This is a genomic window from Nocardia sp. NPDC004415, from assembly GCF_053602435.1.
Window position 1 is genome coordinate 1 of the sequence record NZ_JBSGDP010000048.1, and the last position, 47,514, is coordinate 47,514.

Annotated in this window: 54 protein-coding genes, 1 pseudogene and 1 riboswitch; of the genes and pseudogenes, 24 read left to right on the plus strand and 31 right to left on the minus strand. The window is 70.5% G+C overall.

The window, feature by feature from the left end:
- Positions 1–32 precede the first annotated feature (32 nt).
- The 10 genes from fni to ACWEMY_RS21165 form a co-directional block, all read right to left on the minus strand.
- On the minus strand, positions 33–1,118 hold the full coding sequence (fni, locus tag ACWEMY_RS21120) for a type 2 isopentenyl-diphosphate Delta-isomerase (RefSeq protein ID WP_452391383.1): 1,086 nt from the start codon (positions 1,116–1,118) through the stop codon (positions 33–35).
- Positions 1,081–2,220, minus strand: a complete 1,140-nt coding sequence (locus ACWEMY_RS21125; protein WP_452391384.1) for a phosphomevalonate kinase — start codon at positions 2,218–2,220, stop codon at positions 1,081–1,083. Before ACWEMY_RS21125 ends, fni begins: the two co-directional genes overlap by 38 nt.
- Positions 2,217–3,386: a diphosphomevalonate decarboxylase gene (gene mvaD, locus ACWEMY_RS21130; RefSeq protein WP_452391385.1), complete on the minus strand. Its 1,170-nt coding sequence runs from the start codon at positions 3,384–3,386 to the stop codon at positions 2,217–2,219. Before mvaD ends, ACWEMY_RS21125 begins: the two co-directional genes overlap by 4 nt.
- The gene (gene mvk, locus ACWEMY_RS21135) at positions 3,383–4,393 is read right to left on the minus strand and encodes a mevalonate kinase (RefSeq protein WP_452391386.1); all 1,011 of its coding nucleotides are present in this window, start codon (positions 4,391–4,393) and stop codon (positions 3,383–3,385) included. Before mvk ends, mvaD begins: the two co-directional genes overlap by 4 nt.
- 11 nt (positions 4,394–4,404) lie before the next feature.
- Entirely contained in the window at positions 4,405–5,583 is a 1,179-nt protein-coding gene (locus ACWEMY_RS21140) for a hydroxymethylglutaryl-CoA synthase (RefSeq protein WP_452391387.1), read from the minus strand.
- A gap of 10 nt (positions 5,584–5,593) precedes the next feature.
- Positions 5,594–6,643 carry a hydroxymethylglutaryl-CoA reductase gene (locus tag ACWEMY_RS21145; protein ID WP_452391388.1) on the minus strand — a complete coding sequence of 350 codons (1,050 nt, stop codon included), beginning with the start codon at positions 6,641–6,643 and terminating at the stop codon, positions 5,594–5,596.
- Between the two features lie 70 nt (positions 6,644–6,713).
- Positions 6,714–7,562 (minus strand): SDR family NAD(P)-dependent oxidoreductase, encoded by an 849-nt coding sequence (locus ACWEMY_RS21150; protein ID WP_452391389.1) that lies wholly within the window; start codon positions 7,560–7,562, stop codon positions 6,714–6,716.
- Positions 7,555–9,468 (minus strand): anthranilate synthase family protein, encoded by a 1,914-nt coding sequence (locus ACWEMY_RS21155; protein WP_452391390.1) that lies wholly within the window; start codon positions 9,466–9,468, stop codon positions 7,555–7,557. Before ACWEMY_RS21155 ends, ACWEMY_RS21150 begins: the two co-directional genes overlap by 8 nt.
- 1 nt (position 9,469) lies before the next feature.
- Positions 9,470–10,123 (minus strand): isochorismatase family protein, encoded by a 654-nt coding sequence (locus ACWEMY_RS21160; RefSeq protein ID WP_452391424.1) that lies wholly within the window; start codon positions 10,121–10,123, stop codon positions 9,470–9,472.
- 32 nt (positions 10,124–10,155) lie between these two features.
- A complete protein-coding gene (locus ACWEMY_RS21165) occupies positions 10,156–10,929 on the minus strand; it encodes a 2,3-dihydro-2,3-dihydroxybenzoate dehydrogenase (protein WP_452391391.1) in 774 nt (257 codons plus the stop codon).
- Positions 10,930–11,102: 173 nt separating this feature from the next.
- On the opposite strand from ACWEMY_RS21165, the gene ACWEMY_RS21170 reads away from it, so the two are divergent.
- From ACWEMY_RS21170 to ACWEMY_RS21180, 3 genes are read left to right on the plus strand one after another with little or no spacing between them, the layout of a single operon-like run.
- Positions 11,103–12,635 carry a class I adenylate-forming enzyme family protein gene (locus ACWEMY_RS21170; RefSeq protein ID WP_452391392.1) on the plus strand — a complete coding sequence of 511 codons (1,533 nt, stop codon included), beginning with the start codon at positions 11,103–11,105 and terminating at the stop codon, positions 12,633–12,635.
- A 35-nt stretch (positions 12,636–12,670) separates the two neighbouring features.
- Positions 12,671–13,618 carry a UbiA family prenyltransferase gene (locus tag ACWEMY_RS21175; RefSeq protein WP_452391393.1) on the plus strand — a complete coding sequence of 316 codons (948 nt, stop codon included), beginning with the start codon at positions 12,671–12,673 and terminating at the stop codon, positions 13,616–13,618.
- On the plus strand, positions 13,615–15,246 hold the full coding sequence (locus tag ACWEMY_RS21180; protein ID WP_452391394.1) for an AMP-binding protein: 1,632 nt from the start codon (positions 13,615–13,617) through the stop codon (positions 15,244–15,246). The genes ACWEMY_RS21175 and ACWEMY_RS21180 overlap by 4 nt, the downstream gene beginning before the upstream one ends.
- Before the next feature lie 83 nt (positions 15,247–15,329).
- Here ACWEMY_RS21180 and ACWEMY_RS21185 read toward each other — a convergent pair whose 3' ends face one another.
- A complete protein-coding gene (locus ACWEMY_RS21185) occupies positions 15,330–16,262 on the minus strand; it encodes a UbiA family prenyltransferase (protein WP_452391395.1) in 933 nt (310 codons plus the stop codon).
- Positions 16,263–16,484: 222 nt separating this feature from the next.
- On the opposite strand from ACWEMY_RS21185, the gene ACWEMY_RS21190 reads away from it, so the two are divergent.
- On the plus strand, positions 16,485–17,201 hold the full coding sequence (locus tag ACWEMY_RS21190; protein ID WP_452391396.1) for an SDR family NAD(P)-dependent oxidoreductase: 717 nt from the start codon (positions 16,485–16,487) through the stop codon (positions 17,199–17,201).
- Here the strand turns inward: ACWEMY_RS21190 and ACWEMY_RS21195 are convergent.
- A complete protein-coding gene (locus ACWEMY_RS21195; protein WP_452391397.1) occupies positions 17,172–17,852 on the minus strand; it encodes a response regulator in 681 nt (226 codons plus the stop codon). The genes ACWEMY_RS21190 and ACWEMY_RS21195 overlap by 30 nt on opposite strands.
- On the minus strand, positions 17,849–18,973 hold the full coding sequence (locus ACWEMY_RS21200; RefSeq protein WP_452391398.1) for a sensor histidine kinase: 1,125 nt from the start codon (positions 18,971–18,973) through the stop codon (positions 17,849–17,851). The genes ACWEMY_RS21195 and ACWEMY_RS21200 overlap by 4 nt, the downstream gene beginning before the upstream one ends.
- A 249-nt stretch (positions 18,974–19,222) precedes the next feature.
- Between ACWEMY_RS21200 and ACWEMY_RS21205 the strand changes: the two genes are divergently transcribed.
- Complete coding sequence (locus ACWEMY_RS21205; protein WP_452391399.1) at positions 19,223–20,011, plus strand: AfsR/SARP family transcriptional regulator; 789 nt, start codon at positions 19,223–19,225, stop codon at positions 20,009–20,011.
- 61 nt (positions 20,012–20,072) lie between these two features.
- Here the strand turns inward: ACWEMY_RS21205 and ACWEMY_RS21210 are convergent, their stop codons facing one another.
- Positions 20,073–20,273, minus strand: coding sequence for a transcriptional regulator (locus ACWEMY_RS21210; protein WP_452391400.1), 201 nt, complete (start codon positions 20,271–20,273; stop codon positions 20,073–20,075).
- Positions 20,270–20,893, minus strand: a complete 624-nt coding sequence (locus ACWEMY_RS21215; protein WP_452391401.1) for a hypothetical protein — start codon at positions 20,891–20,893, stop codon at positions 20,270–20,272. Before ACWEMY_RS21215 ends, ACWEMY_RS21210 begins: the two co-directional genes overlap by 4 nt.
- Positions 20,894–21,035: 142 nt before the next feature.
- On the opposite strand from ACWEMY_RS21215, the gene ACWEMY_RS21220 reads away from it, so the two are divergent.
- Together ACWEMY_RS21220 and ACWEMY_RS21225 are read left to right on the plus strand one after the other, a co-directional pair.
- Positions 21,036–22,211, plus strand: a complete 1,176-nt coding sequence (locus ACWEMY_RS21220) for an acyl-CoA dehydrogenase family protein (RefSeq protein ID WP_452391402.1) — start codon at positions 21,036–21,038, stop codon at positions 22,209–22,211.
- 13 nt (positions 22,212–22,224) lie between these two features.
- A complete protein-coding gene (locus ACWEMY_RS21225) occupies positions 22,225–23,031 on the plus strand; it encodes an enoyl-CoA hydratase/isomerase family protein (protein WP_375933160.1) in 807 nt (268 codons plus the stop codon).
- Here ACWEMY_RS21225 and ACWEMY_RS21230 read toward each other — a convergent pair whose 3' ends face one another.
- From ACWEMY_RS21230 to carD, 6 genes and pseudogenes are all read right to left on the minus strand, one after another.
- Complete coding sequence (locus tag ACWEMY_RS21230) at positions 23,032–23,310, minus strand: DUF4190 domain-containing protein (protein WP_452391403.1); 279 nt, start codon at positions 23,308–23,310, stop codon at positions 23,032–23,034.
- Positions 23,311–23,360: 50 nt separating this feature from the next.
- Complete coding sequence (gene rlmB / locus ACWEMY_RS21235) at positions 23,361–24,347, minus strand: 23S rRNA (guanosine(2251)-2'-O)-methyltransferase RlmB (protein WP_375933154.1); 987 nt, start codon at positions 24,345–24,347, stop codon at positions 23,361–23,363.
- The gene (gene cysS / locus ACWEMY_RS21240) at positions 24,347–25,750 is read right to left on the minus strand and encodes a cysteine--tRNA ligase (RefSeq protein ID WP_375933151.1); all 1,404 of its coding nucleotides are present in this window, start codon (positions 25,748–25,750) and stop codon (positions 24,347–24,349) included. Before cysS ends, rlmB begins: the two co-directional genes overlap by 1 nt.
- Positions 25,751–25,851: 101 nt before the next feature.
- A complete protein-coding gene (gene ispF / locus ACWEMY_RS21245; RefSeq protein WP_375933148.1) occupies positions 25,852–26,325 on the minus strand; it encodes a 2-C-methyl-D-erythritol 2,4-cyclodiphosphate synthase in 474 nt (157 codons plus the stop codon).
- 131 nt (positions 26,326–26,456) lie between these two features.
- Positions 26,457–27,134: pseudogene (gene ispD, locus ACWEMY_RS21250) on the minus strand (2-C-methyl-D-erythritol 4-phosphate cytidylyltransferase); the annotation flags it as partial.
- A 2-nt stretch (positions 27,135–27,136) separates the two neighbouring features.
- Positions 27,137–27,625 carry an RNA polymerase-binding transcription factor CarD gene (gene carD / locus ACWEMY_RS21255; protein WP_019044685.1) on the minus strand — a complete coding sequence of 163 codons (489 nt, stop codon included), beginning with the start codon at positions 27,623–27,625 and terminating at the stop codon, positions 27,137–27,139.
- Between the two features lie 353 nt (positions 27,626–27,978).
- Between carD and ACWEMY_RS21260 the strand changes: the two genes are divergently transcribed.
- Positions 27,979–28,692, plus strand: coding sequence for a hypothetical protein (locus ACWEMY_RS21260; RefSeq protein WP_452391404.1), 714 nt, complete (start codon positions 27,979–27,981; stop codon positions 28,690–28,692).
- 82 nt (positions 28,693–28,774) lie between these two features.
- Positions 28,775–30,175, plus strand: coding sequence for a DNA repair protein RadA (radA, locus tag ACWEMY_RS21265; RefSeq protein ID WP_452391405.1), 1,401 nt, complete (start codon positions 28,775–28,777; stop codon positions 30,173–30,175).
- A gap of 144 nt (positions 30,176–30,319) precedes the next feature.
- Here the strand turns inward: radA and ACWEMY_RS21270 are convergent, their stop codons facing one another.
- Entirely contained in the window at positions 30,320–31,003 is a 684-nt protein-coding gene (locus tag ACWEMY_RS21270; protein ID WP_452391406.1) for a hypothetical protein, read from the minus strand.
- Positions 31,004–31,086: 83 nt separating this feature from the next.
- A complete protein-coding gene (locus ACWEMY_RS21275) occupies positions 31,087–31,710 on the minus strand; it encodes a carbonic anhydrase (protein ID WP_278260518.1) in 624 nt (207 codons plus the stop codon).
- 60 nt (positions 31,711–31,770) lie between these two features.
- Between ACWEMY_RS21275 and ACWEMY_RS21280 the strand changes: the two genes are divergently transcribed.
- Complete coding sequence (locus tag ACWEMY_RS21280) at positions 31,771–32,670, plus strand: A/G-specific adenine glycosylase (protein ID WP_452391407.1); 900 nt, start codon at positions 31,771–31,773, stop codon at positions 32,668–32,670.
- Between the two features lie 175 nt (positions 32,671–32,845).
- Here ACWEMY_RS21280 and ACWEMY_RS21285 read toward each other — a convergent pair whose 3' ends face one another.
- Positions 32,846–33,589, minus strand: a complete 744-nt coding sequence (locus tag ACWEMY_RS21285; RefSeq protein ID WP_452391408.1) for an alpha/beta fold hydrolase — start codon at positions 33,587–33,589, stop codon at positions 32,846–32,848.
- A 31-nt stretch (positions 33,590–33,620) separates the two neighbouring features.
- Here ACWEMY_RS21285 and ACWEMY_RS21290 point away from each other — a divergent pair, with 31 nt between their 5' ends.
- From ACWEMY_RS21290 to ACWEMY_RS21305, 4 genes are all read left to right on the plus strand, one after another.
- The gene (locus ACWEMY_RS21290; RefSeq protein WP_375933130.1) at positions 33,621–33,944 is read left to right on the plus strand and encodes an antibiotic biosynthesis monooxygenase family protein; all 324 of its coding nucleotides are present in this window, start codon (positions 33,621–33,623) and stop codon (positions 33,942–33,944) included.
- A 70-nt stretch (positions 33,945–34,014) separates the two neighbouring features.
- Positions 34,015–34,136, plus strand: a riboswitch (cobalamin riboswitch).
- Positions 34,137–34,168: 32 nt separating this feature from the next.
- The gene (locus tag ACWEMY_RS21295; RefSeq protein WP_375933127.1) at positions 34,169–34,369 is read left to right on the plus strand and encodes a CbtB domain-containing protein; all 201 of its coding nucleotides are present in this window, start codon (positions 34,169–34,171) and stop codon (positions 34,367–34,369) included.
- Positions 34,360–35,148: a CbtA family protein gene (locus ACWEMY_RS21300; RefSeq protein WP_452391409.1), complete on the plus strand. Its 789-nt coding sequence runs from the start codon at positions 34,360–34,362 to the stop codon at positions 35,146–35,148. Before ACWEMY_RS21295 ends, ACWEMY_RS21300 begins: the two co-directional genes overlap by 10 nt.
- Before the next feature lie 36 nt (positions 35,149–35,184).
- Positions 35,185–35,637 (plus strand): hypothetical protein, encoded by a 453-nt coding sequence (locus ACWEMY_RS21305; RefSeq protein ID WP_452391410.1) that lies wholly within the window; start codon positions 35,185–35,187, stop codon positions 35,635–35,637.
- Positions 35,638–35,643: 6 nt separating this feature from the next.
- Here ACWEMY_RS21305 and ACWEMY_RS21310 read toward each other — a convergent pair whose 3' ends face one another.
- The 4 genes from ACWEMY_RS21310 to ACWEMY_RS21325 are packed head-to-tail and all read right to left on the minus strand — an operon-like array spanning position 35,644 to position 37,566.
- A complete protein-coding gene (locus tag ACWEMY_RS21310) occupies positions 35,644–36,081 on the minus strand; it encodes an OsmC family peroxiredoxin (protein ID WP_375933119.1) in 438 nt (145 codons plus the stop codon).
- A 12-nt stretch (positions 36,082–36,093) separates the two neighbouring features.
- Positions 36,094–36,540 (minus strand): SRPBCC family protein, encoded by a 447-nt coding sequence (locus tag ACWEMY_RS21315; protein WP_375933116.1) that lies wholly within the window; start codon positions 36,538–36,540, stop codon positions 36,094–36,096.
- A gap of 55 nt (positions 36,541–36,595) precedes the next feature.
- On the minus strand, positions 36,596–36,916 hold the full coding sequence (locus tag ACWEMY_RS21320) for a DMT family transporter (RefSeq protein WP_375933113.1): 321 nt from the start codon (positions 36,914–36,916) through the stop codon (positions 36,596–36,598).
- Entirely contained in the window at positions 36,913–37,566 is a 654-nt protein-coding gene (locus tag ACWEMY_RS21325) for an FMN-dependent NADH-azoreductase (protein ID WP_452391411.1), read from the minus strand. The genes ACWEMY_RS21320 and ACWEMY_RS21325 overlap by 4 nt, the downstream gene beginning before the upstream one ends.
- A 109-nt stretch (positions 37,567–37,675) precedes the next feature.
- Between ACWEMY_RS21325 and ACWEMY_RS21330 the strand changes: the two genes are divergently transcribed.
- A complete protein-coding gene (locus ACWEMY_RS21330) occupies positions 37,676–38,293 on the plus strand; it encodes a TetR/AcrR family transcriptional regulator (RefSeq protein WP_452391412.1) in 618 nt (205 codons plus the stop codon).
- Positions 38,294–38,303: 10 nt separating this feature from the next.
- Positions 38,304–38,780, plus strand: coding sequence for a DUF4240 domain-containing protein (locus ACWEMY_RS21335; RefSeq protein WP_452391413.1), 477 nt, complete (start codon positions 38,304–38,306; stop codon positions 38,778–38,780).
- On the opposite strand, the gene ACWEMY_RS21340 is transcribed toward ACWEMY_RS21335, so the two are convergent.
- Both ACWEMY_RS21340 and ACWEMY_RS21345 read right to left on the minus strand, forming a co-directional pair.
- Positions 38,781–39,641 carry an ABC transporter permease gene (locus ACWEMY_RS21340; RefSeq protein ID WP_452391414.1) on the minus strand — a complete coding sequence of 287 codons (861 nt, stop codon included), beginning with the start codon at positions 39,639–39,641 and terminating at the stop codon, positions 38,781–38,783.
- Positions 39,638–40,534, minus strand: a complete 897-nt coding sequence (locus ACWEMY_RS21345) for an ABC transporter ATP-binding protein (protein ID WP_452391415.1) — start codon at positions 40,532–40,534, stop codon at positions 39,638–39,640. The genes ACWEMY_RS21340 and ACWEMY_RS21345 overlap by 4 nt, the downstream gene beginning before the upstream one ends.
- 143 nt (positions 40,535–40,677) lie before the next feature.
- On the opposite strand from ACWEMY_RS21345, the gene ACWEMY_RS21350 reads away from it, so the two are divergent.
- From ACWEMY_RS21350 to ACWEMY_RS21370, 5 genes are all read left to right on the plus strand, one after another.
- Positions 40,678–42,075: a sensor histidine kinase gene (locus tag ACWEMY_RS21350; protein WP_452391416.1), complete on the plus strand. Its 1,398-nt coding sequence runs from the start codon at positions 40,678–40,680 to the stop codon at positions 42,073–42,075.
- A gap of 96 nt (positions 42,076–42,171) precedes the next feature.
- Positions 42,172–42,840: a response regulator gene (locus ACWEMY_RS21355; RefSeq protein WP_452391417.1), complete on the plus strand. Its 669-nt coding sequence runs from the start codon at positions 42,172–42,174 to the stop codon at positions 42,838–42,840.
- A 39-nt stretch (positions 42,841–42,879) separates the two neighbouring features.
- Positions 42,880–43,236: a type II toxin-antitoxin system RelE/ParE family toxin gene (locus ACWEMY_RS21360; RefSeq protein WP_452391418.1), complete on the plus strand. Its 357-nt coding sequence runs from the start codon at positions 42,880–42,882 to the stop codon at positions 43,234–43,236.
- 6 nt (positions 43,237–43,242) lie between these two features.
- Complete coding sequence (locus tag ACWEMY_RS21365; RefSeq protein ID WP_452391419.1) at positions 43,243–43,554, plus strand: helix-turn-helix domain-containing protein; 312 nt, start codon at positions 43,243–43,245, stop codon at positions 43,552–43,554.
- 165 nt (positions 43,555–43,719) lie between these two features.
- The gene (locus ACWEMY_RS21370) at positions 43,720–44,832 is read left to right on the plus strand and encodes an MFS transporter (protein WP_452391420.1); all 1,113 of its coding nucleotides are present in this window, start codon (positions 43,720–43,722) and stop codon (positions 44,830–44,832) included.
- A gap of 12 nt (positions 44,833–44,844) precedes the next feature.
- On the opposite strand, the gene ACWEMY_RS21375 is transcribed toward ACWEMY_RS21370, so the two are convergent.
- The gene (locus ACWEMY_RS21375; protein ID WP_452391421.1) at positions 44,845–45,714 is read right to left on the minus strand and encodes a helix-turn-helix domain-containing protein; all 870 of its coding nucleotides are present in this window, start codon (positions 45,712–45,714) and stop codon (positions 44,845–44,847) included.
- Between the two features lie 132 nt (positions 45,715–45,846).
- On the opposite strand from ACWEMY_RS21375, the gene ACWEMY_RS21380 reads away from it, so the two are divergent.
- The 3 genes from ACWEMY_RS21380 to ACWEMY_RS21390 all read left to right on the plus strand — a co-directional run bounded on the left by ACWEMY_RS21380 (position 45,847) and on the right by ACWEMY_RS21390 (position 47,457).
- On the plus strand, positions 45,847–46,371 hold the full coding sequence (locus tag ACWEMY_RS21380) for a hypothetical protein (protein WP_452391422.1): 525 nt from the start codon (positions 45,847–45,849) through the stop codon (positions 46,369–46,371).
- A 100-nt stretch (positions 46,372–46,471) separates the two neighbouring features.
- A complete protein-coding gene (locus tag ACWEMY_RS21385) occupies positions 46,472–46,936 on the plus strand; it encodes a YfbM family protein (protein WP_452391423.1) in 465 nt (154 codons plus the stop codon).
- Between the two features lie 29 nt (positions 46,937–46,965).
- Positions 46,966–47,457 carry a hypothetical protein gene (locus ACWEMY_RS21390; protein WP_375933078.1) on the plus strand — a complete coding sequence of 164 codons (492 nt, stop codon included), beginning with the start codon at positions 46,966–46,968 and terminating at the stop codon, positions 47,455–47,457.
- Positions 47,458–47,514 lie beyond the last annotated feature (57 nt).

Sequence of the window (47,514 nt, forward strand, 5' to 3'; positions counted from 1 at the left end):
GGCACCGTGTGGTGCCGGCCGCCGGGCGGTGCTCAGTGCGTGCGGTTGGCGAATTCCCCGGGATCGATTCCGCGCAGCCTGCTGAATTCGGCGAGTTCGCCGGTGAGCAGCACATCGGTCGCGGTGAGGTCGGCGACGGTGTGCGCGCCGAGCACCACCATGAGCTGACGGATCTGGGTGAGCCAGCCGGTCAGCGTGGTCACCAGCGCGTCGACACCCTCGTCCTCGAGGATCGACAGGAACTGTCCCGACGCGCCGACGGCCTTGGCGCCCAACGCGAGTGCGCGCACCACATCCAGCGGGTTGCGCACCCCACCCGAGCCGAGCAGTGCCACGCCGCGCTCCGCGGCCACGGGGGCCGCGTCGATCAGGCCGGCGACGGCGGACTGTCCCCAGCCGGCCAGGTAGGCGAAGTCCTCGCGCGGGCGGCGGGCGTTCTCGATGGTGGCGAAATCGGTGCCGCCGCGGCCGGAGACGTCGACGATCGAGACGCCGAGGTCGGCCAGCCGGGCCACCGCCGCGCGGCTCATCCCGAACCCGACCTCCTTCACGATCACCGGCACGTCCACCCCCGCGACCAGCGCGGCGATCTGGCGGGGCCAGGCCGAGAAGTCCCGGTCGCCCTCGGGCATCACGATCTCCTGGATCGTGTTGACGTGGATCTGCAAGGCGTCGGCGGCGATCAGGTCGATCGCCCGCCGGGCCATCTCCGGGGTGGCGTTGGCGTTGACGTTCGCGAGCACGAAGCCGTCCGGATTCTCCTCGCGCAGTACGCGATACGTCGGCGCGACCGCCGGGTCGGCGAGGTAGGCGCTCATCGAACCGGAGGCGATCGGCACTCCCGCTTCGCGCGCGGCGATGGCCAGGCCGCGGTTGACCTCACCGGTGCGGGCGCTGCCGCCGGTCATGGCGTTGATGTAGAGCGGCACCGGCCAGTGGGTGCCCGCCAGCTCTGTCGCCAGCGAGACCGCCGATTCCGCGGTGCCCGCCAGCGCCTGGTGGACGAAGCCGACCTCGTCGAACTGATTGCCCGCCCGCCGCTGGTGGTGCTGGGCCACCGCCAGGCGCACGTGGTCGTCCTTACGACTGCCGTAGATCTGCGAGACGGTTGATGTCACCGGCCCAGTCCTTCCCTCGAATCGGTTGATGTACTAGAAGTTCCAGTGGGGTGATGCCGACGGCACGCCAGTGCGCGCGCAACCGGTCGGCCTCGGACGCGGCGACGATCGCGATACCGCAGTCGCCGCCGCCCGCGCCCGAGCTCTTGGCCACCGCGCCCAGCGATTCGGCGACCCCGCGCAGCGCCGCCAGCGCGGGAGTCTCGATGACCACCCCGGCCAGCCCGCTCATGGCGCGCAACAGCGCGCCCGCCATGGCGACCGCGGACGCCAGCGCGGCGTCGTCACCGGTGTCCAGTGCCGTGGTGACGGCATGCACGCAGGCATTGCTCGCCAGCACGAAACGGGCGAAGGCCGCCGAATCACCGTCGACCCGGCCGCGCAGTGCCGCGACCAGACCGCTGGACCGGGCTGGTACGCCCGACCAGCCCACCTCGAGCCGTACCGTGCGCGGGCCCGGCAGCCGCCGGGCCGACAGCAGCGGCCACGGCCGGTCCAGCAGCGCGCCGACCGTGACCTCCGGGTGGGTGAGCTGGTCGGCGAGCCAGGCGCGGTCCGGGGCGCGATAGGCGATCCAGCCGCCGAGCAGCGAGGCCGCGACGTCGCCGCCCGAGCAGTGCGGGTCGACGGTGAACGTGCTCAGCAGCGCCAGACGCAGCAGGGTGTCGTCGTCCAGGTCGAGCCGGAATGCCTGGGCGAGTGCGCGAATCACGCCCACGGTCACCGCTCCCGAGGACCCGAGCCCGTACTTGCGGCCGGTGCCGGGGTCGTCGAGCTCGGAGGTGATCTCGAGCGCGAACCCGATCGGCTCGTGTCCCAGCTCGGCGGCGTAGCGGTCGACGAGATCGATCGCGGTGAGCACCGGACCAAGGCCCGCAGCCGAGTCTGCTTGCTCGGCAACGGTTCTCCCGTCGCGGCGGCCGAGCGCGAGCTGGTCGACGCCCAGTTGCGCGGAGGTCACCGTGCGGCGGCCGGATTGGGCGTGCGCCAAACATACTGTCAGATAACGGTTCACCGCGACCAGGACCGCTGTGCCCCCGGGCGCGAGTACCGAATACTCACCGGCGATGTACAGCTTGCCGGGCACGTCGACGGTGATCACCGCGCGCCGCCGTCCGACGCGGGCAGGGTGTGGTGCCCCTGCAAGTCCCTGCCTGTGGCCGCTGCGGTTGCGCCCGCCCCCACCGCGTCGATCAGCGCCCCCGCTCGTACGCCCGCGCCGGTCCGCGCCACGGCGTGTGGCTGGAACCCGAGGGTCGCGGGCGGGCCGGAGTTGGCCACCACGACGCGGGGTGCGTCGTCGAGTTCCGCCAGCGCGGCCGCTACCACCGCGCTGTCGCGGCGGTAGCACAGGACCTTCACGTTCGGCCCCGCGTCCATGGTCGCGTAGGCCGCGATTCCCTCCGCGCGCAAGGCGAGCACCCGGTCGAGCACCCGCATCGAACCCGGGGCGAAGTACCGGACGGCGGGCCGGGCGCCGAGCATGGTGGCGTGCATGCCCAAGGCGTTGCGTTCGGCGATCTCGCCCACCGCGGGCAGGTCGCCCGCGGCGAGGGCGGCGAGCATCTCGCGCAGGTCGTAGGCGCTGCTGCGCACCCACGGATGGAAGAACGGCGAGGTGTCGACCGTGCGGCGCATGGCGACCCGGCTCGACACCGCCTTCTCCCGGTCGTCCACCATGGCCACCACCAGCGCGGGGTCGAGCAGTGGCGCGTCGACGGGTTCGGCGTAGCTGCTGCGGTCGCCCGCCGCGCCCCGGCCGGTGCCGCGATGCCACTGGGCGAACCCGCCGTAGATCGAGCGCGAGGCGCTGCCGGAACCGCGCCGGGCCAGCCGCGAGAGTTCCCGCTGATCGAGGTCGAGGCCGTAGGCCGCGGCGGCCGCCATCGCGAGCGCGGCGAAACCGGAGGCGGAGGAGGCCAGTCCGGCCCCGGTCGGGCCGGTATTGACGGTGACGACCCGGGCGGGCCGCCGGTCCCCGGCCAGCTCCCTGACCACGTCGAGGAAGGCGCTGACCTTGGCGGCGAACGCGGCCGGGGCCGCCGCGGGTGGCGGCACCTGAGCAGGCGGGACCTGCCGCGGATGACCGAGGGTGACCGCATCGGCGGGCAGCTCGTCGGCGACGGTGACCGTGGTGACGGTCGCGAAGACGTCGAGCGTCAGCGACAGGCTGGTGGTGAGCGGCAGGTGCAGCGCCTCGTCGCGCTTGCCCCAGTACTTGATCAGCGCGATATTCGGATAGGCGGTGGCCGTCACACCCGCGCTCACGACGTGCCCTCCCCCGCGCCCAGGATGACGGTGTGGCAGCTCTGCGCGCCGGCCGCGAGCACCGCCGCACGCACCCGCTGGGCGTGCGCGGCATCGGCGGCCAGCGCGATCACACAGCCGCCGAGCCCGCCGCCGGACAGCTTGGCGCCCAGCGCGTCCGCCGCGCGGGCCGCCGCCACCAGTGTCTCGATCTCCGGGCAGCTCACCCCGAGCTGCCCGAGGATGTCGTGGGTGGTGTTCATGGCCGCGCCCACCTCGGCCGACCGGCCCGCGGCCAGCGCCACGGCGGCGTCGGTGGTGATCGTCTCCGACAGGTTCAGCAGCTGGGTGCCCGCGCCGCCGAGCGCGGCCAGGCGGCGGCGCACGGTCTCGACGGCCAGATGGGTGCTGCCGTAGACGCCGGTGTCGGCCACCACCAGCACCGGCGGCTCTCCCACAGCGGGCAGCGCCAGCGGTGTGGCGACGCCGTGCTGGAACCACAGCGGTCCACCGGGGCTGATCACCGTGCGCGCGTCCACGCCGCTGGCCTTGCCGTGGGCCAGCGCCTCGGCGCGCTGGACCAGGGTGAACAGGGTGTCGTCGTCGAACTCCTCGTGCCACAGCGCGGCGACGGCGGCGATGATGGCCGCCGAACTGGCCGCGCTGGAACCGAATCCGCGACCGGGCGGGATGCCGCTGTCCACGGTGACGAACAGTCCGTCGTCGGGGATGCCGAGCTGGTCACAGGCCGCGGTCACCGCCATCCGCGACACCGGCGACTCCCCCGGCCGCCCGGACGGCACGGCGTCGAAGGGCGCCGATTCGATGACCACCGGGCCGTCCCAGCGCCGCGCCCGCGCGGTGACCGGCAGCGACGGCACCGGCAGTGAGATCGCCGGCTTGCCGTAGAGCACCACGTGCTCGCCGAACAGGATCAGTTTGGCGCCCGCCCGGCCGGAGCCGACGATCTCGTCGGCGACGGCATGACCCCCACGCGGGGTGGGCGCGCTCCGGGGTAGTGACCGCATCGCACTCTCCCTCACCGCGCGGAGGTGGCGGTGTAGACGCGCGAGTGGCCGGTGCTCCCGTGCAGCCGGAAGGGGCCGCGGCTGGTCACCGGGAGCACCAGGTCACTGCCGTCCTCGGGCAGCGTGACCGCGCGCACCGCGCGATAGTCCGCGTAGGTGATGGGCTCGCGGCCGGCGATCGCGGCTTGGTTCTCCGTGGCGCGCAACAGTTCCCGATAGCCGGGCACCAGGGTCACCGAGAACAGCTCGGCCACCGCGCCGGAGCCGTAGCTGAACAGCGCCACCGGCCGACCCGACAGATCCCCGGAGTGGTCCAGCAGCGCGAGCAGCCCGACGTAGAGCGAGGCGGTGTAGCTGTTGCCGATGGCCCGGTTGTAGAGCGTGGTGCGGGCCAGGTCGTCGTCGAGGCGCTGCTGGGTGGGCGCGACGCCCTTGAGCTCGAGCAGCCGGGCGTGCGCCTTGTAGGCCATCTTGGTGAAGGGCTGGTGGTAGCAGAATCCGGCGAACTCGGTGAAGCCGCGACCGCCCCTGACCTCGTAGTCCTTCCACGCCTGCTCGACGGCGTCGAGATAGGTGCCGATGGAGAGCTTGCCGTCGACCAGCGGGGTGCCGCGGTAGTTCGGGCGCCAGAAGTCCTGGATATTGGCGGTGTAGAGCCCGGATTCGTCGTCGAGGACGGCGATCTCCGGATTCGCCGACACCAGCATCGCCACCGCGGCCGCGCCCTGGGTGGCCTCCCCGGCCGAGTCGAGGTCGTACTTCGCCACGTCGGCGGCGATCACCAGGACCCGCTGCCGCGGATCGCGGGCGACCATGCCGGCGGCCAGCTGCAATGCCGAGGTGCCGCCGTAGCAGGCCTGTTTGAGCTCGACCGCGCGCGTCGCGGCGGGCAGGCCGAGCAGATCCTGCAGGTAGACCGCGGCCGCCTTGGACTGGTCGATGCCGGTCTCGGTGGCGAACAGGATGGTGCGGATGCCCTCGGCACCGTGGCGGGCCAGGATCTGCTGGGCCGCCGTGGCGCCCAGGGTGACGATGTCCTCGTCCGGGGCGGGCACGGTCTGGGTGCTCTGGCCCAGGCCCACGTAGTACTTGCCCACGTCGGTGCCGTAGTGGCCGGCCAGTTCGGCCAGGTCCATCGCGTAGTGGCCGGTGGCCAGCGCGATGTCGTGAATTCCGATCGGCAGTGTCATTGCCCTGTCCTCACTCTGCGGTCGAGCGTTCGAAGCGCAGGTGGGTGCGCATCAATTCGCCCGGGTTGGTCTGGGCGGCGAGCAGGGACAATTCCCCGCAGAGCACGGCGGCGGCGGTGATCACCGCGAGCCTGCGCGCGTTGCCGCCGGTTTCCCGGCTCTCCCGGCAGCCCATCCGGGCCAGGTTCTCGTCGACGAAATCCAGGGATTTCCCGTTGCCCACGGTGCCGACGATGAGATTGGGCAGCGCGCACGAGAAATACAGATCGCCGTCGCGGTCCTCGGCATGGGTGATGCCCTGCGAACCCTCGACGATATTCGCGGCGTCCTGGCCGGTGGCCAGATAGACACCGAGCAGCATATTGGCGTAATGCGCGTTGGCGGAACGGATTCCGCCTGCCAGCGTGGTGCCGATGAGATTCTTGCGGATATTCAGTTCGGCCACCCTGGCCGCCGTGGTGTGCAGGCGCTGTTCGACCACCTCGCGCGGAATCAGCAGTTCGGCCACGACATTCTTGCCACGGCCCAGAATGCCGTTGACGGCGGAGGCTTTCTTGTCGGTGCAGAAATTGCCCGACACCGAGGCGTAGCGCACGCCGGGCACGGTCTGCGTGATATCGCCGAGCAGGGTGTCCGAGGCCAGGGTCACCATGTTGTGGCCGGAGGCGTCACCGGTGGTGAACTCGAAGCGGACGAACAGCAGGTTGCCGACGATCTGGTGATGGATGTCGATGAGCTGGGCGAACCGGCTGCACCCGGCCACGATCGCCTGCAGGCGGGGCAGTTCGGCGGCGAGCTGGCGGGCGGCGGCGAGCGCGGTGCCCGCGTCGTCGGCTTCCAGCAGCACCGAGCGGGTCATCCGCTCGTCGATCAGGGTGGCGACGATGCCGCGCTCGCACAGGGTGGAGATCTTGGCGCCGCGGCCCACCGAGGGCCACAGCGGCGTTTCGTAGGTGGCCAGCGGCACCTCGACCAGACCGTCGGCGACATTGCCGGACAGTTTGATCGGGCCGATCCAGCGCAGCGGCACCGTCGCCGCGGCGATATTCTCGTTCGTCATTGTTTCCAATCCTCCTGTGAACAAAGCTAATTCGGGCTGCCGGTCGGATTCCATAGCAGCTGACTGCCAGCTACCCGGTGCGCGAGAGCAGCCGGCCCACCGCGCGGGGATCGGCGAAATACAGGGCACGCAGCAGCGGCACGAAACGCGGGATCACCTGGACCGGGCGGTGCCGGACGGCGGTGATGATCCATTCCGCGGCCTGTTCCGGGGTGAGTCCGGGCAATTCCCGGTATTCCGGTGTCGGCGCACTCATCTCGGTGTGCACGAGCGGATAGTGGATCGTGGTCACCGCGATACCGCGCCCGGACAATTCCGCGTCCAGGCAGTGCCCGAGCCCGGTCAGCGCCATCTTGGAACTGTGATAGGCCGCGAAGCGGGGCGAGGTCCCGGTCGGCACGGTCCAGGTGCCGATATTGACCACATGGCCCGCACCGGCATCGAGCATCGCGGGCAGCAGGCCCAGCGTCAGCCGCACCGGGCCGAAATAGTTGATGTCCATCGTCCGCTGGAAATCGTGGATCCGGTCCAGCGATTTGGTCACCGGCCGCCGGATCGACTTGCCCGCGTTGTTGACCAGCACGTCCACCGTGCCGAGGTCGGTGCGCACCCACTCCAGCAGCGCGTCGAGCTCGGTGGTGTCGGTGAGATCGCAGGCGCGGTGACGCACCTGCCCACCGCGCGCGTGGATCTCGGCGGCGAGCCCGGCCAGTTCCGGCTCGCGCCGGGCCACCAGCACCACCTCGGCTCCGGCGTCGGCGGCGGCCAGCGCGGCCGCGCGCCCGATCCCCGACGACGCGCCGGTGATCAGGATCCGTTTGCCCGCCACCGGCACCTCGGCGCGCGTGTGCCGCAGCGGCACGGGCTGATTCAGCACCGCCGCGACCGCGCCGCCCACCCGGCGCGCCAGGCTAGCCACGAGCGCTCACCGCCTCCGCCGCGAGTACGGCGGCGCCGGGCCGGGCCGAGCGGGTCAGCAGCCGGGCGACCACCGCGGCCAGCACCGCGGGACCGTCGTGCGAGAGCACCGATTCGGCGTGGAACTGCATGGAGGCGAAGCGTTCTCCGCGCAGCGCGTACACCTCACCGGTACTCGGTTCGCGGCTCACCTCCACTTCGCCGAGCACCGAGTCGAAGGACCCGAGCGGGCTGCGCGCCACGAAGGTGTTGTAGAAGCCAACGCGCACCGGCGTACCGAACAGCGAGATGTCGCGTCCCACACCCTGATTCGGCCGGTCGAGCCGATCGATCTGCAAACCCAGCGCGGCGCAGAGGATCTGGTGACTCAGGCAGACCGCGACGAAGGGCAGGTCGGCGGCCAGCAGCTCCTTGAGCCGCCTGCGCATCGCCATGATCCTGGCGTCGTCGACCGCGCCGGGATCGCCGGGGCCGGGACCGAGGACGACCAGGTCGTAGTCGGCCGGGTCCACCTCGTCGTCGTAATCGGCGATGGTCAGCCGCAGGCCCAGCGAGCGCAGCATGCTGGCCAGCATCGTGGTGAACCGGTCGGCGGCATCGATGAGCAGGACCGAGCCGGTCAGTCGCGACGCGCCGATGCGGCGCACACCCGCCTCGGCGAACCAGAACTGGGAGGCGGTGGCGTTGCGGCTGCGCAGGGCCGCCGAGATCTCCTGCCGGGTACCGAATTCCGGTCCGGGCGGGGCGGTGCGCCCCGCGAGCAGAGCCGCCGCCTTCGCCCAGGTCTCCTTGGTTTCCGCGTCGGGGTCGGAATCGCGCACGAGGGTCGAGCCGACGCGCACCAGGGCCGTGCCCTCGGCATCGACCACGGCGGTCCGGATGAGGATGGCCGAGTCCAGCCGGGGTGAGCCGCCCCGATCGCGGTCCAGGTAGGCGATGATCCCGCTGTAGTAGCCGCGCCCGGTGGTCTCGTAGCGCGCCACGACATGCGCGGCGCTCTCCAGCGGCGAACCGACCACGGTCGGCGCGAACAGGGTCTCGCGCAGCACCTCCGCGACGCCGGCCTCGGTGCGCCCGCGCAGCAGGTACTCGGTGTGCGCGAGGTGGGCCATCTCCTTGAGATACGGCCCGGCCACGGTGCCGCCCGCCGGGCACAGCGCCGACATCATCTTCAGTTCCTCGTCGACCACCATGAACAGCTCGTTGTTCTCCTTGGCGTCGGCCAGGAAGTCCAGCAGGCCCGGCACCGTCGGCCCGGAGGCCGGATAGCGGTAGGTGCCGCTGATCGGGTTCATCGAGACGGTGTGGTCGTCGAGGGTGACGTGCGCTTCGGGGCTGGCGCCGACGAAGGTCCTGGTGCCGGTGTGCACGAGATAGGTCCAGTAGGCGCCGCGTTCGCCGCTGAGCAGCCTGCGGAACATGCCCAGCGTGCGCTGCCGGTGATCGGGGCCGAGCGAACCGACCAGCGCGCGGCTGATCACGAAGTTCGAGCCGACCCCGGTGCCGATCTCGTCGGTGACGATCGTGCGGACGATATCGCGGTAGTCCGCGTCGTCGACGTCGAAGCGGAAGCCGTCGGCGGCGATCGGCTCGGCGCCGCGATCGGGGCCGATGGCGGCCAGGACCAGGTCGCGGTCGACGATCTCGTGCTCGCGCACCGACATCGCCAGCAGCGGGGCGTGGTCGTCGTTGCACGGGAAGCCGCGTTCGGTGATCTGCCGGTACGGGACCAGCAGCAGCAGATCGGTGTGCTCGGCGGTGGCGGCCACCCGGTCAAGGCCGGGCAGTTCGGTGAACTCACCGAGGAGGATGTCGATGGTGCCCGGGGTGCGTTGCAGCAGCGCGAACGGCTGGGCCGGGTCGGCCAGGACGCGCGCCAGCAGCGCCGGGGTGGGATCGGTCGTCATGTCACACCCCGGTCCCCAGCGCGGCCACCAGGTCGTCGGTGGTCCGCACCATGGCGCACCGCGCGGCCGCGTAGTCCAGGGTCAGCTGGTGCTCACGGGCGGAGAAATCGGCCACGGCATCGGCGGCGAGGAAGGTCTCGATGTCGTGGGAGTAGGACTCGCAGGCGGTGACGAGCACGCCGACATGGGCGTACACGCCGGTGAGGATCAGCTGGTCGCGGCCGCTGTCGCGCAGCCGGTCCAGCAGGCCGGACTTGTGGAAGGCGCTGTAGCGCCACTTGGTCGAGACGTGGTCCCGCGGTGCGGGAGCGAGCTCGTCGACCACCGCGCGATCGGTGGGGTCGGTGCTCATGCCGGGGCCCCACACATCGCGCAGCAGGCCGCGTTCGACCGGGGTCATCCCGCCCGGCTGCGCGGTGTAGACCACGGCGACGCCGGCGCGCACACACGCCGCGCGCAGTCGCGCGATATTGCCGACCAGCTCGGTATAGGGCGAGCCGCCCGCCCGCAACGGGCGCACGAAATAGTTCTGCATATCGTGGACGAGCAATACCGCGCGATCGGGTTCGATCTTCCACTCGACGATATTCTCCGGCAGCTGCGCCCGCCCCGGCATGTCATACGAAATAACGTCGGGAATTCCACCGAACATCATCATTCCTCCGATCTGTGCTGACTTCTGCGCGCTCACACACCGAGCGTGGCGCCGCCGTCCACCGTGAGCTCCTGCATCGTGATGTGCCGGGCGCGGTCGGACAGCAGGAATTCGACGGCATCGACGATGTCGTCGGGATCGGCGATACGCCCGAGCGGAATTCCGAGACGGAATTTCTCGGGGACGCCGGCGATGGTGGCGGCCGAACGGTCCTCGTCCTCCCAGCTCACCCGCAGCATGTCGGTGCGGGTCGAACCCGGGGAGACGACATTGCAGCGGATTCCGTATTTCGCCACCTCGAGCGCGGCGCATTTGGCCAGCATCGTGGCCGCGGACTTGGAGGCCGAATAGGCCGACATCGAGGCGCGCGGGGTGCGCGCGGCATTGGACGACACCGTCACGATCGCGCCGCTGCGGCGCGGGATCATCCGGCGCACCACCGCCTTGATCATCAGGAAGACCCCCGTCGCGTTGACGGCGAACATCTCCTCCCAGTCGGCCTCCGACAGCGAGACGACCTCGCCCACCCGCAGCACGCCCACGGCGTTGACCAGGTAATCCAGCGCGCCGAGGTCGCGCTCGATCTCGGCGACGATGCGCTCGGCCTCGGCCGATTCGGTGATGTCGGCCTGGATCGGCACCACCCGTCCCGGAATGGATTTCAGCGTGGTCACCGCCTCGGGCGAGCGGTCGACGCCGACGACGGTCACCCCCTGCGCGGCCAGCCGGTGCACGATCCGCCTGCCGATCCCGCCGCCGGCCCCGGTGACCAGCGCGATCCGCGATTCGTTCAATTGATTCACCATGGACCGAAAGCTATCGCCGGGCGACAGCGCGCCGATATGACAAGGTGCTGTGTGACAAAACGTTGCCAGCCGGACCTCGCATCTTGCCATTCCACGACCATTGCTCCGGCCCGAAATCCGCTCCTATGCTCGGATTCCGAGTTATTCAGCCGCCGGAACAGTGAGTGATAATCATGGCCCGAAATCGAAATCTCATCTACGACCAGCTACTCGAAGTCGCGCCGAAATCCCGGCCGTGGATCGCCGACCACACCTCGGCCGCGGTCCCGGTGGTCGACAACAAAGTCGAATTGACCGATATCGCCGACGCCGCGACCCGCGCGGCGACCATTTTCGACGAGGCCGGAATCCGGCCCGGTGATTATTGCGCGGTCTGGCTCGACGCCCCGATCGACGTCATGATCACCGTCGCCGCGCTCACCGCCGTCGGCGGGGTGCCGGTGCTGATCAGCCCCGCCATCGACGCCGCGACGCTGGGGCGGATGCTCAAGCCGGTCTCGGTGGACCGCATCGTCACCACCGCCGACCGCCTCGCCAAATGCGAACAGCTCGGCATCTTCCGGCAGGCCGAGGACTGGGCCGAGCTGGCGGCGCGACTGCCCGCCACCGCGCCGCGACGGACCAGCGCTGTCGCCATGCCCGGTACCGCGCCCTACATCGTCACCCACACCTCCGGGACCACCGGCGTGCCGAAGCTGGTGCAGTACACCCGGCTGGCCACCGACAACCAGGGATACGCGCAGGAGATCGGCGCGATCCTGGGCCGGCTGCGCGGCTACGCCGCGGTGGCGGTGTCGCCGGTGCACTTCCGCACGGTGACCGGGCTGCTGTGCGCGCTGCGCCGGGATGTGCCGCTGCTGGTGCTCGCCGATCACTCCGCCGAGTCGGTCGGCCGGTTCGTGCGCCGCTACCGGCCCATCTATCTGGAGGCGCACCCGAACACCTTCATGCAGTGGGAACACCTGGCCGACAACGGTTCCCTGGCCTCGATCCGGCACTACGTGAGCACCTTCGACGTGATCCACCCCGGCACCGTGCGACGGCTGCTGGCGGGCAGCAAGTACCGGCTGGCCTCGTTCCTGGAGGCCTACGGCCAGTCCGAACTGGGCGGGATCGCGGCCAAGGTGCACTTCAAGGGCCTGGCCGGGCGACGCTACGCGAGCATCGAGCGCGTACTGTCCGGGCACTCGGCCGGCTGGACCGCACCGGGCTACTCGCGAGCGCGCATCGTCGGCCCGGACGGGGCACCGGTGCCCGCGGGCACCCCGGGACGCATCCAGGTGCAGTCCGAAGGACTGTTCCAGACCTACATCAACCGGCCCGAGGCCGCCGCGGCCAACCTCAGCGACGACGGCTGGTGGGACACCGGCGATTACGGCAAGCGGACCCGGCTCGGCCGGATCATCCTGATCGACCGCCAGGTGGAGCGGATGTCGGTGATCCCCAGCGCCATCGCCATGGAAGATGTCCTGCTGGCCAGGATGCCGTGGCTGCTCGAGGCCATCGCGCTCGAACACGACGGCGAGGTCGTGCCCGTGATCGCCCTGCGCACCGGCGAATTCGACGAGAGCGCCTGGCGTGCCGCGGTCGCCGATCTGCCCCGGCTGGCCCCGCCCGTCGTCCTCGACTTCCACGATTTCCCCCGGACCGCGACCGGGAAGATCCAGCGCACCGCGCTGTCGCGACTGCTCTCGCACCAGGGCTGACCGGCCCGAACGCGCACACCGACCAGGGATTCGACATGACCACTGACACCATGCGGTCGCCCCGGACCACCCTCGCGGACAAGGCTGGCGCCTATTTCCGCCTGGGCAAGCTCCGGGTCTACCACCACCTCTACGCCTGGCTGCTCGCCGTGCTCCTGCTGGTGCACGACGACGTGAGCAGGCCGGGCACGGCCGTCGCGCTCGGCCTCATGCTGCTGGGCATGATCGCGATGAAGGTCTCGGGCTGCGCCGCCGACGATGTCGTCGGGCTGCGCGACGGCACCGACGCCCAGAACTACGGCAGCGGCGGGCACCTGCCGAAATCCAACAAGCCGCTGCTGTCGGGCCGGATCAGCGAACGCGAGGCCATCGCCTTCGCCGTGATCACCGGGCTGATCGCGCTCGGTTCCGGGGTGGCGCTGCTGGTGCCGCTCGGCGGTGACGTACCGCTGCCGTTCCTGCTCGCCTACCTGGCCGTGGTCGCGATCGCGGTGCAGTACTCCTGGCTGCTGAAGTTCAGCTACCGGCCGGGCGGGCTGGAGTTCGCGTTCTTCCTGGTCTACGCCGGTGAGGTGATCGGCACCTACTGGCTGATCGCGCGGCAGTGGAGCGCCGACGTGCTGCTGATCGGCGCGCTGGTCGGGGTGTGCATGCTGCTGGTCGCGGCCTATGCCAACTTCGGTGACCGGGTGGGCGATCTGGCCTCGGGCCGTCGCACACTCGCCGCCGTCACGCCGCCGGGGGTCTACCGGGGCCTGATCTGGGCGCTGTCGGTGCTGAGCCTGATCCTGCTGGTCGCGCCGTTCGTCATCGGCTCGCTGAACCCGGTGCTGGTGGTCTGCGTACTGCCCGCGATCGTCCTGCGGGTCCAGCAGATCCGGGTCGGTCTGGTGCGCGGGGAAACCCAGCCCGCCGTGGTGCTCGGCTTCCGCAACACCGATGCCGTCGGGCTCGGGCTGGCCCTGGCGCTGGTGCTGTCATGAACATCGGGCGCACCGTCAAGGTGCTCCGCTCGCTGGTGATCCTCGCCCGGCGCGGCTTCATCCACCCGTTCAACCTGGCCGCCGACGCCAGAACCGCCACCATCGCCCAGCGCTGTGGCCCGTTCCCGGCGATGATCAGCTACACCGCCCGCTACGAACCGGATCGCCCCGCCCTCGTCGACGGCCGCGGCACGCTCAGCTACGGCGCGCTCGACCGCCGGTCCAACGCGCTGGCCCGCGGCCTGAGCGCGGCGGGCATCGGCCCCGGCGACATCGCCGGCGTGCTGGCCCGCGATCATCGCGGCCTGGTCGCGGCCATGATCGCGACCGGCAAACTGGGGGTGCGGCTGGTCATCCTCAACACCGGGTTCGGCGGACCCCAACTGCGCGATGTCGCCACCCGCGAGGGCGTGACCGTGCTGTTCCACGACGACGAATTCGACGCCGTCGCCGCCGAACTGCCCGCCGAGGTCACCCGGTTCCACACCTGGAACCACAAGCCCGCGGGCGCGGACGGGCCGCGCTCGGTGGAAGAGCTGATCGCCGCCCACCCGACCGATCCGCTGCCGCTGCCCGCCGAGACCGGCGGCCTGGTGCTGCTCACCAGCGGCACCACCGGCACTCCGAAAGGTGCTGTCCGCAAGAAGATCTCACCACTGCAATCGGCGCAGGTGCTCGATCGCATCCCGCTGACGCGTGGCGGCACGATGGTGATCGCCGCCCCGCTGTTCCACGCGACCGGCCTCGGCCAGTTCTCCTTCGCCATGTCGCTGGGCAAGACGGTGGTGTTCGGCCGCGGCAAATTCGACGCCGAGAACACGCTGGCCCAGGTCGCCCGGCACCGCGCCGACACCCTGATCGTGGTGCCGACCATGCTGAGCCGCATCATCGCGTTGGGCCCCGAAGTGCTGGCGCGCCATGATGTCTCGTCGCTGCGGGTGATCGCCAGCGGCGGTTCGGCCATCTCGCCCGGGCTGTGCGCGGCGACCACCGCCGCATTCGGCGATGTCCTGCACAACAACTACGGCGCCACCGAGGTCGCCACGGTCTCGGTGGCCACGCCCGCCGAATTGCGCAGGGCGCCCGGCACTGTCGGGCGCCCACCGATCGGCGTGCGGGTGGCCCTCTACGATCGCGCGGGTCGCAGGATCACCGAACCCGATACGCCGGGAACGATCTTCGTCGCCAACGAGCTGAGCTTCGGCGGCTACACCGACGGACGCGACAAGGACCGTCGCGACGGGATGATCTCCACCGGCGACATCGGCCACTTCGACCGCTCCGGCCTGCTGTTCGTCGACGGGCGCGACGACGACATGATCGTCTCCGGCGGCGAGAACGTGTACCCGGCGGAGGTGGAGAATCTGCTGGTGGACCGCGACGATATCGCCGACGCGGCCGTCATCGGAGTTCCGGACAGCGATTTCGGTCAGCGGTTGCGCGCATTCGTGGTGGCGCGGGCGGGCGCCGAACTCGACGCCGACGAAATTCGCGCCCACGTCAAATCGCAGCTGGCGCGCTACAAGGTGCCCCGCGATGTGGTGGTGGTCGACGAGATCCCGAGAAATGGTTCGGGGAAAATCGTCAGATCCCGATTGGCGGAATTCGAGGTGAAATCATCGTCCTGAACATCCATGACGGATGAACGAAAGAAGCCCCACCCGGCCGGGTGGGGCTTCTTTTCGCGCGGGTATCGCGGCGGCTGATTTCCTCAGAGCACGGCGGCGGGGATCAGCGTCACCAGGACGACGATGTGCACGGCGTACTGCGCGACCATGTACGCCTGGTACGGCAGCCGACGGCCCGCCCTGGTGTCGGCCCGGCCCGTCGCCGCGGCGAGCACGATCACCCCGAGCGCCCCGGCGACCAGCGCGAACGCCGAGGGCAACAGCACCGGCGCGACGGTGAGCGCGACCGTCAGGTACCCACCGGCGATCAGGGCCGCGTTCGCCCCGGCCAGCACCCGCACCCGGGTCGCGCCCCACACCACGGCCGGGGTCCGGCGCCCGGCCGCCGCGTCGCCCTCGACATCGGAGAGGTCCTTGACCACCGCGCCGACGCAGGCCATCCACAGCGACATCGCCGCGCCGAGCACCAGCACCGGCAGGCCACCGAGCCTGCCCGCGGCCTGCCAGCCCGCCGCGTAGGTGAGTATGCCCGAGCCGAGGACCAGCAGCGCAGCGGTGTCACCTCGGCGTTTGCCGTAGAACGGGGCACCGGAATAGGCGTAGCCGAGCGCCAGATTGCCCAGCACCAGCAGCATCAACAGCCCGCTCGGGTCCACCGCCCAGGCCAGCAGCACCGCCGTCGCCGCGGCGCCCGCGACGCCGGCCAGCGCGACCGGCACCGGCAGCGAACCCCGGCTGATCGGCCGGGTGGAACCATTGGCGCGGTCCTCGGTGCGATCCATCACGCCGTTGAAGACATAGGCCGCGATCGTGCTCAGCAGCCAGGCCGCGGCCGCCACCCACACCGTAGGGCCGAGCACCGCCGCACCCAGCGCCGCGGCGGTGCAGAAACGCACCAGGAAGATGATCTGTACCGAGACCCGCGATTCCTGAACGATTTCCCGGGAAATGCGGGCGAGAACTGTCCAGGTGATGTAGTCGGCCGGAATTCGAACTGCTGCGATACCCCTCTGCATACCGGAAAACGCTATTCAGAATTCACCGTCTCGAATATTCCCCGTATGCGGTACTACACGGAGCACGAAAAGGATGACCACCGGTATTGAAGGGAGTATCGGCGCACCCGTCCGATGCTACTTTCGCAGCATTCGGGCTGTGGCGGGTTCGGCGGAACTCGGAGATCGCTTAGGGTGAGCACTCGTATCCGAGCCGGGAATTCAACAGAAGGGAGCCTCGCCATGGTGGACGACCCACCCCGCGTGGCCATCGTCGTCGGAGCGGGCAGCAGCCTCGGCGCGGCGGTGGTGCATCGGCTGGCGGGCCGCGGTTTCGTCATCGCCATGGTCGATCTGCGGGCCTCGTGGTGTGACACCTCGCTGGACGCGCTGGGTCCGACCCACCCCCGCCCCTGGGCCTTCGGCGCCGACGTGCGCTATCTCCACGAAGCCGAAGCCGCGGTGACCCGCGTCGCCGAGACGCTGGGACCGCCTGCGGTAGTGGTGAATACGCAGTTTCCCGGGCGCGACGAGGCGTCGGCGAGCGGACCGAAACCGGGGCTGCGGGCTCCCCTGCTGGTGAGCCGCGCGGCCGGACGCTACCTCGCCGACGCCGGTGAGGGCCGCATCGTCAATCTGGCCCAGACCGGTAGCGCGCACGGTCAGCCCGGGGAACCCGCGTCCCGCGAGTCGGTGCACGAGGTGACCACCACGCTCGACGAAGAACTCGGCTCACGTGGTGTACGCGTGAACACCGTAGTCGCCGAGGTGGACTGCGCCGGGGAGCCGGTGTCGGCCGGGACGCAGGCGCTGCCGGAGTGCTGCGCGGCGAGCGTCGAGGAGACCGCCGACTGGGTGGACTATCTGGTCTCCGAGGCGGGCCAGCACATCAGCGGCCGCGTCTTCACCAGCAGCGATCCGGTACCGCAGTCACCGCCATGCCCGGTCGCCGAGCGGTGAACCGCCCTGCTGCCCGGGGATGAGCGACAGCTCCACCGCGCGGTTCACCGCGTCGATGCGCGACACCGCGTCCAGCTTGGCGAAGATATTGCGCAGGTGCCGTTTCACCGTCGCCTCGGTGATCCCGAGACTGCTCGCGATCTGCCGGTTGCTGCGGGCCTCGGCCACCAGCACCAGCACCTCGCGCTCCCGCGCGGAGAGCACGGCCGATTCCTCGGGCTCCTCGGCGCGGGCGAACAGGCTCGCCGGTGACACCGACAGCGTGATGGTCTGCGGGCCCTCGCCCACCGACTGGCGGATGGCCGAGATCAACGTCTGCCTGCCCGCGCCCTTGTGCAGATAACCGCGCACACCCAGCGACAGCAGTTGCTGCACCAACTGCTGTCCGTCGTGCATGCTCAGCACGATGATCCGCAGGGCCGGGTCCTGGGCGAGCAGGCGGCGCACCGTCTCGGGCGGATCGCTCTCGGGCATCTCGAGATCCAGCAGCAGCACGTCGGGGCGGTGCTCGGCGGCCAGCTCGATGGCGGCGGTGCCGGTACCCGCCTGCACCACGATGTCGAAATCGGGTTCGGCGCGCAGCAGATCGCACAGCGCCTCGCGCAGCAGGGTGTGGTCGTCGGCGACCAGGATGCGGATCGGCTGGCTCATCGGGTGCTGTTCTCCTGGCCGATCGGAATCCAGAGCGTCACGCGGGTACCGCGGCCCGGCGCGGAATCGATATTGACCGTACCCCCGACCAGCTCGCAGCGCTCCTGCAGGATCAGCAGCCCGTTGCCGCCACCCGCCTCCCGCTGCGCGCGCACGTCGAAACCCTTTCCGTTGTCGATGATCTCGGCGTGCACCTCGTGCGGCGCGAGATGGATGTGCACGTCGACATTGGCGGCGCCCGCGTGATTGAAGCTGTTGCGCAGGCATTCGCGCACCATGATGAACAGTTCCTCGGTGATCGCGGCCGGAATCCAGTCGTCGCCACCGCGCACCCAGATCTGCAACGGTGCGCCCGAGGGGCCGAGGGAGGCGGCGAAGCCGCGCAGGGCCGTCTCCAGCGACCCGGACACACTCGGTGTGCGCAGTTCGCTGGCGAGTTCGCGGCTGCGGGTGATGGTCTCCAGAATGGCGGCCTTGGCCAGGCGCACGTGCCGCGAGCCCGAATCGTCGCCCGCTCGTTCACATTCCAGTTCGTAGAGTTCGATCTGACGCAGGGCCAGGCCGACCGAATTGCCGATGTGATCGTGGATCTCGCGGGCGAGCCTGCGCTGGCCCTGCTCGTGCACTTCCCTGACCCGCTGCAACAGGAACGCGTCGTACCCGATCGAACCGGATTCCAGCCGCAGGCCGATGCCGCGTTGCAGTGCCAGCACCGCGGCCACGAGTTCGGACTGCGGGGCCCCGACGCGGGCGGCGCACTCGGCCAGCACGGTGACACCGAGATCGGCGAGGATATTGCCCGCCCGCACCGAATGCGTCGGATGGGCGCCCTGCCTGACCCTTTCGGTACCCAGGTCGTAGACGTCGGTGATGTGGGCGACGGTGGCCTCGCCGAGCGCGAGGCTGCGCGCGCAGTCGTCGAAGATGCGCCGGGCCTGCAGAGCGCACTGGTCCCAGGCGGCGTCGGAGGTGAGCGGGCTGCCGATCTCGTCGAGGCAGGCGCGGTAGCGTCGCACCAGCTCAGGGATGCGGGCGGCGAACAGATCGGCGAGCTGGGCGGGCAGGCCGGTATCGACGTGATCGTCGGATACCGGCCCCCCAGACGCGTCGTTACCGATCACAAGTTCCCCCCTATCTCCGTGCCCACCTGATGCAAACAGGCGCGCGCGGACTCGGCCTCGAGCTCGCTCGCATACTACCCTGGCCCGCTCGGCACATGCAGCATTCCGGTATCGAAAAGCCTATTCCGAGAACGTCATTCGATGCGCCCAAGGACGGATTGGCCCGCTCCGATCCTTCGGCTTTGCTTGCACCGATGGACAACGCGGGGGCCACACCCCGTGCGCTCGGTTCGGATGGATGGACGCAGCATGGTTGGTATCAGAATTCTCGGTCCGCTCGAGATCGAAGGGCTCGCCGGGATCGCGCGGGTCGACTCCTATCGTCAACGTGCCGCACTGGGCTTGCTCGCCCTGAACGCGAACCGCCTGACCTCGGTCGAGGCGATGATCGACGCGGTCTGGGACGGCCAGCCGCCGACCACCGCGCGCTCGCAGATCCAGATCTGCGTCTCGGCCCTGCGCCGGGTGCTCACCGACAGCCGGTGTCCGGCGGGCATCGAGACCCGCTCGCCCGGCTACCGGCTGCTCATCGAGCGCGCCGACCTCGACAGCGAGCGCTTCGAGGACCTGGTCACCCTGGCCCGCGCCCAGGAGAGCGACGGCGACCCGACCGCGGCGATGGTGACCCTGCGCCGCGCGCTACCGCTATGGCGCGGGCCGCTGCTCGCCGACACGCCCAGCGGCCACATCCAGCGCATCGCCCACCGCTTCACCGAGCGCCGGGTGGCCGCCCAGCTCTCGGTCCTCCGGATCGGCCTCGAGCTGGGGCGCGACCGCGAGATCATCCCGGAGCTGCGCGAACACATCGACGCCTACCCCCTGCGCGAAGAAGCCTACGGCTACCTGATGCTCGCGCTGCACCGCTGCGGGCGTTCGGCCGAAGCGCTCGAGGTCTACCAGCAGGCGCGGGCCGCGCTGATCCAGCAGGTCGGGCTGGAGCCGTCGGCGCAACTGCGGGAACTCGAGCAGGCGATCCTCGGCGGCGGCGCGCGCCTGGCCCGGCCCGCCTGGTTCGAGCCGGTCCGGCAGGCGGGCTAGCCTCGGCGATCGGACCGCCCGCCGGGGAGCCCGCGGCGGGCCGATGTCGACGCGGCCTGCCTCAGGGCGCCTGGCCACCGGCAGCGTCTGTGCGGGCGCGCAGCGGAACCAGCTCGGACAGGTCGTAGCGCGCGCGGCGCGGGGTGCCGTAGCGAGTCAGCTTGCCGCGCCGGGCCCACTGCCGGATGGTGGCCTGCTCGACGCCCGCCGCGAGGGCGGCCAGTTCCGTCGGGACCAGCGCGCGCGGGTCCGGCCCGCTCACGCGACCGACTCCGCCCGCCGCACGCGCGGGGCAGCACCACGCAGACCGAGCCACTGCTGCGGCGGCACGGCATGCCCGGCTGTGCAGCACACCAGCTCGCCCGGCGCCGCACCGAGTTCGGCGTGGACCGCGCAGCCACAGCCGGGCCGCGCGCACCGGCCGACCTCGATCCGCTCGGGCGCCGGATCGATCGCCGCCGCCGCCCTGGCGTGCAGCTCGCCGAACTCCTCGATCGCGTCGGTGACGGCCGGATGCGCGGCCAGCCAGTCGCGGTGCTCGACGAGGAACTCCACCAGGTGGTGCACGGTCCGGCGCGGGCGCCTCGGCGGCCGCGCCTCGTCGACGACCAGGGCCGCCCACGACTCGGTCAGCGCCGCGATCTCGGTCCGCGCGGTCAGCAGCGCGTCGGCCAGCACGATCCCGGACCGCCTGCCCCCGCGCCGCCGCGGCAATGTCCGGGTGCGCTCACCCTGCAGGAGTTCGCCGCAGCGGTGGTAGGCGCGCGGCAGTTGCCGCAGCGTCTCGGTGAAGGCGGCCAGGCAGCCGGGACACACCCGGGCACCCTCGGACCGCGGGTCGGCGCTTCGGCAGATCGGACTCTCGCACAATGCCTCGGACATCTCGACTCTCCTTTGTCCGTTCTCGGCGGGGCACCCTCCACAGTCACAGGACCGGGTATCGCGCGGCCACCGTCGTTCTCTCGCGCTCCGATAGCACCGGAAAAGCCGGTCGCCACGATGGCCGGGCGGGCACAATGCCGACATGATCGACTTCACAGTGCCCGAGGACCTCGCCGCCCTGCGCGATCGTGTGCGCGCCTTCGTCGTCGAGCAGATCGTGCCGTTCGAGCGCGATCCACGGCTCACCCAGCACGGGCCGACCGACGAACTGCGCGCCGAACTCGTCGCCCTGGCGCGCAAGGAGCGGCTGCTCACCGTGCAGGCGTCCGAGGAGTTCGGTGGGCTCGGGTTGAGTCATGTCGAGCAGGCGGTGGTGTACGAGGCGGCGGGCTGGTCGACGCTGGGACCGGTCGCGATGAACTGTGCCGCGCCCGACGAGGGCAATATGTTCCTGCTCGGCAAGGTCGCCGATCCCGAGCAGGCCGAGCGGTATCTGCTGCCGGTGATCCGCGGCGAACAGCGCTCGGTGTTCGCGATGACCGAACCCGACGGGGCGGGCTCCGACCCCGGCCAGCTGCGCACCGAGGCCGTCTACGACGGCGAGAACTTCGTGATCAACGGGCGCAAATGGCTGATCACCGGTGCCGACGGCGCCAAGACGTGGATCATCATGGCCCGGCTCGCCGACAACCCGCACCTGCCCGCGGGCCCCACGCTGTTCCTGGCCGACGGCGACGCCGAGGGCATCGTCATCGAGCGGATCATGAACACGATGGACCGCAACTACGTCGGCGGGCACGCCGTGGTGCGCTTCGAGAACCTCACCCTGCCCGCGTCAGCGGTGCTCGGGCGCACCGGCGAGGCGCTGCGCTACGCCCAGCTGCGGCTGGCCCCGGCCCGGCTCACCCACTGCATGCGCTGGCTCGGTGCGGCCGAACGCGCGCAGAGCATCGCGCTGGACTACGCGCGCACCCGCACCGCCTTCGGCAAGCCGATCGGCGAGCACGAGGGCGTGTCGTTCATGCTCGCCGACAACGAGGTCGCGCTGCACCAGTGCCGGTTGACGATCTGGCACAGCTGCTGGCTGATGGACCAGGGCCGGCAGGCCAGGCACGAATCCTCGATGGCCAAGTCCTACGTCTCCGAGGAGCTGTTCAAGGTCACCGATCGCTGCGTGCAGATCCTCGGTGGCATCGGCATCAGCGACGAGACGGTGGTCGAGATGTTGTTCCGGGACATGCGCGCGTTCCGGCTCTACGACGGGCCCACCGAAGTGCACAAGTACGCGATCGGCAGGCATCTGCTGCGCGAGCGCTAGTACCATTCGGCCCATGAGTCCGGAACTGCTCGTCGACGTCGCAGGCGGCGTCGCCGTGCTCACGCTCAACCGTCCCGCCCAGCAGAACGCCGTCACCCCCACGATGGCCGCCGAGCTCAGCGCCGCGCTGCGCCGCTGCGATACCGAGGACGCCATCCGCGCCGTCGTCATCACCGGCACCGCCCCCGCCTTCTGCGCCGGGGCCGACCTCTCCGCCCGGGCCGGCGAGGTGAGCGCGACCCTCGACCCGCCGCCCTGGCAGGTCCGCAAGCCGGTGATCGCGGCGGTGAACGGGCACGCGGTCGGGATCGGGCTGGCCCTGGCCCTGCAGTGCGACCTGCGCTATTTCGCCCGCGACGCCGTCTACGGGCTGAGCCAGGTGCGCCGCGGCGTGCTGGCCGACGGCTACGCGCACTGGACCGTGCCGCGCCTGGCCGGGCTCGCCAACGCCGCCGACATCATGCTCACCGGCCGCACCTTCGACGGTGACGAGGCCAAGTCGATGGGTCTGGCCAATGCCAGCCTGCCCGCGGGCGAGGTGCTGCCCACCGCCATGTCGGTGGCCCACGACATCGCCGGTGGTCCGGCGCCGCTGCCGGTGGCGCTGTCCAAGCGGCTGATCTGGGAGAGCCTGGGCATGACCCCGGCCGTGGTCGGTCAGCTCGAGTCCGAGCTCAACGCGCACGTCGCCAAGAGCGTCGACGGCGGTGAGGCGATGGCGGCCTTCCGCGAACGCCGCGCGCCGAACTGGACCGGCAGCATCAGCGGCGAGTGGCCCGCCTGGGACGCGGGCACCGACCGCCGCGGCCTCGAGGACTGACTAGAAGTTCCCGTTGCAGGAACCGGCCAGATACAGCAGCGCGAACAGGATCATCAGGATGGTCCCGACGATCCCGGCGATGTACCCGATCAGCACCTGGGACCGCCCGCTGAGCGCGCCGTAGGACGAGTCGATCTGATTGAGCGCCCGCTTGCCGAGCACCCACGCGACCGGCCCGAAGATCCCACAGCAGAACGGGCTGAGCAGCCCGAGCACGAGGATCAGGTTCGCCTGCGGGTGCTCGACCGTCTCGCCGATCGGCTGATAGGGAATGGCCACGGATCGAATTCTACGGCGAGAGAGCGGGTTTGCGCGTCATCCGCGCACAGTCAGCCCAGACGGCGCTGTCGGGCGATGTCGGCCAGCACCACACCGGCGGCGACGGAGGCGTTGAGCGATTCGACCGGACCGGCCATCGGGATGCTCAGGATCGAGTCGCAGTTCTCGCGCACCAGCCGCGACAGGCCCTTGCCCTCGGACCCGACGACGACCACCGTCGGCATGCTGCCGTCGAATTCGTCGAGCGGCGTGTCGCCCCCGGCGTCGAGGCCGACGATCTGGAAGCCCTGCGAGGCCCAGTCCTTGAGCGTGCGGGTCAGGTTGGTGGCCCTAGCGACGGGCAGCCGCGCCGCGGCACCGGCGCTGGTGCGCCAGGCCACCGCGGTCACGCTGGCGCTGCGCCGCTGCGGGATGACCACGCCCTGACCGCCGAACGCGGCCACCGAGCGGATCACCGCGCCGAGGTTGCGCGGATCGGAGATGTTGTCCAGCGCCACCAGCAGGCCGGGCTCGCCGGAGACCTTCACCCGGTCGAGCAGGTCGTCGGGGTGGGCGTAGCGGTACGGCGGCACCTGCAGGGCCACGCCCTGGTGCAAGCCGTTGGCGCTCAACCGGTCCAGATCGGTGCGCGGCACCTCGAGGATGGAGATCCCCAGATCGGCCGCGCGCTGCACGCTCTCGGAGAGGCGGTCGTCGTTCTCGGTGCCGACCGCCACGTACAGCGCGGTGGCGGGCACATCGGCGCGCAGACACTCGAGCACGGGGTTGCGCCCGAGCACCAGCTCCGGACCGTCGTCGGACTTGCGGCCCGCGCGCGGCACACCCGACTTACCGGTGGGCCGGTTCTGCTGTGCCGCCTTGGCTTTGGCGGCCGCGGCCGCCCGCTTGGCGGCGGGATGCTTGGTGCGCGCCTCGGCGGGCGGGGTCGCGCCCCGGCCCTCGAGGCCGCGACGGCGCTTGCCGCCGGAACCGACGACGGCACCCTTCTTGGTGCCGCCCTTCCTGATCGCTCCGCGTCGCTGTGAATTGCCTGCCATCAGTTCGCCTTTCCGCTAGCTGCGCCCAGCGACCATTCCGGCCCCTGCGGGGTATCGGTGACCTCGATACCCGCCGCCACGAGCCGATCCCGTGCGGCATCGGCTTCTGCCCAGTTCTTCTCCGCCCGCGCGCTCGCCCGGCGGTCCAGCTCGGAGCGGACCAGCACGTCGAGCGCGTCGAAGGCCGCCGAGTTGTCGGCGGGGGTGTACCACTGCGGGTCCAGCGGGTCGACGCCGAGAATCCCCAGCATCGCGCGCACCTGCCCGGCCAGCTCGACCGCGGTCTCGAGCGCGCCGGACTCCATCGCCCGGTTGCCCTCGTGCACCACGTGGTGGATCTCGGCCAGCGCCTTCGGAATCGCCAGATCGTCGTCGAGGGCGGCGGCGAATCCGTCGGTCCATTTGCCGACCGGCACCTCACCGGCGCGATCGAGCACCCGCTGCACGAACGCCTCGATGCGCTGATAGGAGGCGACGGCGTCGTCGAGCGCCTTGTCGGAGTATTCGAGCATCGAGCGGTAATGCGCGCTGCCCAGATAGAAACGCAATTCCACCGGGCGCACCCGGGTGAGCACATTGGGCACCGAGAGCACATTGCCGAGCGACTTCGACATTTTCTCGCCGCCCATGGTCACCCAGCCGTTGTGCAGCCAGTAACGGGCGAATCCGTCACCGGCGGCCTTGGACTGGGCGATCTCGTTCTCGTGGTGCGGGAAAATCAAATCCATGCCACCGCAATGGATATCGAATTCGCCACCCAGATAGAACTCGGCCATCGCCGAGCATTCCAGATGCCAGCCGGGGCGGCCGGGGCCCCACGGCGAGGGCCAGCTCGGCTCGCCCGGCTTGGCCGACTTCCACAGCGTGAAATCGCGGGGATCGCGTTTGCCGCGGGTGGGGGTCTCGCCCTGGTGCACGTCGTCGAGTTTGTGGCCGGACAGCTCGCCGTAGTTCGGCCAGCTCAGCACGTCGAAGTAGACGTCACCGTCGGCGGCGTAGGCGTGCCCGCGCTCGATCAGCCGTTCCATCAGCCCGACCATCTGGGTGATGTGACCGGTCGCGCGCGGTTCGGCCGAGGGTGGCAGCACGCCGAGCACCTCGTAGGCGGCGTCGAAGGCACGCTCGTGGGTGGCTGCCCATTCCCACCACGGCCTGCCCGCCTCGGCGGCCTTGTTCAGGATCTTGTCGTCGATATCGGTGACATTGCGGATGAACCACACGTCGAAGTCGTGCGCGAGCAGCCAGCGGCGCAGGACGTCGAAGGCGACGCCACTGCGTACATGCCCGATATGGGGCTGACCCTGCACGGTGGCCCCACACAGATACACCGAGGCACGGCCGGGGACCAGCGGGGTGAATTCCCGCAGGGTCCGCGTGTCGGTGTCAAAAAGGCGCAAGGTCACGGCATTCGATCCTAGTCGGTGGGATGGGCGTGCGATTGACCGGCCGGTGGTCGCCGGGCGGGTCGAGCGGCGAGCGGTGGCGGCGGAGTTTCCGGCAGCCGTCAGGACTGCGGAATATCCGCCAACAGACAGGTGGCGATCGCGGCGACGCCTTCGCCACGGCCGGTGAGCCCTAATCCATCGGTGGTCGTGCCGGACACCGACACGGGAGCGTCGAGTAATTCGCCGAGAACTTTCTGCGCCTCGGCGCGGCGCGGACCGATCTTGGGCCGGTTCCCGATGACCTGCACGGCGGCATTGACCACCGAGAAACCCTCCTCGGCCAGCAGCCTGCGGACCTCGGTGAGCATGGCGGCGCCGGTGACCCCGGCCCATTCCGGGCGGCCGACGCCGAAGACCGCGCCGACATCGCCGAGACCGGCGGCCGAGAGCAGGGCGTCGCACAGCGCGTGGGCGGCGACGTCACCGTCAGAGTGGCCCGCGCAGCCGTCGGCGTCGGGGAACAGCAGTCCGGCCATCCAGCAGGGACGACCGGGTTCGATGGGGTGCACGTCGCTGCCGATACCGACTCTCACCGGTCGACCGCCTGCTTCGCGGCGGTCTGGGCGAGGTCGGCTCGGTCGGCCGGGGCCGAGCCGGTGACGTCAGCCGACGACGGGGTGGGTGCGGCGAGGGCCGATTCCGTGCGCTCCGCCTGGTCGGCACGCAGGGCGTCGGCCAGGCGCAGGTCGAGCGGGGTGGTGATCTTGAAGGCGAGCGGGTCGCCGGTGACGGTGCGGACGGCGACGCCGAGGCGTTCGACCAGGCCGGCATCGTCGGTGGCGCCTGCCTCGGTGGCGTAGGCGCGGCGCAGCAGTTCGGCGTCGAAGCCCTGGGGGGTCTGGACGGCGCGCAGGTGGGCGCGCTCGGGAGTGCCGGTGACGACGCCCTGGTCGTCGACCGATTTCACCGTGTCGACCACCGGGAGCGCCGGAACGACGGCCTGGGCGCCCGCGTGCAGCTCGGCGGCCACCCGGGCGATGAGTTCCGGCGGGGTGAGCGCGCGAGCGGCGTCGTGCACGAGGTAGAACGCCGCGTCGAGCGCGGCCGCGATCCCGGCGCGCACCGAATCCGTGCGCTCGGCGCCGCCAACGACGACCTGCACCGGCACAGGGGGCATCGAACCGCCGGTCAGTGAGGTGGTGGACAGCAGAGCGGACGCGGCATCGACCAGCTCGATGGGTACGACGACGACCACCCGGTGCACCGCACCGGACGCGATCAGCCCGTCGACCGCCAGCCGGACCATAGGTGTGCCGCCGACCGGGACGAACGCCTTCGGGGTGGACTCACCCAGGCGCACGCCACGACCGGCGGCAGGGACCAGTGCTACGACAGGTCGCACTTCTAGGAAGCCGCGGCGAGGACCTCGTCGAGCAGCGATTCGGCCTTGCCGTCGTCGGTGCCCTCGGCGAGCGCGAGCTCACCGACGAGGATCTGACGAGCCTTGGCCAGCATCCGCTTCTCACCGGCGGACAGGCCGCGGTCCTGCTCACGACGCCACAGATCACGCACGACCTCGGCCACCTTGTTCACATCGCCGGAGGCGAGCTTCTCGAGGTTGGCCTTGTACCGGCGGGACCAGTTGGTCGGCTCCTCCGTGTGTGGCGCGCGCAGCACCTGGAAGACGCGGTCGAGACCCTCCTGGCCGACGACGTCACGGACGCCGACGTATTCGGCGTTCTCTGCGGGAACCCGAACGGTCAGGTCGCCTTGCGCAACCTTCAGGACCAGATACTCTTTCTGCACACCCTTGATGGTGCGGGTCTCGATTGCTTCGATCAGCGCCGCTCCGTGGTGGGGGTAAACGACGGTGTCTCCGACCTTAAAAATCATGTGTCCCGTGCCCCTTTCGATGTTCACAGTTTAACATGCGACTCGATAACGGCGCGATCAACTGTGCAGGTCAGGGCCACAACGAGGCCATCCTAGGGGTTGACAAGAAAGAATCGGTGTGCATTGCGTTGTGCCAGAACGGGTTAACCGCCAGCACAGCGACCGATATGCGTGCCCCGAGCACCGGGCATCGATCCGGCAACCCCGGTCCGGACACCGAACTGTTACTTCCGCGCCCGCGCGTCGCGAGCCCGGACGCCACACGCGCGGAGCCAACTACTACGCTGCCTAGTTACTACCCTCCGCTCCCCTCATCGGGACGGAGTGAGCCCGGTCGACATGGAGGACTAACCGTGACTGCCCTGAAAGCTGTGACCGCCCCGTCGGCGCGACGTCGCATGGCGACGGTTGCCGCGCTCGCCGCTGCCGCGGGCATCGCCCTGAGCGGCTGCAGTGCCGGCCAGCACACCCAGACCTCGTCGCAGGCCGCCGCCATCAACGGCAACCACGCCGAGGTGGGCGCGATCTCGCTGCGCAATGTGCACATCATCTACCCCGAGGCCGACGCCGAGCACGACAAGGGCGGCCGGGCCGTGCTGTCGCTGTCGATCATCAACGGCAGCGAGACCGTCACCGACGAGCTGACCAGCGTCAGCACCGACCTCGGCCAGGTCAAGCTGACCGGCCCCGCCAGCGACAGCAAGCTGGTGCTCGCGCCGCAGCAGACCGTGGTCATCGGCCCGGTCAACGCGCCCGGCGGCCCGGCGGCCGACGACCACCACGCCGCCCCGACCACCACCTCGGCCGCGCCGACCACCTCCGCCGCCCCGACCACCGCGGGCCAGGCCGAGGGCGACAAGCCCTCCAACGACCCGGCCGCCCAGCCCGGCTCGATCGAGATCACAGGCCTGACCGAGGACATCACCCCCGGCCTGACCTACAACGTCACCTTCAACTTCAAGGACGCGGGCACCGTGCAGGTGTCGGTCCCGGTGGACGCGGCCGCGACCATCCGCGTGGAGAACGAGAAGTCCGGCCCGGCCCCCGAGGGCGCCGGCGGTCACTGAGACTTTCGGTCCGACAGAGAAGCCGTCGCGGTTCGCCGCGGCGGCTTTCCTTTTTGTCGGAGCCGGTCCGTAGGGTGCGCGTGTGGCCAAGACCAAAGCTGTCTACCGATGCACCGCGTGCTCGCACGAGGTGTCCAAGTGGGTCGGTAAGTGCCCGGATTGCGGCGCCTGGGGCACGGTGAACGAGGTGGCCGTCTCGGCGGCGGCCGCGGCGCCGGGACGGCGGGCCATGCTGCCGAGCACGGCCGCCGCGCCGCTGTCGCAGATCGACGCCAAGGTCACCCGGGCGCGGTCGACGGGGGTCAGCGAGCTGGACCGGGTGCTCGGGGGCGGGGTGGTGCCCGGCTCGGTGGTGCTGCTGTCGGGTGAGCCGGGGGTGGGCAAGTCGACGCTGCTGCTCGAGGTGGCCGCCCGCTGGGCCGCGCAGCGGCAGGAGACCGCGCTCTACGTGACCGCCGAGGAGTCGGCCGGGCAGGTGCGGCTGCGGGCCGACCGGACCAACGCGGTGCACGACCGGGTGTATCTGGCGGCCGAATCGGATCTGTCGATCGTGCTCGGGCACGTGGAACAGGTGCGGCCGTCGCTGCTGGTGGTCGACTCGGTGCAGACCATGCTGGCCCCGGAGGTGGACGGGGTGATCGGCGGGGTCACCCAGGTGCGCGCGGTCACCGCGGCGCTCACCTCGCTGGCCAAGGCCAGCGGGATCGCGGTGCTGCTGGTCGGGCACGTCACCAAGGACGGCAATGTGGCCGGGCCGCGCACGCTCGAGCACCTGGTGGACGTGGTGCTGCAGTTCGAGGGCGACAAGAACTCCTCGCTGCGCATGGTCCGCGGCATCAAGAACCGCTTCGGCAGTGCCGACGAGGTGGGCTGTTTCGAACTGCACGAGGACGGCATCGCCTGCGTCGACGACCCGTCCGGGCTGTTCCTGCACCACCGCACCGACACCGTGCCCGGCACGGCCGTCACCGTGGCCATGGACGGCAAGCGCCCGCTGGTCGCCGAGGTGCAGGGGCTCACGGTGAAGACCGAGATCCCGCAGCCGCGGCGCGCGGTGAGCGGGCTGGACTACAACCGCGTCGCCATGGTGCTGGCCGTGTTGCAGAGCCGCGGGCGGGTCTTCCTCGGCAAGCACGACGTGTACGCCGCGACCGTGGGCGGGATGCGGCTCAACGAGCCCACCGCCGACTTGGCCATCGCGCTGGCCATCGCCTCGGCCGAGGCCGATATCGCGCTGCCCGCGGGCTGGGTGATTCTCGGCGAGGTGGGGCTGGCCGGGGAGGTCCGCAAGGTCACCGGGCTGTCCCGACGCCTGGCCGAGGCCGAACGGCTGGGTTTCACGACCGCCCTGGTGCCGCCCGGTTCGGAGAAAACCAAGATCGGTTCCATGCGAATCCACGAGGTCGGCGACCTGCGTTCGGCACTGCGCCTGGCACAACTCCGCAAATCCCGCGCATCACGCGAACCCGTCGCCGCGGAATAATCCCGGCAAACCGCGAATTCCGCGCCGGAGCGGCCATTTCACGCCAACAACCATTGACATCGCCGACGATCTTGCGAACCCTGCAAATCGACCGAACCTGAACATGTGACCTACCGCGCACCCGGACAATGCGCGGCGCGCGCGTCAGTCGGCGAGATTGAACGGTTCGGCGGCGCTGCGGATCGAGCCGAGCTGGGCCACCACCATGTAGGCGCCCGCGGGTACCGGCAGCCGGTCACCCGCGCACTCGGGCTGGGAGGTGGTACCGAACCAGGTGCCCTTGTAGGACAGCTGCTGCCCGGCCGCGAGGGTCTTCGGGTCCGGCGGGCCGTCGGGGTTGCAGTCGTTGCTGGCCCACAGCCTGCGCTGGCCGTCGAGGGTGTAGACGAGGAACTGCGGGCCCGCGCCGAGATCACGGCTGCACGGCGCCGAGGAGATATTGGTGATGACGGTCCCGAACCCCGGCTGATCGCCCACCCGGTAGGTCGGCTGGCCGACGGTCACCTTCAGCGCCAGCGACTGGTCCGGGCACGGCTGGGCCGCGGGCTGATCGGTGGCCGACGGGCTGGAGGTGGCCGAGCTGGTACTCGTCGCGGTCGTGCTCGAGGTGGCACTGCTCGACTCGGAGGTGGTGCTCGACGCGTCCGCGCTGCTCGATTCCGCCGTGGTGGTGGCCGCCACGGGTTTCTCACCGGAGGAGTCGCCGCCGCGCGTGACCATCACGGCCAGCCAGATCACCAGCACGAGGGCGACGGCGACGATGCCGATGGCGAGCGCGCGGCGACGCCAGTAGATCTCCGGTGGCAGCGGTCCATTCGGTTCCAGCACGCCTCAACGGTAAGCGCAGCGCACGGGGGCGCGCTCGATGACCTCGGCGTGTCGGCGGCCGGAACCGAACCGCGACGCTGGTATTACCGGATTTCGCCGATGTTGCCCACGGTGCTGCGCAGCTGCGCGCGCCCGTCCTCGAGCTTGTAGGTGACGCTGGCGATCGCGAGCTGGCCGGTGGCCACCCGCTGGGAGATGATCATCGACCGCTGCATGAGCAGTCGCGAGGTCTCCTCCACGTGCCGCGCCTCGAACTCGTCGATGGTCTCCAGGCCCTCGCGGCGGCCGATCAGGATCGACGGGGTGACCCGCTCGACGATGCTGCGGATGAACCCACCAGGGACCTCGCCGCCGTCGAGGGCGTCGATGGTGGCCTTCACCGCGCCACAGCTGTCGTGGCCCAGGACCACGATCAGCGGCACGTTGAGCACCTCGACGCCGTACTCGATCGAGCCGAGCACCGAGCTGTCGATCACGTGACCGGCGGTCCGGACGACGAACATGTCGCCGAGGCCCTGGTCGAAGATCAGCTCGGCGGCCACCCGCGAGTCACCGCAGCCGAAGAGGATGGCGTGCGGATGTTGACCGCCGACGAGCTTGGCTCGATCGGCGGCGCCCTGGCTAGGATGCAGCAGATCACCGTTGACGAAGCGCTCGTTGCCTTCGCGCAGTGACTTCCAGGCACTTATCGGATTAGAACCAGGCATACCGACCATTGTGCACAGACCGTTGGTTACCAGCGAGTCCGCGGCGTTACGCGTCGGCAAATGAAGCCTGACGGAGGCGGAACGACAACAGTGAGTATCGACGCGGAAGTCCTGCTGGACTGGTTCACCGACACCGCGCGCGACCTGCCCTGGCGCAGGCCCGAGGCCACCGCCTGGCACATCCTGATGAGCGAGATCATGCTGCAGCAGACGCCGGTGGTGCGGGTGGAGCCGATCTGGCGCGAATGGGTGGCGCGCTGGCCGGTGCCCTCGGCGATGGCGGCGTCCTCGCAGGCCGAGGTGCTGCGCGCCTGGGGCAAGCTCGGCTATCCGCGCCGGGCGCTGCGGCTGCACGAGTGCGCGCGGGTGCTGGCCGAACAGCACGGTGACGTGGTGCCCTCCGATGTCGACGTGCTGCTGAGCCTGCCCGGCATCGGCGCCTACACCGCCCGTGCGGTCGCCTGTTTCGCCTACGGTCAGCGAGTTCCCGTGGTGGACACCAACGTCCGCCGCGTGGTGGCCCGCGCGGTACACGGCCGCGAGCCGGGCAACCCGGCCGCGCGCGATCTCGCCGAGACCGAGGCCCTGCTGCCCACGCCCGTCCCCCGCGCCGCGAAGTTCTCCGCCGCCCTGATGGAACTGGGCGCCCTGGTGTGCACGGCCCGCAACCCCGGCTGCGCGGACTGCCCGCTGCCGGATTGCGCCTGGGTCGCCGCCGGGAAGCCCGCCGCCACGGTGGCGCGCAAGGTGCAGAAGTACGAAGGCACCGATCGTCAGGCGCGCGGGCGGCTGCTGGATGTGCTGCGCGACGCGTCGGGGCCGGTCGAACGGGTGCGCCTGGATCTGGCCTGGACCCGCGACCCCGGTCAGCGGGCGCGGGCGTTGGACTCATTGCTGGTCGACGGCCTGATCGAACAGACCGAGGACGGCCTGTTCGCCCTGGCAGGCGAGGGCAGCTGACCCCCGGACCGCGCACCGACACTGCGCCGAGCGCCGCCTCTGTGCGCCGTCGCGCTCAACGCGGGCTGCGCGCCGGACCGCCTGCGCCGACACCGCCTCGAGCACCACCGCGAGGCGCACCCGATGGCAGGCGTGTACTCCGGCGGCAGCCCTATCGGAATCAGGTGGTGCGAGCTCAGTCGAGCACGCGGGCGAGGAACCCGCCGACCAGCTCGCGGTACTCCTCGGGCCGCTCGTCGTGCACCAGATGCCCCGCACCCTCGACCCACGCGTACTCGGCATCCGGGTGCACCTCCGCCATGGTCCGCATCTGACCCGGCGGGGTGATGGTGTGCTCGCCCTCGATGAGCAGTGTGGGCATCGTGAGCGATTTCCATTCGGTCCAGAAATCGCGGGTGCCCCATTCCTCGGAGATCGCGCGGAAGGTGTCGACCTCGCCGTGCAGGCGATAACCCTCGACGCTCCCGGTGAAAGCGCGCAGGAAATACCGGCCCGCGACCGGCCCGAAATAGTCGAGCACCGCCTGGTCGTCCGCGAACGGCTGCGGCCAGGAGTGGATGAGTTCGGCCCAGTGCGCGGCGGTGCGGCCGGTGAAATCGGGGGCGATGTCCTCGACGACCAGCGCGCGGACCCGCTCGGGATGGGTCGCCGCGAAGACCCAGCCGTGGATGGCGCCCATCGAATGCCCCACGATCACCATCGGCTCGCCGATCCCGGCGGTGAGCCCGGCCAGATCGGCCACGAATGCCTCGGTGCTGAGCTCGGCGGGCGGGGTGCGCCCGTGCCCGGCCGCGTCGACGGCGTACACGTGCCCGTACTCACGCAACCACGGCAACTGATCGGACCAGGTCCGCGCACTGCCCATCAACCCGTGCAGCAGCAGGATCGGGACGCCGGTTCCGCCTTCGTCGTACAACACCCTGCCGATTGTGCACCGTATTGTCGAGGTCATGGCTGTTGTGAAGATCAATGCGATCGAGATCCCCGAAGGTGCCGGTCCGGAGCTGGAGAAGCGCTTCGCCGCGCGGGCCCACGCGGTGGAGAACTCCCCCGGTTTCCTCGGCTTCCAGTTGCTGCGCCCGGTCGCCGGTGACAACCGGTATTTCGTGGTGACGCAATGGGATTCGGAGGAATCCTTCGCCGCGTGGCGCGACGGTCCGGCGCGCGCCGCGCACGCGGGCAACGGTGGTGAGGGCGAGCGTCCCAAGCCGGTCTCCACGGGTGCCTCGCTGCTCGAGTTCGAGGTCGTCCTCGACGTGCCCGCCAAGGGCTGACAGCGGCGTTTCCGCTGGACATGCGGATGCGCGTATTGACGTGGGCGCCTCGCGACTGTCACAGTTCGAGGGAAAACATACGCGAGGGTGCGCGGTAATCCGGTGAGATTCCGGAGCGGTCGCGCCACTGTATCCACGTACCGGGTCCCCGGTGCCGGAGAGCCAGACACCGGCACCTTCGCACCGCTTCGACCGTGGGACGCGTATCCCTGAGGAGGACCCGAATGGCGCTCGCGCATTCACCCAGCCGGTCTGCCGGCCTGGACAACCTGGCCACCGTGCTCGTCACGGTCGGTGTCGTTCTGCTCGCACTGCTCACGCTGTACCTGGTCGGATTCGATCAGGGTGCCGTCTCCCGTAGCGGCATGTACCTGCACGAGCTGATGCACGACGGACGCCACCTGCTGGGTGTCCCGTGCCACTGATCGGATCACTCAAGACCCTGCTGTTGCGCGGCCTGCTGGCCGGCCTGATCGCCGGCCTGCTGGCCGCCACAGTGGGCTATTTCGTCGGCGAGCCCCAGGTGGACGCCGCGATCGCCATCGAGGAAGCCGCCGCCGCTCCTGCCGAGCACGGTCACGAGGCGGCCGAACCCGAGGGCCACTCACACGGCGACGAGGACGAACCGCTGGTCAGCCGCTCCGGGCAGAAGGCGGGACAGTTCCTCGCCCTCGGTCTGGCCGGGATGGCCTTCGGCGCGCTGCTCGCGTCCGCGCTCAATGTCGCCCGCCGCTTCACGAGTCTGTCGGGGCCGCGCCTGTCGCTGCTCGCCGCCGGATTCGCGTGGGCGGCGATCGTGGCGGTGCCGTTCTTCAAGTACCCGGCCAACCCGCCCGCGGTGGGTGACCCGGAGACCATCAACAGCCGCACCTGGCTGTGGGTCGCCGCCGTGGTACTCGGTCTGCTCGCCGTCGCGGCCTCGGTCGCGGCCTACCGGGCGCTGGCCGGGCAGCTCGACACGCTGCGGCTCATCGCGGCGGTGGTCGCGTTCGTGCTGGTCACCACCATCGGCTACATCCTGCTGCCCGGGGTGAACGAGGTGGCCGAGGACTTCCCCGCGACGCTGCTGTGGCGTTTCCGGGTGGCCTCGCTGGCCGAGACCACCACGCTGTGGGTGTCGCTGGGCCTGGCCTTCGCCGCGCTCACCGAGTTCGCCTCGCGGTCTAGCACCGCGGTACCGGAGAAGGCCGCTACCGCAGGGTGATCCGCGCGGGTATCGCGTGAAGGCAGTGTCGGTGTCATGACCGACACTGCCTTTTCCGTTTCCGCGTATCGTCCCCGCGCGGTGGTCGTCGCCTTCGGGGCCTTGCTCACCGCGCTCGCGGCGGGGGTGGCCGAGGGGGTGCTGCGCGCGGTGCGCGGTGGCGACGAGTTCGGCGCCACCGCGGCCGGACTGCTGCCCCGCCTCGCCCTGTATCTGGTCGTCGCCGCCGTCGCCCTGTACATGGTGCGGGGCAGCCGGATCGCGCGTGCGGTCCTGACCGTGGGCATCGGCGTGGTCGGGATGATCTCGCTGATCATCGAACCGTTGGCGGTGCTGCTGTCCACCGACGACTTCGCCGCGCTGTTCACCGGCCTGTCGCCGTCGTCGACCGTGCTGGTGAGCCTGCGGGCCGTGCACATCCTGGCGGTCGCGGTCGCGATCCCGGCCATGTACAGCCCGGCGGCGCACCGCTGGTTCACCCAGCGGTGACCCGGCTCAGATCAGTTCGGCGTCCAGTTCGATCTCGGGGACACCGCTGAGCGCCTTGCTGACCGGGCAGCCGTTCTTGGCGGCGGTGGCCGCGGTGTAGAAGCCCTGCGCGTCGAGCCCGGCGGCGACGGCGCGCACGGTCAGCTTGATCTTGCTGATCTGGAACCCACCGGCCGGGTCGGGCGCGAGGGTGACATCGGCGGTGACGTCGAGGCTCTCCGGGGTGCCCCCGGCATTGGCGATCTCGGCCGAGAGCGCCATCGAGTAGCACGAGGAGTGCGCCGCGGCGATGAGCTCCTCGGGGCTGGTGCCCTCGGCGTTGTCGGCGGCGCGGCGCGGGAAGGTGACGTCGTACTTGCCCACCCCCGAGCTGACCAGTTCGACCTGTCCGGAACCATCCTGCAGCCCGCCCGCCCAGAGGGTGCGTGCGCTACGAGTCGGCATGCCAAATCCTTTCTAGGCCACGCTGCCGGTGACCTCGTCGAGTCGTTCCAGCATCTCCGGCCAGACCTGCTGGTGCAGGTCACGAATGGCCGCGGTGGGGAACCCGGAGTGCCGCAGGCGCAGCCGGATGCCGCGCGGCTGCTTGCGGAATTCGACGTCGACCACGGTCTCCACGCCTTCGGTGGCGGCGGTCACCCAGGTGAACACTACGCGCCGGTCCGGCTCGAGCGTGAGGATCCGGCCGTAGTGCGGGTTGCCCTTGTCCGCGGTGCCGGTGTCGAAATAGAGGGGCTCGCCGACGAGGGGACGCATGCGCACCGAGCCGGGAACCGCCAGCCACAGATCCAAGCCCTGGGTCCAGGTCGCGTAGAGCAGACTGGGCGCGGCTTTCATCACGCGCTCGACCGTCAGCTCGTGCGGTCGTGAGGACAGGTCCGGGTGGCGAACTGGCTGGTCCATCCGTGGACTGTACCGGCTCGCGCCCCACGAACGCCGCATCGGGTGTGGCGCAGTGTCACTCGGGATTGGTGACCCGGGCGAGCACGATGCCGCCCAGGATCAGCGACAGGGCCAGGATCCGGCCCGCGCTGAGCGGGTCCTTGTGCACCACGATGCCCAGCGCGATGGCGCCGACGGCACCGATTCCGGTGAACACCGCGTAGGACGTGCCGACCGGCAGCTGCTGCATGGCCCGCGAGAGCAGGTAGACCGCCAGCGAGCCCAGCGCGATGCACAGCAGGGTCGGGCCGAGGCGGGTGAAGTTCTCGGTGGGCTTGATGGTCTGCGCCCAGACGATCTCCACCAGCCCGGCCAGGCCGAGGATCAGCCAGCTCATCGCACGTACTCCACGGCCAGCTCGCGGACCCGCACCTGGGCGGCGAGCAACGAGGTCTCGTGCGCTTCGCGCAGGTGGGCCAGGTTGGGGTCCTGCACCGCGTTGGCCAGTTCGGCGTGCACGAAGGTGGTGTCGGTGACGGCGAAGTGCCCGGCGAAGAAGTCACGCAGATAGCGCTCCTGATAGTCGAACGCCGCCTTGGGCGCGCCCGGCGAGTACGCCCCACCGCGCGCGCTGACCACCACGAAGCGGCGCTGCCCCAACGACATTCGCGGGAAGGTGACCTGGTCGAGCCAGGCCTTCAGCGCGGCGGGGATCGAGTAGTTGTACATCGGCGTGCCGATCAGGATCACGTCGGCGGCCAGCACTTCGGCCAGCAGCGGTTCGACGATCCGCCAGGCCGCTTTCGCCGCGGGTGTGGTGGCCAGGTCGGCGAGCCGGTGCAGGTCGGTGCGGCCCGCGGCCAGGACCGCGTCGCAGAGTTCGGTCCAGCCCGCGTCGATGAACGGCGTCGGCTGGGCCGCGAGGTCGCGATAGGTGTAGGTGCCGGTGGCCCCGGCGGCACGCCAGGACTGGACGAATTCCGCGCCGAGACCCCGGCTGACGGAGGTGGGGCGGGCGCTGGCGTCGAGGTGCAGCAGGTGCGTCATGGTCGAGCCTCTCCAGATGTGGACATAATGTCCGCTTGTCGTGGAACGAACCATAGAACACAAGTGGACATCTTGTCCACATTCCCGTTTCTGGGCTACAGTCGAGGACATGGAGCTTCGATCCGACCTGCTCACCGGCACGGCGACGCCGCCGGAACGCACCGACGCCGCCCGCAACCGGGCCAAGGTGCTGGCGGCGGCCGCCGAACTCTTCGCCACCCGCGACCCACGCACGGTCACCATGGACGACATCGCCAAGGCCGCGGGCGTCGGCCGCGGCACCCTCTACCGCCGCTACCCCGATCGCACCGCCATCGCCGTGGCCCTGCTCGACGAGCACGAACGCGCCCTGCAACAGCACCTGCTCAGCGGCGAGCCACCCCTCGGCCCCGGCGCCCCGCCCGCCGAGCGCCTGGCCGCCTTCTACGCCGCGATGGTCGAATTGCTGGGCACCCATGCGCATCTGGTGCTCGGCGCGGAGGCCGGCGGCGCCCGCTTCGCGACCGGCGCCTACGGCTTCTGGTCGGTACACGTCCGCGCGCTGCTCACCGAAGCCGCTGTGCCGCAGCCTGATTCGCTGGTCGACACCGCGCTGGCGCCACTGGCCGCCGAGGTCTACCTGCAGCAGCGCGAGCGCGGGCTCACCCAGGCCCAGATCGTCGACGGGCTGACCACGCTCGCCCACCGGCTGCTGCGGCCACACGGATCTGTCGGACCCGGCGAGTAGCGTCCGCCCCGTGACGAGCACCCACGACGACACCACCCGCTTCTGGACCCTGATCGACTCCGCCTGGGCCGCGACGGGCACCACCCCCGCCGCCGTGCTGCGCGCGGGATACGACGGGTTCGACGCCCACCTCGACGCCTTCCTGGCCCAATTGGCCACGCACGCCGAGGGTTTCACCGGCGCGGAACTGATGGCGCTCGACCGGGTCGCCGAGCGCGCGCTCTACGACATCGACCGCGCCGACATCCAGGAGATCACCGACGGCTCCGACGACGGGTTCCTCTACGCGCGCGGGTTCATCGTCGCGCTGGGTCGCGAGTACTACGAGGCGGTGCGCGCCGATCCGAGCGCCGCGATCACCGATGCCGAGTGTGAGGAGATGTGCTATTTCTTCGCCCATCTGCATCATCTGCGCTTCGGCACCTTTCCCGATACCGGTTCGGGGATCTCGCGGGAGACGGCGTCGAATCCGGCGGGCTGGAGCTGATCAGGCCAGGTCGCGGCGGGTCATGAGCCAGATCGTGCCCGCCGCGAACACCACCGCGTAGGCGGCGAGCAGGCCCAGCGACTCACCACGGGTGAGGATGTCGAGCACCCCGGGTGTGGCCGGGCCGTCCACCGTGCGCATGGCGCCCGCGAGTGACCCGGCGGCGGTGCCGGGCAGCAGGTCGGTGACGGTCTCGATCGGGCCGAAGATGTTCGCCACGCCGCGCAGCAGGTTCTCCACGACCAGCACCCAGACCAGGCCGAGCCCGACAGCGAGCGCCGGACCGCGCGCTACCGCGCCGATGAACGCACCGGCCAGCGTCCACATCCCCAGAATCGCTGTCCCGGTGAGTATTCCGAGCACCGAACGCTCGACCGACGGCAGCGCCAGCGACTGTCCCTCGGTGGCCGCGATGAGCGCCGAGACGCCGAGGTCGACGGCGAAGGCCGCGCACACCAGCCCGACCACCACCAGCACCAGGCCAACCAGCAGCCCACCGACCGCCGCCGGTCGGCCCGGCCCCTGGGTGAACACCGTCTTCCAGGTACCCCAGCCGTAGCCGCTGCCGACTGCCAGCGCGCCGAGCAGCAGCATCAGCGCCCCGCCGAACATGGCCATGCCCTGGGTGAACACCTCCGGCACGGCCGCGGGCAGCAGTTGCCCGAGCAGCACCTCGCGGGGCAGGCCGTCCGACAGGGCGCCACTTTCGCCGGAGGTGTAGGCGAGGTAATTGAACAGGTAGGCGAAGGTGAGGTTGAGCAGCACCCAGGTGCCGAGCACGATCCAGAAGGCGGGCCAGCGCCGCAACCGCAGCGCCTCGGCGCGCAGACTCGACCACAGATCCCTTGTCGTACCGATCATTTCGCGACCTCCATCGCTGTCATCTCGAAGAACACTTCCGCCAGGGACCTCTCGTCCACGCGCAGCTCGCTCAGGTCCGCGCCCGCCCCGACGACCGCGCGGGCCATCTCGGGGGCCCGTGCCGCCGCCACATCGACGCGGATGCCGTCGGGCCCGGCCTGCGCGGGCGCGCCGGTGGCCCGAATGGCGTCCAGCGCCGTACGCACCGGTTCGGCGCGCACCAGAAGCGATGCGGTGCCGCGTAATTCGGCCACCGTCGACTCCGCGAGCAGCCGTCCGCCGGAGATCACGCCGACGCGATGGCAGATCTCCTGCACCTCGGTCAGCTGGTGACTCGACAGCAGGACGGTGTGGCCGTCGGCGGCGAGGTCGACGATGAGGGCGCGCATGTCGGCGAGCCCGGCCGGGTCGAGGCCGTTGGTCGGTTCGTCGAGAATCAGCAGGTCGGGGTGGCCGAGCAGGGTGGCGCCGACACCGAGGCGCTGCTTCATGCCCAAGGAGTAGGCGCGGAAACGGTCGTCCGCGCGGTCGGCCAGACCCACCCTGGCCAGCACCCGGTCGACCTCGCTGTCGGGGTGGCCCCGGTAGCGGGCCAGGACGCGCAGGTTGTCGCGGCCGGAGAGGTACGGGTAGAAGCCGGGGCCCTCGATGAGCACGCCGAGGCGGCGTAGGACCGCTGGGTCGCCGGGCGCGTGGCCCGCGACGGTGGCGGTGCCCGCGCTGGGGCGGATCAGGCCGGCCAGCATGCGCAAGGTGGTGGTCTTGCCCGCGCCGTTCGGGCCGAGGAAGCCGTAGATCTCGCCTGCGGCGACGCGCATGTCGACCGCGTCCACCGCGAGGTGCGCGCCGTAGCGCTTGGTCAGGCCGTTCGTGACGACGATCGCATCGTTCATGCATCGAGAATCCCCGGCGAGGTGCCGGTGCGGCATCCGTCCCGGAGCGGCAATCGGCCTACGTCGCGCGACCTACCGCCCGCGACCAGATTTACGGGTGCGGGCCGACGCGCGCGGCCCCGGTACGCAATAGGGTGACAGAGGTGGGAGCGTCTGCGAAGTGGGAGCGTGGCTCGGTCGTCGGTGACTGGGGCCTGGCGGTGGTTGTCGCGGTGATCCAGCTCGCCGGCAGTTCCGGCGCGAACGGGCATCAGACGGGGGTGCGCGCGCTCGACGCGTTCGCGTATCTGCTGCTGCTGGCCGGGCCGATCGCGCTGGGTTTCCGGCGGTTGCTGCCGGAACCCGTGCTGCTGGTGACGCTACTGGCGGCCGTGTCGTATGTGCTGCGCGACTACGGGTACGGGCCGATCTTCCTGTCGCTGGTGATCGCCTTCCTCACCGCCGCCGTCACCGGATCACGCTGGCGCACTTATCCGTTGGCCGCGCTCGGGTTCCTCACCATGGTGTGGCCGGTGCCCGCGCTGCTCGGCAGGGACACCGGCGCCTGGCAGGTGTTCGGGCTGCTCGCCTGGATCGGGGTGTTGGTCGGGATCGCCGAGGGTATCCGGCTGCGCCGCGCGGTCGTGCTGGCGCGCGAGCAGCGCGCCGAGGCGGCCCACCGCGACGAGCAGGCCCAGCAGGCCAGGGCCGCGAGCGAGGAGCGGCTGGCCATCGCGCGCGAGCTGCACGACGTGCTCGCGCACAGTCTCTCGCTGATCAATGTGCAGTCCTCGGTGGCGCTCGAGCTGTTCGATCGCAAGCCGCAGCAGGCGGCGGCCGCGCTGGCCACCATCAAGACCACCTCGAAAGAGGCGCTGGCCGAGGTGCACACGCTGCTGCACGCCATCCGCAGCGGGGCCACGGTGGCGCCGGAGGTGCCCGCCGAACCTGTTGCCGCCACCCCTGATTCGCCCGCGCCCGTGCCACCACCGCGTCCCGCGCCGCGCGCGCCCGCGCCCTCACTCGACGATCTCGACACCCTGCTGGAACGCACCCGCGCCACCGGCCTGGCCGTCGAGACCAAGATCATCGGCACCCCCAAGAAGCTGCCCAGCGTCATCGATGTGGCCGCCGCGCGGATCATCCAGGAATCGCTGACCAATGTCATCCGGCACGCGCCCGGCGCCGTCGCCACCGTCACGCTGCGCTACACCCCCGAAACGGTCGACATCACCGTCGACAACACCCGCCCCACCGGCACCACCGTGCGCACCGGACCCGGCGGCAACGGGATCATCGGCATGCGCGAGCGGGCACACGCGCTCGGCGGCGCGCTGACCGCCGGGCCGCGCCCGTCCGGAGGGTTCCGCGTGGCCGCGCGATTGCCCGCGCGACCAGCGGGTTCCGCCCCGGCCCGGGGCAGGAGTGCGTCCGGCGACGCCGCCACCGGCGCTGCGACGCTTCGGACGGGTGCGCCGGACCACGAGTCCCGGACACCGGAGTCGCGGGCGGCCGAGAACAGGCGGAGCTCGTCCGATGGGCAGAGCGAGGCCACCGCATGAGGCGACCGTCATGATCGCGCTGCCCCGCGCCGCCGCGGATGCCCGCCGGGGCGGGCGTTCGGCGGACCGTGACGTCCGCGGGATGAGGGGAACGGCATGAGCCGCGCGATCCGGGTGCTCGTCGCCGACGACCAGGCGCTGGTGCGGGGCGGTTTCGTGGCCCTGCTCGACGCGCAGGACGACATCGAGGTGGTCGGCGAGGCCGACAACGGCGAACAGGCCGTGCGGATGACCCGCTCGCTGGTGCCCGACGTGGTGCTCATGGACATCCGGATGCCGATCCTCGACGGCCTCGCCGCCACCAGGATGATCGCCGACGACGCGCACCTGTCCGAGGTGCGGGTGGTCGTGCTCACCACCTTCGAGCTCGACGAATACGTCTTCGAGGCGATTCGCGCCGGCGCCTCGGGCTTCCTGGTCAAACACACCGAACCGGCCGATCTGCTGCGCGCGGTCCGCGTGGTCGCCGAGGGCGAGGCCCTGCTCTCCCCCGGTGTCACCCGCCGCCTGCTCGCCGAATTCGCCACCCACACCAAACAGCCACCCCCGGATGCCCTCGCCGCGCTCACCGACCGCGAACGCGAGGTGATGACCCTCGTCGCCGAGGGCCTCACAAACGCCGAGATCGCCGCCCGCCTCCACCTCAGCCCCGCCACCGCCCGCACCCACGTCAGCCGCATCCTCACGAAACTCGCCGCCCGCGCCCGCACCCAACTCGTCGTCCTCGCCTACGAATCAGGACTGGTCCGCCCGGGCTGGCAATAACCTTGCCGTATAGGATTGATCTTATATAGGATCAATCCTATGCACCTCTACGCGGTGGAACTCGAGCCCGAAGTGGCTGGATGGCTTCGCTCGTTGACGCATCGCGAGTTCGCCCAGGTAGACGTGTATGTGGGCATGCTCGCCGAGCGCGCGACCACGCTCGGCGAGCCGTGGTCGAGGAATCTCGGCGCGGGTGTCCGGGAGTTACGATTCCACCTCCACCCGCGCCAGGTCCGAATCACCTATTGGCTCGCCGAGGGCCGCCGCGTCGTGTTGCTGACCGTCTTCTACAAGACACGGATGCGCGAGACTGAGGAAGTCGCACGAGCACGGGCCGCGCGCAAAGTGTGTGAGGCGGAGCACGGCCGCGCCCACACGGATTTCGACAGGAGGTAACCGACCATGACTGAGCACCCGTCGATGGATGACCTGCGGCGTGAACGGATGAGCCGTCCGGATTTCGACGCGGGAGAGTACGAGGCGGGACGCGCTGAGGCGATCCTGGCCATCGAACTGGCGCAGGCGATCCGGGAACGACGACTGGAACTCGGACTCACCCAGACGCAGCTGGCCGAACGCGCGGGCCTGCGTCAGCCTGAGGTGTCGCGCCTCGAATCCGGCGGTGGCACACCCACGATCGGCATGCTCGAGCGATTGGCCCATGCCCTGGAAGTACGTTTCGTCGCTCGCTTCGAGAAGCTCGACGCGGCGTGAACGCATCCGGCTGAGTCACGGACACCCGTGGCGTTTCGGTCGGGCGCCATGGCGTTTCGGTCGGGCGGGTGGGGGCCGGGCGTTGTTGCATCTGGCATGACTACGACCTTGACGGCCGGTGTTGGGCCGGTGGTGGGACGGCGGGCCTGGCCTGCGTTGCTCACGATGTTTCTCGGCAGTTTTTCGCTGGTGACGGCGGAGTTCCTGCCGCCGGGGGTGTTGACGACGATCGCGCGGGATCTGGGGGTGCGCGAGGGGGTCGTCGGGCTTTCGGTGAGTGTGACGGCGGTGACGGCGTTGCTGGCGGCGCTCGGGTTGGGGGCGGTGTTCCCGCGGCTGGATCGGCGCACGCTGCTGTTGGGGCTCACGATCGCGGCGGTGGCGTCGAATGTGCTGGTGGCGGTGGCGCCGAATATCGGGTTGCTGCTGGTGGCGCGGCTGCTGCTGGGTGTGGCCGTGGGCGGGTACTGGTCGATGGCGCTGGTGATCGCGGCGCAGCTGGTGCCCGCCGAGCGGCTCGGCAAGGCGATGATGATCGTGAACGCGGGCACCACCGTGGCGACGGTGGCCGGTGTCCCGCTGGGCGTGCTGCTGAGCACCTTCGCCGGCTGGCGGGTCGTGTTCGTGGTGGCGGCGGGGCTGACGCTCGCCGCCGCGGTGACGGTGCGGCTGATCCTGCCGCCGATCGCGCCGAGGGAGGGCATCGGTTTCGCCGCGATGGGCAGCGCGCTGCGGGCCCCGGGGGTGACGCTGGGGGTGGTTGCCATTGTGGCGGTCATCGGCGGGCATTTCGCCGGATACACCTACATCCGGCCCGCCCTCGCCGAACTGCTCGGCGCGGGCCCGGCGGCGATCCCGGTGTTGCTCGCGCTGTTCGGAATCGGTGGTCTGCTCGGCAATTTCGTGCTCGGATCGCTGGCCGACAAGCATCTCGCGACCCTGCTGCTCGCCGTCCCCGTCGCCATCGGGCTGTCGCTCGCGGCGATCATCGCCTCCGGGGCCGTCCCCGCGCTGGCCTATGTCGCGGTGGTGATCTGGGGCGGGGCCTTCGGCGGCATCCTGAATCTGGTGCAGGTCTGGATATCCCGTGTGCTTCCCGACCGGATCGAAGCGGGCAGCGGCCTCGTCGTCGCCGGGTTCCAGACCGCGATCATCCTGGGTTCGGCCGTCGGCGGACGCGGCGTCGACACCCTCGGCCTGACCCCCACCTACTGGCTCGCGGCCGGTGCGGCCGTGCTCGGCGGGGTGCTCGTCCGGGCGTCGCTGGCCCGGCGCTGACGGTTCCCCGGCTCAGCCGGCGGCCCGCGGGTCCCGTTCGGCGGCCTCACCGGACGGGGTCCCGGTTTCGCGCCGCCACTGTGACGGGGTGCGGCCGGTATGGCGGCGGAAGGCCCGGCCGAAGGCGGTCTCGGAGCGGTAGCCGAGGCGACGGGCGATCGTGGCGATGGCGGCGTCGGTCTCGGCGAGCGCGTGCTGGGCGCGGTCCAGGCGCAGCTCGGTGAGGTAGCGGCCGGGGGTGCGTCCGGTGGCTGATTGGAAGCGGGCGGCGAACCCGGAGCGGGAGGCCAACGCGACGCGGGCCAGGGCTTCGACGGTCCAGTCCCGGCCGGGGTCGGCGTGGATGGCGGCCACTGCCCGCGCGATGCCGGGCTCGTCGACCCGCAGCAGCCAGCGCTTCGGCGCGCAGCCGAGGGCATGCCAGGCCTCCACGGCCATCGCGGCGATCAGGGTGGCGACGCGGTCGCCCTGCACACCGAACGGGTCGGCGCACTCCTGTACGAGGTGGCGGAACATGGTCGCGGCCAGTGGGGAATGCCGCACGAAGTCGGTCAGCAGCACTCGCTCGGGCAGGGCCGCCATGGCGCTGCCGGTGGCGGCCGGGGTCAGCCGGACGTGCAGCACGGTGCTGTCGGCGAGTGCTTGGACGGCGCAGCGATGCGCGCCGGGGACGAACAGGAAATCGCCACACGCCAGGTCTTCCGGCACGGCCAGACCCTCCACGCGGATCAGGCCGTCGAGCACGATCAGCGCGCTCGACTCCCCCGCCGGATGCGCCCACCCACCGGCCGCCAGCACGAACTCGTCGCGCCCGGCGAAGCGCCACCGCAGCCCCGCGAGCACTTCTTCGAGGCCGCGCGCATCCGAATCGACCAGCGACACCCGACACCCCTCACGGTGGAACTCCAACGGAATCTCACGGTAGCAAGACCGTCCGATCCCGGCGCAGCACACCGAATCGCCGCCCCCGTCCCCGTGGATAATGGCCGGGTGGTGAGTGCGCGGCGGATATCGGTGGTCGGTACGTCCGGGTCGGGGAAGAGCTCGCTGGCCCGGCGGATCTCCCGGCAGCTGGGAATCCCGCACATCGAACTCGACGCCATCCACCATCGCGCCGACTGGACGCCGCTGCCGACCGAACAGTTCCGGGCCGAGGTCAGCGAGCGGATCGCCCCCGAGCGCTGGGTGGCCGACGGCGCGTATCACAGCAAGCTCGGCTTCCTGGTCTGGGATCGGGCCGACACCGTGGTCTGGTTCGACCTGCCCAAGGCGCAGGTGATGTTCCAGATCGTCCGGCGTTCGGTGAGCCGGGCGTTCACCCGCGAGGAACTGTGGAACGGCAACCGGGAGAACTGGCGCAATCTGTTCGCGCTGCGGCCCGCACAGTCGGTGATCATGTGGGCGTGGACGACCTACGACCGCAACCGAACCCGCTACCTCGCCGCCCAGAACGACCCGGCCTTCGCGCATCGCACCTTCGTCCGCGTGCGCTCACACCGCGCAGCCGACCGGTTCCTCGCCGACCTCACACCCCACTGACCTGCGCCGGGAACGAAACCTCTTCCCACGAGTGAGGTCTCGTGTCGGTGCCCGCTGCTAGCTTCGGCGGACACTCAACGGGAGGAAGAGGAGTTACATCATGGGGGTGATCATGTCGTTCACCAGGGTGAGCGCCGTGGAGCTGGAACAGCTTGCGGCGACGACGGACTGGCCGGACGACTTCCTCGACGACGTGGAGCGCCACGACAACGGACCCGACGGCTACCTGGACAAATCCTGGGCGGGCCTGGAATTCCTGCTGCTCCAGGCGAACGTCGGAGTCAGCCTGTTCGACAACGGCCGCCCGCTCCCCGACGACAACTACTTCGCGTGGCACCCGGACGACGTCGCCGCCGCCGCGAAAGCCCTCACCCGCTTCCCCTTCGACGAACTGGCCCTGTTCTTCGACCCCGTGACAATGGACGGCGCCGGGATATACCCCGCCATCTGGACCCGCGACGGCCAGGACGCCCTGAACTACCTACGCCACCACTACGCCGCCCTCGAACAGGTCTTCCGCCACGCCGCCGAACACGGCTCCGGCCTCCTGCAACACTTCGGCTGACCCGGGAACCGGCGCGATAGGTTCGAGCCGTGGGACATTCGATCACAGCGCTTGTCGTGCCGGAAGCCATCGATACGGATGCGGCCGCTCGATGGGACCTGGTGCCGGTGCCGCTGTATGACGGACTGAGCCTGCTCCATGTGACGCACTACTACACCGCGTATTGGCAAGCCGTGCACGGTGTTACGGGACAGATGGAGCGGCCGCGCGGGATGCCCGCGCTCTTCCCGGGAGAAGACGTCATACGGGTGATCGTCGCCGACCTCACGGCACGGCTCGATCCCAGCTTCGCCGTGGTCCACACGGACTACTCGGCGGGTGTCGGTGCCCAGTGGGGTGCCGTCTGCCTTGCCGGTGCGGCGATCCGGTCCGTCTCGACCGTCAATGCCGCGCTGCGAATACTCGGCATCGTCGCCATGGCCGGGTCGGACGAATTCGACACCGTCGGGCTGGGGAGGCACCGATCGACGCCGGATTACCTCGAGCGCTACGTCGACCTCTGCGATGAACTGGGTGTGTGAGGCTCTGACGATAACGAAGTCCCCCCCCCCCAACCATTAGGGGGCGGGCTAGGTATA

Excerpts from the sequence above, each read along its gene's own strand:
- mvk (WP_452391386.1), bottom strand. The coding sequence starts at position 4,393 with ATGCGGTCACTACCCCGGAGCGCGCCCACCCCGCGTGGGGGTCATGCC.
- ACWEMY_RS21140 (WP_452391387.1), bottom strand. The coding sequence starts at position 5,583 with ATGACACTGCCGATCGGAATTCACGACATCGCGCTGGCCACCGGCCAC.
- ACWEMY_RS21145 (WP_452391388.1), bottom strand. The coding sequence starts at position 6,643 with ATGACGAACGAGAATATCGCCGCGGCGACGGTGCCGCTGCGCTGGATC.
- ACWEMY_RS21155 (WP_452391390.1), bottom strand. The coding sequence starts at position 9,468 with ATGACGACCGATCCCACCCCGGCGCTGCTGGCGCGCGTCCTGGCCGAC.
- ACWEMY_RS21160 (WP_452391424.1), bottom strand. The coding sequence starts at position 10,123 with ATGATGTTCGGTGGAATTCCCGACGTTATTTCGTATGACATGCCGGGG.
- ACWEMY_RS21165 (WP_452391391.1), bottom strand. The coding sequence starts at position 10,929 with ATGGTGAATCAATTGAACGAATCGCGGATCGCGCTGGTCACCGGGGCC.
- ACWEMY_RS21170 (WP_452391392.1), top strand. The coding sequence starts at position 11,103 with ATGGCCCGAAATCGAAATCTCATCTACGACCAGCTACTCGAAGTCGCG.
- ACWEMY_RS21175 (WP_452391393.1), top strand. The coding sequence starts at position 12,671 with ATGACCACTGACACCATGCGGTCGCCCCGGACCACCCTCGCGGACAAG.
- ACWEMY_RS21180 (WP_452391394.1), top strand. The coding sequence starts at position 13,615 with ATGAACATCGGGCGCACCGTCAAGGTGCTCCGCTCGCTGGTGATCCTC.
- ACWEMY_RS21185 (WP_452391395.1), bottom strand. The coding sequence starts at position 16,262 with ATGCAGAGGGGTATCGCAGCAGTTCGAATTCCGGCCGACTACATCACC.
- ACWEMY_RS21190 (WP_452391396.1), top strand. The coding sequence starts at position 16,485 with ATGGTGGACGACCCACCCCGCGTGGCCATCGTCGTCGGAGCGGGCAGC.
- ACWEMY_RS21195 (WP_452391397.1), bottom strand. The coding sequence starts at position 17,852 with ATGAGCCAGCCGATCCGCATCCTGGTCGCCGACGACCACACCCTGCTG.
- ACWEMY_RS21205 (WP_452391399.1), top strand. The coding sequence starts at position 19,223 with ATGGTTGGTATCAGAATTCTCGGTCCGCTCGAGATCGAAGGGCTCGCC.
- ACWEMY_RS21215 (WP_452391401.1), bottom strand. The coding sequence starts at position 20,893 with ATGTCCGAGGCATTGTGCGAGAGTCCGATCTGCCGAAGCGCCGACCCG.
- ACWEMY_RS21220 (WP_452391402.1), top strand. The coding sequence starts at position 21,036 with ATGATCGACTTCACAGTGCCCGAGGACCTCGCCGCCCTGCGCGATCGT.
- ACWEMY_RS21225 (WP_375933160.1), top strand. The coding sequence starts at position 22,225 with ATGAGTCCGGAACTGCTCGTCGACGTCGCAGGCGGCGTCGCCGTGCTC.
- rlmB (WP_375933154.1), bottom strand. The coding sequence starts at position 24,347 with ATGGCAGGCAATTCACAGCGACGCGGAGCGATCAGGAAGGGCGGCACC.
- carD (WP_019044685.1), bottom strand. The coding sequence starts at position 27,625 with ATGATTTTTAAGGTCGGAGACACCGTCGTTTACCCCCACCACGGAGCG.
- ACWEMY_RS21275 (WP_278260518.1), bottom strand. The coding sequence starts at position 31,710 with ATGCCTGGTTCTAATCCGATAAGTGCCTGGAAGTCACTGCGCGAAGGC.
- ACWEMY_RS21280 (WP_452391407.1), top strand. The coding sequence starts at position 31,771 with ATGAAGCCTGACGGAGGCGGAACGACAACAGTGAGTATCGACGCGGAA.
- ACWEMY_RS21290 (WP_375933130.1), top strand. The coding sequence starts at position 33,621 with ATGGCTGTTGTGAAGATCAATGCGATCGAGATCCCCGAAGGTGCCGGT.
- ACWEMY_RS21295 (WP_375933127.1), top strand. The coding sequence starts at position 34,169 with ATGGCGCTCGCGCATTCACCCAGCCGGTCTGCCGGCCTGGACAACCTG.
- ACWEMY_RS21305 (WP_452391410.1), top strand. The coding sequence starts at position 35,185 with ATGACCGACACTGCCTTTTCCGTTTCCGCGTATCGTCCCCGCGCGGTG.
- ACWEMY_RS21310 (WP_375933119.1), bottom strand. The coding sequence starts at position 36,081 with ATGCCGACTCGTAGCGCACGCACCCTCTGGGCGGGCGGGCTGCAGGAT.
- ACWEMY_RS21315 (WP_375933116.1), bottom strand. The coding sequence starts at position 36,540 with ATGGACCAGCCAGTTCGCCACCCGGACCTGTCCTCACGACCGCACGAG.
- ACWEMY_RS21320 (WP_375933113.1), bottom strand. The coding sequence starts at position 36,916 with ATGAGCTGGCTGATCCTCGGCCTGGCCGGGCTGGTGGAGATCGTCTGG.
- ACWEMY_RS21325 (WP_452391411.1), bottom strand. The coding sequence starts at position 37,566 with ATGACGCACCTGCTGCACCTCGACGCCAGCGCCCGCCCCACCTCCGTC.
- ACWEMY_RS21330 (WP_452391412.1), top strand. The coding sequence starts at position 37,676 with ATGGAGCTTCGATCCGACCTGCTCACCGGCACGGCGACGCCGCCGGAA.
- ACWEMY_RS21340 (WP_452391414.1), bottom strand. The coding sequence starts at position 39,641 with ATGATCGGTACGACAAGGGATCTGTGGTCGAGTCTGCGCGCCGAGGCG.
- ACWEMY_RS21345 (WP_452391415.1), bottom strand. The coding sequence starts at position 40,534 with ATGAACGATGCGATCGTCGTCACGAACGGCCTGACCAAGCGCTACGGC.
- ACWEMY_RS21355 (WP_452391417.1), top strand. The coding sequence starts at position 42,172 with ATGAGCCGCGCGATCCGGGTGCTCGTCGCCGACGACCAGGCGCTGGTG.
- ACWEMY_RS21360 (WP_452391418.1), top strand. The coding sequence starts at position 42,880 with ATGCACCTCTACGCGGTGGAACTCGAGCCCGAAGTGGCTGGATGGCTT.
- ACWEMY_RS21365 (WP_452391419.1), top strand. The coding sequence starts at position 43,243 with ATGACTGAGCACCCGTCGATGGATGACCTGCGGCGTGAACGGATGAGC.
- ACWEMY_RS21370 (WP_452391420.1), top strand. The coding sequence starts at position 43,720 with ATGTTTCTCGGCAGTTTTTCGCTGGTGACGGCGGAGTTCCTGCCGCCG.
- ACWEMY_RS21385 (WP_452391423.1), top strand. The coding sequence starts at position 46,472 with ATGGGGGTGATCATGTCGTTCACCAGGGTGAGCGCCGTGGAGCTGGAA.